This window comes from Caballeronia sp. GAWG1-5s-s (genome assembly GCF_023631445.1).
Taxonomy (GTDB): Bacteria; Pseudomonadota; Gammaproteobacteria; order Burkholderiales; family Burkholderiaceae; genus Caballeronia.
Window position 1 is genome coordinate 1 of sequence record NZ_JALQDC010000034.1, and the last position, 57,671, is coordinate 57,671.

The 57,671-nt window shown below is 65.8% G+C and carries 47 protein-coding genes (1 of these 47 running past the window's edge); 31 read left to right on the forward strand and 16 right to left on the reverse strand.

The window, feature by feature from the left end; genetic code table 11:
* The 4 genes from NCR34_RS25620 to tssJ form a co-directional block, all read right to left on the reverse strand.
* Positions 1–257, reverse strand: a 257-nt coding sequence (locus tag NCR34_RS25620) for a hypothetical protein (RefSeq protein ID WP_250501241.1), incomplete at its 3' end; no start/stop codon positions are given.
* Position 258: 1 nt separating this feature from the next.
* Positions 259–1,599 (reverse strand): DotU family type VI secretion system protein, encoded by a 1,341-nt coding sequence (locus NCR34_RS25625; RefSeq protein ID WP_248323960.1) that lies wholly within the window; start codon positions 1,597–1,599, stop codon positions 259–261.
* Positions 1,600–1,640: 41 nt separating this feature from the next.
* Entirely contained in the window at positions 1,641–2,990 is a 1,350-nt protein-coding gene (tssK, locus tag NCR34_RS25630; RefSeq protein ID WP_248323961.1) for a type VI secretion system baseplate subunit TssK, read from the reverse strand.
* A 150-nt stretch (positions 2,991–3,140) separates the two neighbouring features.
* Positions 3,141–3,716, reverse strand: coding sequence for a type VI secretion system lipoprotein TssJ (tssJ, locus tag NCR34_RS25635; RefSeq protein WP_250501242.1), 576 nt, complete (start codon positions 3,714–3,716; stop codon positions 3,141–3,143).
* Between the two features lie 152 nt (positions 3,717–3,868).
* Between tssJ and NCR34_RS25640 the strand changes: the two genes are divergently transcribed.
* From NCR34_RS25640 to tssC, 12 genes are all read left to right on the forward strand, one after another.
* Positions 3,869–6,361, forward strand: a complete 2,493-nt coding sequence (locus tag NCR34_RS25640; protein ID WP_250501243.1) for a CHAT domain-containing protein — start codon at positions 3,869–3,871, stop codon at positions 6,359–6,361.
* Positions 6,362–6,437: 76 nt separating this feature from the next.
* Positions 6,438–8,198, forward strand: coding sequence for a ShlB/FhaC/HecB family hemolysin secretion/activation protein (locus NCR34_RS25645; RefSeq protein ID WP_248323964.1), 1,761 nt, complete (start codon positions 6,438–6,440; stop codon positions 8,196–8,198).
* 38 nt (positions 8,199–8,236) lie between these two features.
* Positions 8,237–14,296, forward strand: coding sequence for a two-partner secretion domain-containing protein (locus NCR34_RS25650; RefSeq protein WP_248323965.1), 6,060 nt, complete (start codon positions 8,237–8,239; stop codon positions 14,294–14,296).
* 9 nt (positions 14,297–14,305) lie between these two features.
* A complete protein-coding gene (gene tssA / locus NCR34_RS25655; protein WP_248323966.1) occupies positions 14,306–15,355 on the forward strand; it encodes a type VI secretion system protein TssA in 1,050 nt (349 codons plus the stop codon).
* A gap of 58 nt (positions 15,356–15,413) precedes the next feature.
* On the forward strand, positions 15,414–15,881 hold the full coding sequence (locus NCR34_RS25660; RefSeq protein ID WP_248323967.1) for a DUF6484 domain-containing protein: 468 nt from the start codon (positions 15,414–15,416) through the stop codon (positions 15,879–15,881).
* Positions 15,882–15,894: 13 nt separating this feature from the next.
* On the forward strand, positions 15,895–16,983 hold the full coding sequence (locus NCR34_RS25665; protein ID WP_248323968.1) for a DUF2169 family type VI secretion system accessory protein: 1,089 nt from the start codon (positions 15,895–15,897) through the stop codon (positions 16,981–16,983).
* Between the two features lie 7 nt (positions 16,984–16,990).
* Positions 16,991–18,022, forward strand: a complete 1,032-nt coding sequence (locus NCR34_RS25670) for a hypothetical protein (RefSeq protein WP_248323969.1) — start codon at positions 16,991–16,993, stop codon at positions 18,020–18,022.
* The gene (locus NCR34_RS28105) at positions 18,019–18,936 is read left to right on the forward strand and encodes a DUF4150 domain-containing protein (RefSeq protein WP_350029454.1); all 918 of its coding nucleotides are present in this window, start codon (positions 18,019–18,021) and stop codon (positions 18,934–18,936) included. The genes NCR34_RS25670 and NCR34_RS28105 overlap by 4 nt, the downstream gene beginning before the upstream one ends.
* 34 nt (positions 18,937–18,970) lie before the next feature.
* Positions 18,971–19,504 (forward strand): SMI1/KNR4 family protein, encoded by a 534-nt coding sequence (locus NCR34_RS25680; protein WP_248323970.1) that lies wholly within the window; start codon positions 18,971–18,973, stop codon positions 19,502–19,504.
* 15 nt (positions 19,505–19,519) lie between these two features.
* The gene (locus tag NCR34_RS25685) at positions 19,520–20,776 is read left to right on the forward strand and encodes a TIGR02270 family protein (protein WP_248323971.1); all 1,257 of its coding nucleotides are present in this window, start codon (positions 19,520–19,522) and stop codon (positions 20,774–20,776) included.
* A gap of 59 nt (positions 20,777–20,835) precedes the next feature.
* Positions 20,836–21,348, forward strand: coding sequence for a type VI secretion system contractile sheath small subunit (tssB, locus tag NCR34_RS25690; protein ID WP_248323972.1), 513 nt, complete (start codon positions 20,836–20,838; stop codon positions 21,346–21,348).
* A 55-nt stretch (positions 21,349–21,403) separates the two neighbouring features.
* Positions 21,404–22,909 carry a type VI secretion system contractile sheath large subunit gene (gene tssC, locus NCR34_RS25695; RefSeq protein WP_250501244.1) on the forward strand — a complete coding sequence of 502 codons (1,506 nt, stop codon included), beginning with the start codon at positions 21,404–21,406 and terminating at the stop codon, positions 22,907–22,909.
* Between the two features lie 47 nt (positions 22,910–22,956).
* On the opposite strand, the gene NCR34_RS25700 is transcribed toward tssC, so the two are convergent.
* The 7 genes from NCR34_RS25700 to NCR34_RS25730 form a co-directional block, all read right to left on the reverse strand.
* Positions 22,957–23,742 carry a PP2C family protein-serine/threonine phosphatase gene (locus NCR34_RS25700; protein ID WP_248323974.1) on the reverse strand — a complete coding sequence of 262 codons (786 nt, stop codon included), beginning with the start codon at positions 23,740–23,742 and terminating at the stop codon, positions 22,957–22,959.
* A 19-nt stretch (positions 23,743–23,761) separates the two neighbouring features.
* On the reverse strand, positions 23,762–25,204 hold the full coding sequence (gene tagH / locus NCR34_RS25705; RefSeq protein ID WP_250501245.1) for a type VI secretion system-associated FHA domain protein TagH: 1,443 nt from the start codon (positions 25,202–25,204) through the stop codon (positions 23,762–23,764).
* Positions 25,205–25,233: 29 nt separating this feature from the next.
* The gene (tssH, locus tag NCR34_RS25710) at positions 25,234–27,882 is read right to left on the reverse strand and encodes a type VI secretion system ATPase TssH (RefSeq protein WP_248323976.1); all 2,649 of its coding nucleotides are present in this window, start codon (positions 27,880–27,882) and stop codon (positions 25,234–25,236) included.
* A 111-nt stretch (positions 27,883–27,993) separates the two neighbouring features.
* Positions 27,994–29,109: a type VI secretion system baseplate subunit TssG gene (gene tssG / locus NCR34_RS25715; protein WP_248323977.1), complete on the reverse strand. Its 1,116-nt coding sequence runs from the start codon at positions 29,107–29,109 to the stop codon at positions 27,994–27,996.
* Positions 29,085–30,968, reverse strand: a complete 1,884-nt coding sequence (tssF, locus tag NCR34_RS25720; RefSeq protein WP_250501246.1) for a type VI secretion system baseplate subunit TssF — start codon at positions 30,966–30,968, stop codon at positions 29,085–29,087. Before tssF ends, tssG begins: the two co-directional genes overlap by 25 nt.
* Before the next feature lie 17 nt (positions 30,969–30,985).
* Positions 30,986–31,492 (reverse strand): type VI secretion system baseplate subunit TssE, encoded by a 507-nt coding sequence (gene tssE / locus NCR34_RS25725; protein WP_248323979.1) that lies wholly within the window; start codon positions 31,490–31,492, stop codon positions 30,986–30,988.
* Between the two features lie 15 nt (positions 31,493–31,507).
* Complete coding sequence (locus NCR34_RS25730; RefSeq protein WP_248323980.1) at positions 31,508–32,107, reverse strand: type VI secretion system tube protein Hcp; 600 nt, start codon at positions 32,105–32,107, stop codon at positions 31,508–31,510.
* 157 nt (positions 32,108–32,264) lie between these two features.
* Here NCR34_RS25730 and NCR34_RS25735 point away from each other — a divergent pair, with 157 nt between their 5' ends.
* The 5 genes from NCR34_RS25735 to NCR34_RS25755 are packed head-to-tail and all read left to right on the forward strand — an operon-like array spanning position 32,265 to position 38,186.
* Entirely contained in the window at positions 32,265–32,747 is a 483-nt protein-coding gene (locus NCR34_RS25735; protein ID WP_248323981.1) for an Hcp family type VI secretion system effector, read from the forward strand.
* Positions 32,748–32,766: 19 nt separating this feature from the next.
* Positions 32,767–35,121, forward strand: coding sequence for a type VI secretion system Vgr family protein (locus NCR34_RS25740; protein ID WP_248323982.1), 2,355 nt, complete (start codon positions 32,767–32,769; stop codon positions 35,119–35,121).
* A gap of 25 nt (positions 35,122–35,146) precedes the next feature.
* On the forward strand, positions 35,147–36,175 hold the full coding sequence (locus NCR34_RS25745) for a hypothetical protein (RefSeq protein WP_248323983.1): 1,029 nt from the start codon (positions 35,147–35,149) through the stop codon (positions 36,173–36,175).
* Positions 36,172–37,206: a PAAR-like domain-containing protein gene (locus NCR34_RS25750; protein ID WP_248323984.1), complete on the forward strand. Its 1,035-nt coding sequence runs from the start codon at positions 36,172–36,174 to the stop codon at positions 37,204–37,206. The genes NCR34_RS25745 and NCR34_RS25750 overlap by 4 nt, the downstream gene beginning before the upstream one ends.
* Before the next feature lie 23 nt (positions 37,207–37,229).
* Positions 37,230–38,186, forward strand: a complete 957-nt coding sequence (locus tag NCR34_RS25755) for a beta propeller repeat protein (RefSeq protein WP_248323985.1) — start codon at positions 37,230–37,232, stop codon at positions 38,184–38,186.
* A gap of 123 nt (positions 38,187–38,309) precedes the next feature.
* On the opposite strand, the gene NCR34_RS25760 is transcribed toward NCR34_RS25755, so the two are convergent.
* Together NCR34_RS25760 and NCR34_RS25765 are read right to left on the reverse strand one after the other, a co-directional pair.
* Positions 38,310–39,851: a SulP family inorganic anion transporter gene (locus NCR34_RS25760; RefSeq protein WP_248323986.1), complete on the reverse strand. Its 1,542-nt coding sequence runs from the start codon at positions 39,849–39,851 to the stop codon at positions 38,310–38,312.
* A gap of 52 nt (positions 39,852–39,903) precedes the next feature.
* Positions 39,904–40,563 carry a carbonic anhydrase gene (locus tag NCR34_RS25765; RefSeq protein WP_248323987.1) on the reverse strand — a complete coding sequence of 220 codons (660 nt, stop codon included), beginning with the start codon at positions 40,561–40,563 and terminating at the stop codon, positions 39,904–39,906.
* Positions 40,564–40,776: 213 nt separating this feature from the next.
* Between NCR34_RS25765 and NCR34_RS25770 the strand changes: the two genes are divergently transcribed.
* Positions 40,777–42,294 (forward strand): methyl-accepting chemotaxis protein, encoded by a 1,518-nt coding sequence (locus tag NCR34_RS25770; RefSeq protein WP_248323988.1) that lies wholly within the window; start codon positions 40,777–40,779, stop codon positions 42,292–42,294.
* A 17-nt stretch (positions 42,295–42,311) separates the two neighbouring features.
* Here the strand turns inward: NCR34_RS25770 and NCR34_RS25775 are convergent, their stop codons facing one another.
* On the reverse strand, positions 42,312–42,632 hold the full coding sequence (locus NCR34_RS25775) for a hypothetical protein (RefSeq protein WP_248323989.1): 321 nt from the start codon (positions 42,630–42,632) through the stop codon (positions 42,312–42,314).
* 154 nt (positions 42,633–42,786) lie between these two features.
* On the opposite strand from NCR34_RS25775, the gene NCR34_RS25780 reads away from it, so the two are divergent.
* The 13 genes from NCR34_RS25780 (at position 42,787) to NCR34_RS25840 (ending at position 56,075) form a co-directional block, all read left to right on the forward strand.
* Positions 42,787–43,728, forward strand: coding sequence for a cation diffusion facilitator family transporter (locus NCR34_RS25780; RefSeq protein ID WP_248323990.1), 942 nt, complete (start codon positions 42,787–42,789; stop codon positions 43,726–43,728).
* A gap of 485 nt (positions 43,729–44,213) precedes the next feature.
* Positions 44,214–45,311 carry a BMP family ABC transporter substrate-binding protein gene (locus NCR34_RS25785; protein ID WP_248323991.1) on the forward strand — a complete coding sequence of 366 codons (1,098 nt, stop codon included), beginning with the start codon at positions 44,214–44,216 and terminating at the stop codon, positions 45,309–45,311.
* 24 nt (positions 45,312–45,335) lie between these two features.
* Positions 45,336–46,451: an ABC transporter permease gene (locus NCR34_RS25790; protein WP_250501248.1), complete on the forward strand. Its 1,116-nt coding sequence runs from the start codon at positions 45,336–45,338 to the stop codon at positions 46,449–46,451.
* Positions 46,444–47,370, forward strand: coding sequence for an ABC transporter permease (locus NCR34_RS25795; RefSeq protein WP_248323993.1), 927 nt, complete (start codon positions 46,444–46,446; stop codon positions 47,368–47,370). The genes NCR34_RS25790 and NCR34_RS25795 overlap by 8 nt, the downstream gene beginning before the upstream one ends.
* A gap of 33 nt (positions 47,371–47,403) precedes the next feature.
* Complete coding sequence (gene biuH / locus NCR34_RS25800; RefSeq protein WP_248323994.1) at positions 47,404–48,102, forward strand: biuret amidohydrolase; 699 nt, start codon at positions 47,404–47,406, stop codon at positions 48,100–48,102.
* Positions 48,099–49,691, forward strand: a complete 1,593-nt coding sequence (locus NCR34_RS25805; RefSeq protein ID WP_248323995.1) for an ABC transporter ATP-binding protein — start codon at positions 48,099–48,101, stop codon at positions 49,689–49,691. The genes biuH and NCR34_RS25805 overlap by 4 nt, the downstream gene beginning before the upstream one ends.
* A gap of 18 nt (positions 49,692–49,709) precedes the next feature.
* Positions 49,710–50,708, forward strand: coding sequence for a formamidase (locus NCR34_RS25810; RefSeq protein WP_248323996.1), 999 nt, complete (start codon positions 49,710–49,712; stop codon positions 50,706–50,708).
* A gap of 4 nt (positions 50,709–50,712) precedes the next feature.
* Complete coding sequence (locus tag NCR34_RS25815; RefSeq protein WP_248323997.1) at positions 50,713–51,372, forward strand: cysteine hydrolase family protein; 660 nt, start codon at positions 50,713–50,715, stop codon at positions 51,370–51,372.
* Positions 51,373–51,381: 9 nt separating this feature from the next.
* A complete protein-coding gene (gene hpxZ, locus NCR34_RS25820; RefSeq protein WP_248324233.1) occupies positions 51,382–51,780 on the forward strand; it encodes an oxalurate catabolism protein HpxZ in 399 nt (132 codons plus the stop codon).
* An 80-nt stretch (positions 51,781–51,860) separates the two neighbouring features.
* Positions 51,861–52,556: a GntR family transcriptional regulator gene (locus NCR34_RS25825; protein WP_248323998.1), complete on the forward strand. Its 696-nt coding sequence runs from the start codon at positions 51,861–51,863 to the stop codon at positions 52,554–52,556.
* Positions 52,557–52,712: 156 nt separating this feature from the next.
* On the forward strand, positions 52,713–53,285 hold the full coding sequence (locus NCR34_RS25830) for a DUF1993 domain-containing protein (RefSeq protein WP_248324234.1): 573 nt from the start codon (positions 52,713–52,715) through the stop codon (positions 53,283–53,285).
* A 58-nt stretch (positions 53,286–53,343) separates the two neighbouring features.
* Entirely contained in the window at positions 53,344–54,576 is a 1,233-nt protein-coding gene (locus NCR34_RS25835) for an NAD(P)/FAD-dependent oxidoreductase (protein ID WP_248323999.1), read from the forward strand.
* A gap of 218 nt (positions 54,577–54,794) precedes the next feature.
* A complete protein-coding gene (locus NCR34_RS25840) occupies positions 54,795–56,075 on the forward strand; it encodes an MFS transporter (protein WP_248324000.1) in 1,281 nt (426 codons plus the stop codon).
* A 187-nt stretch (positions 56,076–56,262) separates the two neighbouring features.
* On the opposite strand, the gene NCR34_RS25845 is transcribed toward NCR34_RS25840, so the two are convergent.
* A complete protein-coding gene (locus NCR34_RS25845) occupies positions 56,263–56,754 on the reverse strand; it encodes a ProQ/FinO family protein (RefSeq protein ID WP_248324001.1) in 492 nt (163 codons plus the stop codon).
* A gap of 499 nt (positions 56,755–57,253) precedes the next feature.
* Positions 57,254–57,671 carry the 3' portion of an inositol monophosphatase family protein gene (locus NCR34_RS25850; protein ID WP_248324002.1) on the reverse strand. It continues 362 nt past the right edge of the window, so only the last 418 of its 780 coding nucleotides appear in the window; its start codon lies beyond the right edge, outside the window; its stop codon occupies positions 57,254–57,256.

Below are 57,671 nucleotides of genomic sequence, written 5' to 3' on the forward strand. Positions count from 1 at the left end.
GGCTCGGGCCGCGCGGCCAGTCCCGAGACGAGCGCCGCCTGCGTGCGGCGCGCGCGCCATGCCGCCCACGCGTGCCGCAGCACGAGCAGCAACGCCACGCCGCCGATCGCGATGAAGCGCGCCTCGCGCGATTCGAGCGGATAGCTGCCCGCGAACGACACGAGCGGTCCGGCAATCCAGATCGCGCCGCTCACGAGCAGCAGGCCGACCGCGAGCAGCACCAGCGGATGGAAGATGATCGAGAAGAGCTTTTTCATGTCAGGCCCCGGGCTTCGCGAACAGCGTCACCTCGACGCGCCGGTTGCGCGCGCGGCCGGCCGGCGAATCGTTGGGCGCGACGGGATCGGCGTCGCCCTTGCCTTCGGCCTTGAGTCGCGTCGCGGGCACGGTGGACGCGAGCAGGTCGCGGACGTTCGCGGCGCGCTCCTGCGAAAGCTCCCAGTTCGACGGATAGCGCGCCGAGCGGATCGGGCGGTCGTCCGTATGGCCCGTGACGAGCACGTTTCCCGGCACGGCGTTCAGGGCCGCCGCGATGCGTCCGATGAGCGGCCGCACCTGCGCCGACACTTCCGCGCTGCCGGGCTGAAAGACGTTGTCGCCGCGCAGCGTCACCACCGACCGATCGACGCGGTCATCGACGGAAACGAGTCCGTCGCGGATTTCCGGCGCGAGCAGTTCGGCGAGACGCGGCCTGGCGGCCTGCGTGACCACAAGCGGCCGCTGCGCGCCTGCCCGGATCGACGAGATGGTGTCGAACGCGGGATCGGAGAGGCGGCCGAGGCGGAAGCTCATCGTCAGATACGCGGCCGCGAGCACCAGCAGCGCGAACGCGCCGACCACCCACACCGGCAGCACGTCGGTGGCGCGCCGCCGCGCGGTCGGCACGCCTTCCCAGTGCGGCGAGAGCGCGCGCTCCGGCTCCCCGCGCTCCTTGCGAATGAGCTGATAGAGCCGCGCGCGGATCGCATCGAGCGTCTGCTTGCCTTGCGCCGCCACGCGATAGCGTCCCTCGAAGCCGAGCGCGAGGATCATGCTCGCCAGTTCCAGCAAATGCAGATGCTGCGCCGGTTTCTGCGCGAGCCGGCCGAGCAGTTGAAAGACCTTCTCGCCGCCCCACGCCTCGTTATGGAATGTCACGAGCAGGCTCTGGCGCGCCCATACGCCGGCGCCCCACGGCGTGCCCGAGGCGGCTTCGTCGAGCATCGTGCAGACCATGTAGCGCGCCGCCGTCAGTTGCTCGGTCGTGACGCCGTTGGCGCGGGCCTGCGCCTCGAAGCGCCGCACGCCCTCCGCGAGCGAATCGCGCAGCGCGGCGGGATCGGCGCACGCGCTCATCGCGCGAATGCGCGGCGCGAGTTGCAGCAGCGGCGCGCAAGCGGCGACCAGCGGATTGACCGCGCCGCCCTGCGCGAACGCGGCATCGAAGGCATGCGTGCCCATATCGGGCGCGGCGCTCGCCGTGAACGGCCCTTGCGTGCTCCCGCTCGTTCCCGCGCGGCGGCGCGCGCCGGGATTGGGCTTGATCTTCGTCTGGTCGGACTCGAATCCGGCGAAGGGGTCGTCGTCGTTCGTCATGTCGTTCGTCATGTCGCGCGTCATGTCGCTCGATCGCCTCCGTGATCGCGTTGACCTCGGCTCGGTCAGTGGCGGATCGCCCAGAACTCCAGCTCCAGCGCCGGAAACTCGCCCGCGATGTACATCGCCAGATTGCCGGTCTGCTCCAGCTCCTTCCACAGCTCGCCGCCGCGATCCAGTTCGAAGTACGAATAACCGGCGTGAAACGGAATCTGGCGCGGCGCGACCGGCATCGCGCGCAGTCCGATGCCGGGCAGCGCCAGATTCACGAGATCGCGCAGCTTTTCGGCCGGCGCGACCTTGACCTGCGTCGGGAACCGCGTGCGCAGCGCCTCGCCCGGCATCTGCGCGCTGGCGGCGAGCACGAAGCCGGCCGTGCGCACCAGATCGAGGTCGTTGATGACCGCGACGCGCACGCCCGGCTTGCGGCTCTGCAACTCGATGGCGATGGCGTTCGGCTCCGGCACTTGCGCGAGCAGCTGGCGCAGGTCGCGCATGAGCGGCTCGAAGGAACTGGCGAGATCGTCGTGCCGGTACGGCGGATAGGCGAGCACGCGGCGGCGCTCGTCGAACGCGGCGAGATCGCCCGCCATCGCGAGCATCGTCTGATACAACCGCTCGGGATGCAGCAGCGGCACCTGAAGCAGATGCGCGAACTGCGGCTCGAAACGGTTCAGCGTCTGCAAGAGCAGGAAGTCGGCGATTTCGGAGACGCCGCCTCGTCCCGGATTCGCGATATGTCGCGCGAGCCGGTCCGCATGCTGATGCAGCAGCCCCGCGATTTCCTGCGCGTAGCCGAGGAGACGGGCGTCGGCGAGCGCGTGCAGCATCGGCGGGATGTAGCTCGGGTCGAGCATCACGCGGTTGTCCGCGCGCCGCTCCAGCACGCGCGCGACGCCGATGGTCACGAACGCGTCGGTGCGGTCGCGCGCCAGCATGAGCCGCACGTTCGGCGCGCCGACGCGGATCTGCGCCACGCGGTCGGTGCTGGTCGTGACGTCGGCGACGGAGGTGTCGGTCGTGCGGTAGCGCAGCGCGTCGGCGTGGCCGTTCACGAGCGAGGCCGTCCCGTCCGGGTCGAACTCCTTTGCGCCGGCGCGCGCCACCGGCAGCGCGAGCAGCACCGTTTCGTCGCGCGCGCCGGGCGGAATGTCGAGCGGCAGCGGCGCGCTGGCATCGTCGGGAAAGGAGAACGCCGTGCCGTCGGGCAGCACGCCGAACGCGGAGGCGAGCGCGACCTTGCCGAGCCCGAGCGCGACTTCATCGAGCATCATCGACGCCCAGCCCCACGACCACGCTTCGGTCGCGCGCGCGTGCGAGCGAATGAGATGCTCGACGAAGCGGTCGTGCTGCTGAAAGTGCTGAGGTTCGAGGAACAGCCCCTCGGACCAGATCGTGCGTTGATGCCAGGTCATGGTGGCTCGTGTCCGCTTCGCTGGTTTCGATGCCGCGCCGCCGCCGACGTCCGCCCGGAACACCCGGCGGCCGGCGGCCGGCGCAGACGCGACAGCTCTCTTCGGAGAACGATCGAGCGGTGCGGATTTGCAAGTGGCGCGCGGCCAGAATCATTTGCCGGGCTTGGGCGCAGGCGCGCTGGCTTGCTGCGCGGCGACCGAGACATCGGCGCGGTCTACGCGCACGCTGACCACCGTCGTCTGGTTCGGCGGCACGGGAACGGTCGCCCGCCAGCGCGAGTGCTCGATGTCGCGATAGGCCGACATGACCGCCACGAACTTCGTGCCCGGCTGCACCGCCTGTTCGACGCTTTGGCGCTCGCCGGGCTTGAGCAGAAATTCGTTCTTCGCGTTGAGATCGGCGCCGAGCGTCGCCTGATCCTTGCCGTAGAGCGTGAAGAAGTCGGCGCTGTCGAAGGCGGCCGTCGCCTTGAGTTCGTAGACGCGAACCAGCACCGGCGATGGCCGCCCCGTGTGGTCCGGGTTGACCTGGTCGAGGGCATGCACGTCGACGCGCACGACAGTCGGCGGCGGGGGAGCCGGCGGTGGCGACTTGCACGCCGCGACGCCGAGCGCGCACAGCGCGGCAATGCCGAGTAAAAGCATGCCGCGCGTGCTCGCGAGGACGGCGAGGCGCGCGCATCGGTCCCGGCCTTCGTCGCGCGAAATCGGATCGACGTTTCGCATGAGTCGCTCTGTGTGCCTGCAAACACAGCACCAGACGAACCATGCCGCCGCTTTTTTCAAATCGGGCGCGGTGGTTCGTCTAGTCGTGGCATCGCGGCGGCTGCCTGCCGCTTCTCGCCGGTGCCACGTCAGGGTCGCGGAGGAGCGCATTCGTGATAGCGATCGATGAAAACGCGTCGGCTCGTGTCGAGGCCGATGCAGGCGCGCCCGCACGCGGCACGCCACAGCGGGCTTGCGTCGCGCTCGCGTTCTTCGCGGCGCTCGCGCTGGCATCGCTCGCCGCGCACGCGCAACGCGCGCCGGGCGCTCGGGATTCTGGCTGCGCGCCGGATGCGGCGGGCATGCAACTCGCCTTCAACGATTTGCGCGAGCCGGGCGTGCAGATCGCGCAGGGCATCTCGACGCGGACGGACGCGCCGGCTGCGCCGGCGTCGGTCGCCGCGCGCGAACCCGCAAAGAGCGGCGCGGGCGATGCGATCAGTACAGCGAATCAGGCGCCCGACGCGCCGGCCGCCAGCGGCGCGCGCAAGGCGCCGGCGCCGGCCGCCGCGCGCAAAACCACCAAGAACGACGCGGGCGCTACGCTCAGTACAGCGAATCAGGCGCCGGACGCGCCGCTCACGCCCGCCGCCCGCGCCGCCGAAGCCCGCGTGCGCGACGCCGAAACCATCGCCACGCTGTCGCAGGAAGGGCAACTGCTGCTCGCGCGCGATCAGGTGAAACTCGACGGCTATGCGTACTGCAGCATGTCGGTCGCGGCCGCCGAGCGCGGCGATTTCCGCGAGGGCATCGAGGCGGCTTCGCGGGCGCTCGTCGTCGCGCGGCAGACGGACAACGCGAATCTCGCCGCGCTTTCGCGGCGCGACCTCGCTATCGCCTACAGCTACGCCGGCGATCTCGACGATGCCGAGCGCTACGCGAAAGAAGCCATCGCTGCCGGCGCGAAGAATCCCGAACAGGTGCTCGCGCCCGCTCACAAGGTGCTCGGCGACATCGCGGCGCGGCGCGGCGATCCGCAAGCCGCGCTTGTGGAGTATCGCGCGGCGCTTGCGACGGCATCGCCCCGTTATCGGCCGATGGTGCTGCTCTCGATCACCAACGGGCAGATCGCCGCGGGCGATCCGACAGGCGCGCGGGCCACGTTCGAACAGACGGCCGCGGTCAGCGGCACCTTGCTCGGGCCGTTGCGCAAGCGCATCGAAGGCAATCTGCTGCTGGCCGAAAACAAGCCCGAAGCGGCGCTCGCCGCATTTGCCGCGAGCGCGACGAAGACCGGCACCGACGCCAACTACGACAACCTGTGGGCGCACGAAGGCATGGGCCGGGCGTATCTCGCGCTCGGCCAGCGCAAGGCGGCGCGCGCCGCGTGGCTCGCCGCGCTCGACGATTCGGAATCGATCCGCGCCCGCTTTCGCAGCGACGAGTTCAAGACCGGACTCTTTTCCGACACGCAGACGGTGTTCGAGGAAACCATCGCGCTCGTGGTCGACGACGGCGACTATCCGCTCGCGTGGACGCTCTCGGAACGGAGCCGCGGGCGGGCGCTGCTCGATGTCGTTCGCAACCGGCTCGCCAGCCAGGTCGATGAGACCCAGTTGAACGGCCGCACGCTCTCGCTCGACGAGGTGCGCGGCGCGCTGCATCCCGGCGAGGCGATCGTCGAATATCACGGCCTGCCGGATCGGCTGATCGCGTGGGTCGTGCGCGCGGACGGCATACAGGGTTTTACGCTGCCGATCCCGCGCAACGACATGTCGCTCGCCGTCGGCGACTTCCGCAACGCGATCATCCGCGGGCGGCCGCAAGCGATCACCTACGGCACGAAGCTCGACGCGCTGCTGATCCGGCCACTCGGCCTGCGAGGGGACGAGCGGCTCGTCATCGTGCCCAACGGCGCGCTGCACTACATGCCGTTTCAGGCGCTGAAGAACGAGCAGGGCTTTCTGATTCAGCGTCACGCGATGGCGCTCGCGCCGTCGGCGAGCATCGCGGTGCAACTCGTGCGGCGTCAGCAGCGAGTCGCGAGCAACCTCGTCGCGTTCGGCAATCCGCGCATCTCGCCGCAATTCGACCTGCCGGGCGCCGAGGCCGAAGTCCGCGCGATCGGGCCGCTTTTCGCAGAGCGCGACACCTTCCTGCAAAGCGACGTCACGCGCAAGACGTTCAGCGAGAACGCGCCGGGAGGCCGCATCGTCCATGTGGCGACGCACGCTCAGGCCGACACCATCGATCCGCTGCATTCGCGGGTGCTGCTCGCGCCCTCGACACAGCCCGCCGACGGCCCCGATCCGCTGCTCGCCGCCGACATCTACAACCTCAGGTTCGATTCGGTCGCGCTCGTCACGCTGTCCGCGTGCGAGACGGCGCTCGGGCGCATCGAGCGCGGCGACGAGATCATGGGCTTCACGCGCGCGTTCTTCTATGCGGGCGCGTCCGCGCTGCTCGTCTCGATGTGGCCGGTCGCCGACGAATCGACGGCGCTCACGATGAGCACGTTCTACGGCGCCCTCACGAAAGGCGAGCAGGCGATCGACGCGATGCGCGCCGCGCAGCTCGCGGTGCTGGCCGACAGCCGGTTCGCCCATCCGTTCTATTGGGCGCCCTTCGACCTGATGGGCGACTGGCGGCTTTCGGTCGCCCGCTGACCTGCCGTTGGCGGGCAAGACATGCCGGCGCCGCGCGCGGTGCCGGTCCGACAAGGATGCTGTGGTCAACGACGCTATGAAGAACCAACTTCTCGCATCGGGCCGGCGCTACCGGCCGCGCCTGCATTCGCCGCGTGCATGCGCACTCGCACGCGCGGCCGGCGTGAGTCTCGCCTGCGCGGGCGCCGTGTCAGCATGGGCGCAGCAAGTGCCGCTGCCGGGCACGGGACAGGTGCCCAGCGCGGGCACGCTGCTCAACGAGCAGCCGCGTCCGCCGGTGGCCGCTCCCGCGCCCGGCGGCGCGAGCGCGTTGCCCGCGCCGGTCACGGCGCCGCCCGGCGTGCCCGAGGGCAGAAAGTTCACGCTCGCAAGCATCCGGCTGGCGGGCAACGAGACGCTGCCCTCGGATCTGCTGCTTCCGCTCGTGTCCGACAAGATCGGCCAGGAAGTGTCGATCAACGACCTGAACGCGATGGCCGCGCGCATCGCGCAGGCTTACCGCGATCGCGGTTATCCGCTCGCGCAGGTGGTGATTCCGCCGCAGGACGTGACCCATGGCGATGTCACCTTCACCGTGCTCGAAGGCAAGATCGGGCGGGTGCGGCTCAACCTCGCGCCCGGCGCGCCGATCAAGGAATCGCTCGTGCGCGCCCGGCTCGCCGCGATCGAGCCCGGCAAGCCGCTCCGGCAAGGCGAGCTCGAACGCACCATGCTGCTGCTCTCGGACGTGCCCGGCATTCGCGTGAGCTCGGCGCTGGAGTCGGGCAGCGCGCCGGGCACCGTCGATCTGGCGGTGAACGTCGAGGCCGCGCGCCGCTGGGATTTCGCGCTCGCCACGGACAACTACGGCGCCGCGCCCGCCGGACGCTGGCGGCTCGGCGCAGTGGGGCGGCTCGCGTCGCCGTTCGGCATCGGCGACAACCTCGACATCAACCTGCTTGCCGCCGAGCGCGCCGACACGCTGTACGGGCGCATCGGCTACGACGCGCCGGTCAACGCTTACGGCACGCGGGCGGGGATCGCGTATTCGCATCTGTACTACTACCTCGGGCAGAACTTCTCGTCGCTGCACGCGCACGGCGATGCCGATGTCGTTACCGCGTCGGTTTCGCATCCGCTCATCCGCTCGCGCGACCAGAACCTGCTGTTGCGCGGCGCGCTGGAGTATCGGTCGCTCACGGACAAGATCGACACGGTGAGCTTCGACAACCCGCAGAAGCTGTATCTCGCGAGCCTCGGGCTGTCGTACGAGAGCCGCGACAGTTTTCTCGGCGGCGGCTTCAATAGCGCCGACGTTCAGCTTGCATTCGGGCACCTGAACATCGACTCGGCGCTCGCCAGGAGCATCGATCAGGGGCCGGCGGGCCGCAACACGCAGGGCAACAGCCTGCGCCTGACGTTCCAGGCGAACCGCCTCAACGCGATCACCGAAAAGACGAGCGTGTTCGTCGGCATGTCGGGGCAGTGGGCCAATCAGAACCTGGACAGTTCGTCACGCATCACGCTCGGCGGGCCGCGCGCGGTGCGCGCTTATTCGCCGTCGGAGGCGGTCGTCGACGAAGGGCTGATCGCGACGGCTTCGTTGCGCTACGCGGTCCTCCCGAAGCTGACGGTCTCCGCGTTCTTCGATATCGGCGTCGGGCGGTACAACGCCCGCTCGATTCCCGGGCAGGGTGCCAACACCGTGACGCGCAGCGGCGCGGGGCTCGGCGTGTTCTGGAGCGGGCCGTACGGCATCACGGTGGACGGCAGCATCGCGTGGCGCACGACCGGCCCCGACACCACCGGCGACGACAAGGTTCCGCGCGTGTACGTGCAAGTGTCGAAGTCGTTCTAGCGCGGGCCGCATCCGCGCAGTGAAGAAAGGAGTTCCAAATGAGCGACATCACCAGTTTTCGGACCCGCAGGCATCGCCGGGCATGGGAGCGCGCGATCAGGCGTCTCGCGAAGCGCGCCGCGCGGCATGCCGGCATCGAGCTTAAGCCGGCCGCGCTGCTGCCGCTGCTCGCGCTCGTCGTCGCGCCGGGCGCGCTCGCGCTGCCGGCGGGCGGACAGGTCGTCAACGGCAACGTGAGCATCAACACGCCCGCGCCGAACACGATGTCGATCAACCAGGGTTCGCAGAAGGGCATCGTCAACTGGAACTCGTTTTCGATCGGCGCGGGCGAGGCGGTCAACATCTCGCAGCCGTCGGCGCAGGCGGTGCTGCTCAATCGCGTGGTGGGCAGTCAGGCGAGCAGCATCGCCGGACAGATCAATGCCAACGGACAGGTGTTTCTGGTCAACCCGGCGGGCGTGCTGTTCGCGCGCGGCGCGTCGGTGAACGTGGGGTCGCTCGTCGCGTCGACGCTCGGCATCTCGGATGCGGACTTCCTCGCCGGCAAATATCGCTTCATGAGCGCCGCGCCGAACGCGGGCGGGCGAGTCGTCAATCAAGGCGCCATCACGGCGGGCGAGCGCGGCACGGTCGCGTTGCTCGGCGCGCAGGTCGACAACAGCGGCACGGTGAGCGCGAAGCTCGGCACGGTCGCGATCGGCGCGGGCAGCGACATCACGCTCGATTTCGCGGGCGACGGCCTCACGATGATCAAGGTCGACGGCGCGGCGGCGCAGGCGCTCGCGAGCAATTCGGGCGTGCTGGCGGCGGACGGCGGGCAGGTGCTGATGTCGGTGCAGACCGCCGACGCGCTCGCCGGAACCGTGCTCAATCAGACCGGCACGGTGCGGGCGCGGAGCGTGGTGGAGCGCAACGGGCGCATCGTGCTGGATGGCGGCGCGGCGGGCGTCACCTCCGTCGCCGGAAACGTCGATGTGACCGGCGGCGCGGGTCTCGCGGGCGGGCAGGCGGATGTGACCGGCTATCACGTCGCGGTGAACGACGGCGCGCGCATCGACGCGAGCGGCGCGACAGGCGGCGGGCGGGTGCGCGTGGGCGGCGGCGCGGCCGGCCGGGAGACCGACATCCACAATGCCGATGCCGTGTGGATGGGCCCGGCCGCGCAGGCGCGCGCGGATGCGCTGGTGAACGGCGACGGCGGCAACGTCGTGATCTATGGCGCCAACGCGGCGCGCGTGTACGGCACGCTGACGGCGAAGGGCGGCGCGAACTCGGGCAACGGCGGGTTGATCGAGACGTCGGCGCGCTTTTTGGACGTGGCCGGCGCGAACATCGATGCGTCGGCGCTGCACGGGGTGGGCGGGACGTGGGTGCTCGATCCGTTCAATGTGACGATCACGAACAGCACGAGCGTCGACAGCGTCGGCGGGCCGAATTTCGTCGCCTCGACGGACAACACCGTCATCTCGGCGGGCACGATCAACGACCGGCTGAACGCGGGCACCTCGGTCTCGGTCGATACCGGCGCGGGCGGCACGCAGGACGGCGACATCAGTCTGCAAGGCCAGATCAGCAAGACCGGCGGCGCTGCAACGACGCTCACGCTGCAAGCCGCGCGCTCGATCGTCGCCGACCGGACGCTCGACGGCGGCGGCGCGGCGGCGATCGTCGCGTCGCAGTTGACCGGCGCTCCGGCCAGTCCGCTGTCCGTGGTGCTGATCGCAAACACGGCCGGACACACCGACGGCACCGCCGAAATCCGGCTGCGCGGATCGCCCGGAAACGCGCAGTTACCGTTTTTCACCAATGGCGGGGACGTCAGGATCGGCGGGCCTGCGAACGGCGTCGCGCCGCGCGTGGTGATCGACAGCGTGAACATGGATACGCGCACGCGCACCGGCCCGGCGGGAACGATCCCGACTTTCGACGCGAACGCGCCAAGCGGCGCGATCACGATCAACGGCCACGGGCCGGTCGATGTGATCGGCGGCGTCGCGGGCCTGGGCTTCGGCGTCGACGTTCAGAACGGCTCTGTCCTGCAAACGACGACCGGCGCGCTCTCGATAACCGGTGACGGCGTGACGGGCGGCGTGCGCATCGGCGGCGGGGGTGGCGTGGGCTCGAACAGCGTTTCCTCGACTTCGGGCGGGATTACGCTGAACGGCACGTCGTCGGGGGGAACCGGCCTCCGCATCGTCGCCGCGACACTCAGCACGACCGCCGGCGCGACGATCAGCACGACCGCCGGCGCGCTTTCGCTGACCGGCGACGGCGCGCAGGGCGGCGTGGCGGCCGTCGGCGCCAGCCTGAGCACCGTGTCCGGCAATATGTCGCTCAGCGGCACATCTTCAGGCGGAGTCGGCCTCTCGCTGAGCACGAGCGTGTTGCGCTCGGACAGCGGTGCGCTCACGTTGACCGGCGAAGGCGGAGGCGGCGGCGTGTCGTCGGATTTCGGCAGCATCGCGGCGGGCACCGGCAACATCACGGTGGACGGCACTGCGCGCGCGACCGGCTCGGGCTCGCGCGCCGACGGCGTCGCGATCACCGCGACGCCTTTCACGACTTCGGGCGGCATCACCATTCGAGGCCAGGCCGCATTGAACGGCGTGCAAGGCGGCGGCGTGACCATCGCGGCAGCGGGCGAGGGCACGGTCACGCTGACTGCGGGCCTGCCGGGCATCCGGGTCTACGGCAGTGGCAACGGCTACGAAGGCGTGCTGACCACGTCGATTGCATCGGATACCGGACGGAGCGTGTCGTTCGTCGCTTCCGACGAAGCCGGGTCCGGCCCGATCGAGATTCTCGGCGTGACCAACGGCGCACCCGTTACCGCATCCGGTGCCGATACGGGCTTTCATTCCGGCCTGAAGCTCGGCAACGCCAGCGTCGACGGCTCGAACATCACGCTCGCCGGCTCCATTGCGGGCGGCGGCACGGTGGACCAGGCCGGGTTGCAGATCACCGATTCGACCGTGACGGCGTCTCCCGGCAGCACGCTCACGCTGCGCGCGTCGAACACCAGCGCCAACACGTCGTCCGTTGCGCTCGACGCGGGATCGACCTCGCTCGACACGCGCTCGGCTTTGAACGCGTCGGGCGGGGCGCTCGTGCTTGCACCGGGCATCGTCACGCCGGGCACCACGTTCACAGTCGCAGCCGATGATTCCGCGCCGATCAGCATCGGCGTGACCGGCGCGACCGGCCCCGGCTTGGTGCTCGACAGCACCTTCGGGCAACGGTTCACATCGAGCATCGACACGGTCTATATCGGCTCGAACACGCACACCGGCCCGATCACCCTCGGCCCGATGACATGCCTTGCCGCGCCCTGCGCGGGCCTGCCATTCTTCCGTAACCTGAGCGCAGCCAACGGCGGCCCGAACAGCAAGGGCATCGCGCTGACGTCCGACATCTCCACGGTCGGCCAGATCACGCTCGATTCCGCCGGACCCGTGACGCAGGGCGCGGCCAGCCTGTTCGCGGGGAACCTGCTTCTGGCGGGCCCGGGCGCCTTCACGCTGACGAACGCGGCGAACGACTTCGGCGCTGTGTCGCTGGCCGGCATCGGCAACAGCGCGCTCACCGCGCAGTCGCTGCCGATCGGCTCATTCAACGGCCGCGTGTTCGATACCGCGAGCAACGCGCTCGCGACGATCGGCGGCGGAGGCGACGCCACGCTCGCGGGCAATCTGACGCTGACGGCCACGGACGGCAACGTAAGCAGCAGCGTGCCGATCGTCAACACGTCGGGCCACGACATCACGCTCGGCATGCACGCGGCGGGCAGCATCCGCATCGGAGCGGACGTGCGATCCCCGAGCGGCGCGATCAATATCGACGGCGACGCGACGAGCCAGGTCATCGTCGGCGGCGTCGCGAATCAAAGCGGCAATCCGCGCATCGCAGTCTCGACCAACGGCGGCCGCGTGAACTTGAGCGCGGCGGGGCGCGACGTGTTCGGCTCGTCGGAATCGACCGGCGTGACCGGCCCGGCGATCTCGATCGACGCCGCCGACATCGATACGCGCGGGCGCGCGCCGAACGGCGCGTTGTCGGGCACGGACGGCGCCGTCACGCTTCAGGGGCTCACGCCCGCCACGACGAGCTTCGCGGAGACGGGCACGGGAACGCCCGTCGCCATCGAGGTGAACAGCGCAACGATTTCCACCGGAAGCGGCGCCATTACGCTCGTCGGGCAGAGCCTGAATCCGGTGGCGAATCCGGGCAACGGCGTCATCCTGCGCGGCACGCCGGCGAACCCGACGCAACTCACGACCACCACCGGACCCGTGCGCATTCACGGCACAGGCAGCGGCTTCGGCGCATACGGCGTGGCGCTCGTCGACGGCTCGCAGATCAGCACTTCAGGCGGCCCGATCGAATTGCTCGGCGCCATCGCCGGCACGGGAACAGGCGCGCCTTCGCCGACCTACGGTTTGTTGCTCTTGAGCGGCTCCATCAACGCGAGCGCCCCGGGCGGCGCCATATCGCTTGCCGGCTCGACCACCACCGCCGATGCCGGCATCGCCTACGGCGCCGTGCCGCCCGCGAACTCGGAGTTTGCCGCCGGGCCGCTTACGGTCAGTACGGGCGCAGGCGGCTTCATCAAGATGAATGCGTCGAACAACGGCACCGCCACGAGCCTGCTCGGGCGCACCACACCGAATTCGATCTCGCCGAACGGCGGTTCGCTCTACGTTTTCCCCGGATCAGTCGATCCGACGACTTTCGCCGTCACCGCACAGAATTCCGTGCCCATCACGCTGTTCGGCACGAGCGCGACGCCGGGCCTCTCCATCGACAGCGAAACGTACGCGACCTTCGCGACGAACCTGCATACGCTCGTGCTCGGCTCATCGACGCAGACCGGCAAGATCACCGTCGACGGTCCGTGCGCGGGCGGCGCGAACTGCGCGTCGCGGCCGAGTGTGTCGACCAGTCTCACGCTGGAGAACACCGGCGCGGGCAGTCAGGGCATCGACCTGCCCTCGGGCATCGCGATGCCGGCCAACGCCACGCTCGCGCTCGACTCCGCCGGGACCGTGACCGACCCCGGCGGCATCCAGGCGGGCGCGCTGCTGTTGGCCGGCGGCGGCGACTTCGCCCTGACCGATCCGAAGAACGACGTGACGACGCTCGCCATCGCCGGGGCGCGCAACGTGAACTTTGCCAACGCGCATGGCTTCACCATCGGCCCTGTCTCTGCGACCGCCTACGATGCGTCGAGCGGAGCAGGCGCCGCCATCGACGGCTCGCAGTCGACCCTGAGCGGCAGGCTGGTCGCCGTCGCGCTGACCGGCGGCGTCACGCTGGGCGCGGCAGGCACGCCGACCAGCGTGAGCGCGGGCGGCAGCATCGATCTCGCGATGGACAACGGCGTGTTCACCAACGCCGGCGGCGGCAGGCTGAACACGAACGATGTCTGGCGCGTATGGGCATCGACGTGGCAGGGCGAGAACCGCAACGGCATCGATCCGGGCAACAAATGGCCGAACTTCTATGGCTGCGCCTTTGGCGGCCTCTGTAGCTGGAACGGCCAGTCGTCGATGCAGACGGTGTCGGGCAACGGCAATCACTTCGTCTACGCGCAGCAGCCGACGCTCACGGTGACGCTGGGCAAGCACAAGCGTCCTGTCGGGACTGCCAACGGGCCGCTCGACCCCACGGTGACCGGCCTGCAAAACGGCGATCAGCGCGGCAACGTGCTCGCCGGGACGGTCAGCACGCCGGCCCGCCCGGACTCGCCGCCCGGAACCTATCCGCTCACGGGCAGCTTCACGTCGTCGGTGGGTTATCGAGTCGAGGTGATTCCGGGAACGATCACGGTCACGCCGCAGGACCTCACGTCGGTGCAGGGCGCCGTCTTCAACCGCAGCGGCCTGCAGCCGCTCTTTACCGCGCAGGAAGACAGCTTCGTGTACGAAAGCAATCTCGGCGGCATCAATGTCTGCGTGGGCACGAACGAGCCGATACTCGCGCTGCAACAGTCCGAAGGCCCGGCCGACCAGCTCGCGTCCGAGTGGAAACGCGTGCGCTCGCGGCCGAACCTGAACAACTGTCTCGTAGTGAACGGCCAGCATGGCTGCGGCGAGTTCTAAGGAGGCCAAATGATCGACGTCGAACCGCTGCTGGAGCCGACTCGTACGATGCCGCCCGCCGGCGTCGATCTCGAATACGACCCGGCGTTCCTCGCATTCGAGGCGCTCTCGCGCGGCAATCCCGAGCGCCAGTTCGATTCGCTCTCCGAGCCGACGGCGTGGCCCGACGTGCTCGAAGAAGCGCAGGCGCTGCTCGCGACCTCGAAAGACCTGCGCATCGCGGTGGTCTACACGCGCGCGGCGGCGCGGGTCCACGGCCTCGCCGGGTTTCATGCGGGCGTGCGTCTGCTCACCGGCCTGTTCGAGCGCTACTGGGACACGCTCTACCCGCCGCTCGACGCCGACGACGACAACGACAACGGCAACGACAACGATGCCGCGCTGCGCGTCAACGCGCTGGCCCCGCTCGCCGATGCCTACACGCCGTTCGCCGAGGCCGACACGCTGTTGCACGACCTGCGCGAATCGGAAGTGTGTCGCGCGCGCGGCGAACGTCTCACGGTGCGCGACATGCTGATCGCGCAGGGCAGGCTGACGGCAGCCGAGGGCGAGAGCCCCGCGACGCCCGCGCGCGTCGAAGGCATGCTCGCCGATGCGCTCGCCGAGAACCCCGATCTTCTCGCGGAAGGCCTCGATCTTCCGCGCGCCGTGCAGGCGCTCGGCGAGGCGATGATCGCGAGGCTCGGCGCAGAGCGGGCGCCGCTCATCGACAAGCTGATGGAAACCGCGCGCTTCGTGGCGGCGCAATTCCGCGCGGCGATGCCGTCCGCGCCGGTGGCGCAGGCATCGGCGGAGCAGGCTGCGCAGGCGCGCGCGGGCGCGTCCGTCGCGCAGCGCGTGGCCGCGCGCCCCGGCGAGATCGCGACGCGCGAGGACGCCATCGCCTTGCTCGACGCCGTCTGCGCGTTCCTCGAACGCACCGAGCCGGCTCATCCCGCGCCGCTCCTGATACGCCGCGCCCGCGGGCTGCTGGGCAAGGACTTCCTGGCGGTGATGCAGGACCTCGCGCCCGACAGCCTCGCGCAGATTCATCTGATCGCCGGAACGAAGCCGCAGTGAGGCGTTGAAAACGCTGTCGCGTCGTTCGTCTTTGAAGCGTCAGGCCAGGGAGGGCGCGATGAGCGGACGAGATCTTCTGCAACCGGCGGCGACGCCGGTCATCGATGGCGTGCGCATCGGCGAATTGATCGGATTCACGGGCGATGGCGCGCGTCCGCTCGTCGTCTACGTGGGGCAGCCGGGCGGGGCGGCGTTGCCTGCGAGGACGATTCCGGATGTGCGCGGCGCGCATATCGGCTGTGAAGTGCTGCTGATGTTCGATAGCGGCGATCCTGCGCGGCCGGTCATCATCGGCTGTCTGCGCGAAGACCGCGCCTGGCCGCTCGACGAAGCGCCGGCACAGGTCGAAGCCGATGCGGATGGCGAGCGGCTCGTCGTCACGGCGAAGGAGGAAATCGTGCTGCGCTGCGGGCAGGCGAGCATCACGCTGACGAAGGCGGGCAAGGTGCTGATACGCGGAACGTACGTGTCGAGCCGGTCATCGGGCGTGAACCGCATCAAGGGCGGATCGGTGCAACTCAACTAACGGTCACCGAGACATGCAACTGATCAACGCTACGCGCATGACCGCAGGCTACACGATGGGCACCGAGCCGAGCGGCCGAGAATCGCTCGTGGTCGTCGTCAAGGGCACGTTTCGTTTGCCCGCGACGGGCGGCACGGCGCAACTCGCCGATGAGCAACTGCCGCTCGTCATGGCCGACACGTTCACGGGCCAGCCCGGCTTTTCCGCGCCGTACCACGAGGTGGACTACGCGCCGCACAAGCCGCGCTGCGACGTGCTGCTGCTCGGAAGCGCGCACGCGCCGGGCGGCGCGCCGGCGACGCGCGTGCCGGTCGGGCTGCGCGTCGGAAGCATGACGAAGCAGTTCGCGGTCGTCGGCGATCGCGTGTGGCAGGCGGGCGCGACGCGCATCGAGCCGAGCGCACCGGTGCCGTTCGTGACGAAGCCGATTACCTACGATGTCGCGTTCGGCGGCGTTGATCAGGAGCACGACGATCCGATGCAGCATGCGGCGTTCATGGCGAATCCGGTCGGGCGCGGGTTTCGGCGGCATCTGCGGCGGGAGTGGGTCGATGGGCGTTTGCTGCCGAATACCGAGGAGCTGGATCGACCGGTCACGCGTCCGGACGAGACGTATCGGCCGATGTCGTTCGGCGTGCTCGGGCGCGGGTGGGCGCCGCGACTGTCGTACGCGGGCACCTATGACGACGAGTGGCTCGACAAGCACTTTCCGTTTTTGCCGCCGGATTTCGATGAGCGGTATTACCAGGCGGCGCCTGAGGATCAGCAACTGGCGATGCCGGTGGGCGGCGCGGAGGTCACGCTGATCAACCTGACGCCGGACGGGAAGCGCAGTTTCGTGCTGCCGGATTTCGAAGCGCCGGTGCTCGTGGTGCCGAAGCACGGAGAGCCGGAGGATTACCGGGCGGGCGTGGATACGATCGTGTTCGAGCCGGATCAGGAGAGATTCACGATGAGCTGGCGGGTGAGGCGACCGCTCCGGAAGAACATGTTCGAGATCGCGCGGGTGCTGGTGGGGCGGAAGGGAAGGGAGTGGTGGCAGCAACGCGAGGCGGTGGCGTTCCCGATTCCGGTTGTCATGGTGCCGATGAACGGGAGATGAGCGAGCCATGAACGATCGGTCCATCGCGATTCTCAGCACCGGGCTCGTGACGAGCGTGGGCTTGTCGGCGCCGGCGTCGTGCGCGGCGATACGCGCGAAGATCAGTAGTCCGACGGAGACCCGGTTCATCGATTCGAACGGCGAGTGGATCATGGCGCATCAGGTGCAACTGGACAAGCCGTGGAGAGGACGCGCGAAGCTCGCGAAGATGGCGGCGATGGCGATCGAGGAATGTCTCGAGGGGGTCGAGCGGAGCGAGTGGAGCAGGATTCCGCTGCTCTTGTGTGTCGCGGAGAAGGACAGGCCGGGGAGGATGGAGGGGCTGGATGATCGGTTGTTGGGGGAGGTGGAAGAAGCGCTGGAAGTGCGGTTGGGCGCGGGGTCGGCCGTGATCGCGTGGGGGCGAGTCAGCGTGTTGGTCGCGCACGTTGCAGGTCAAAAGATCGTTTCTGATAATCGGTCTCCATCCGTGCTGATCGTTGCGACCGACAGCCTTTCGAACTGGTCAACGCTCAGCGCCTATGTCGAAGATGACAGGCTGCTGACGTCGCAGCAATCAAATGGCTTCTTGCCCGGCGAGGCTAGCGGCGCGCTCCTTATCGGACAGTCGAACGAGTCCGCGAGCATCGTTTGCGAGGCTGTTGACTTCGGCGCGGAGCCAGCGAATGTGCATGCCGAGTTGCCGTTGCGGGCACAAGGACTAACGACCGCGATCAAACGAGCTCTCGCCAAGAGCGGTCGCGGGATGCAAGATATTTCCTTCGGCATGGCCGACGCTTCGGGTGAGTCATATTACTTCAAGGAGGCCGCCCTTGCCCTGACTCGCACGCTTAGGCAACGCAGAGAATCGTTCGACATCTGGCACCCGGCGGAGTGTGTCGGTGAGACCGGCGCTGCCATTGGTGCCGTCGTGATCGCAGTCGCCTTCGCCGCCACCGAAAAAAGCTACGCGCCGGGTGATGTGGTTCTCGCTCACCTGAGCAACGACGCAGGTCAGCGTGCTGCGACGGTCTTGTATCGCCAAGGAAGACGCCAGTGAGTAACGGAGTCTACGCAAACTCGAATGAGGTATCTTGCAAAGCGGGTTCCGGAAAGTCCATCTGCGCCGCTCCCGATGTGTGCTCCACCCCTCCGCAAACGCCCGCAACGCCACCGGGCGTTCCGGTTCCCTACCCGAACAGCGGTTCATCGTCTGACTGTTCGGATGGCACCCGCAGCGTCGCCATCTCGCAGGAGGAGGTGATGTTGCGCGACAAGTCCTTCTTCAGGAAAAGCAGCGGCGATGAGGCCGGAAACGCCCCGAAAAAGAATGTTATTACCTCGACGAACCGGGGCGAGATCTACTTCTGTGCGTGGTCCATGGATGTAAAGTTCGAGGGCGAGAATGCCGTTCGACATCTCGACCTGACCACGAACAATCACGCGTCGGCTCCCGGAGCAACACCGCCTCACCCGGAGAGCGAGGCTGCTAGCTCGGGCGTCGTCGTCATTCACTGCGACAAGACTTGGTCCGATTGCCAGAAAAAGCAGGCACGGGCTAAGGTCGATGCAATGAACAAAATGTGCCCATTGACGCGCCGTCCGGGCGTGTCGAAACCAGACGGCCTTGCATCTAGCTGGCGTGAACTTGGAAACGCAGGAGCCAAAGCATTCAAGGACCTGGTGAAAGCAAGAGTTGATGGGAAAACCATTAAGCGAGATTGGCTTCCAGCGAAGTCCGTCCCTAAGGGTAATGCGTCCGACCTGATGCATCCATGCATGGAGAAGCAACTCGCCGAGAAGCCCGATATTGTTAAGGACTGGAGCGCAGATCACGTGCAGGACCTGCAGTTCGGAGGAGCCTGGCACGGGCCGCTAAAAATGTTGGACAAGAACGTGAATGAGTCCCTCGGCAGGCAGATGAGCAACGGACCAAGCGTGGTGACCCGGTTCGACTTGCAAGGGTGCGATTGAGGACGTTGTTGAGTGAGCTTGGCGGAGCGCTCCCATGCGAGAACTGATAGCTACGCTTGTGGCCCAGCAGGGTCGGATCTTCGAGATGTTGCAGTTCGACGAACGACCACGGCTTCGCCGCCCGGTCCACCCGACGCGCTTGTCGAAACTCGAAGCGTGGTTTGCTAGTCTCGACTGCGAATTGCCACAGTCCTACCGAGCGTTCCTCAGCGAGTGCGATGGAATCGAAAACTTCTGTTTGTCGTACCACTTGTTCGGTTCGCCCGAGCTTCTGGCGCCGGACTACCCAGAGACTTGCAGACGGGCCGCAAGAGCGTTTCCGCGCGACGATGCGGGCGCAAATAACGCACTCGTTCTAATAGGCAGCGACCCGGAAACAACGAACCGACTGTTTTTCGATACCCAGCATGAACTTCTGCTACCGAACGAACTGGTTGTATTCGACGGACAACCTGGACAGTGGGAATTCCATACGTCTTTTGAGTCGTTCCTCGAGTTCCGAGTAACAGTCAACGAAATCACCATCGCGCGCATCGCCCATTTGCGGGACGGGACGCAGAGCGAATAAGAGAGGCTATCACCGTTGAAGTCCGCAGGCAGTCTCCTCCCCATCCTCACCCAACACCTCGAAGACGCCGCCTGCCTTCGCACCACGCGCTCGTACCTCGTCCGCGCGCCTCACGTGAAGCTCAAGCACCTTGCCCGTCTCGACGAGCGCATTGCCGCGCATCTCGACGGCATCGCGGTAGCGGGTCGCGTCGGCGCGCAGATGAGCATGCAGGCGCTCGACCGCACCGGCAAGGGCGAGCTCTTCACCGCTGCGGTCGGCTGCATCGAGGCGCACTCGGAGCCGGGCCTCATGCAACTGATCGCGCTCGGACAGGCGGTTCCCGCAGCGCGCCGGGGCCTGCATTCCGCTTTCGGCTGGGTTTCCGCGAACCGCCTTCAGGACACCGCCGCCATGTTGCTCGGCCACACGGATCCCGCCGCGCAACTCGCCGGTCTCGCAGCCTGCGCCCAGCATCGCGTCGACCCGAAGCGCTTCCTCGATACGGCCATCGATTCCCCCGACCCCGCCGTCCGCGCCCGCGCCCTGCAATGCGCCGGCGAAATCGGCCGCGTCGATCTGCTCGCATCTTGCCTCGCGCACATCGAAGACGAAGACGCCGCCTGTCGCTTTCATGCCGCGCAAGCCGCGCTGCTGTTAGGCGATCGAACCGCCTCGCTGAATGCGCTCGCGGAACTCGCCCTTAGCGATACCGATATCGATGCCGATGCCGCCGCGCTAACCGCAAGCGCGCTGCCGCCGGCCGAAGCCCGGGGCCTGCTCGAAGTCATCGCCGCGCGGCCGAAAAGCAGACGCCTGCTGATTCGCACGATCGCTCACGCGGGCGATCCGCGCTACATCCCCTGGCTCATCAGCCAGATGTCCGACGATACAACCGCCCGCATCGCCGGCGAGAGCTTCAGCTTTATCACGGGCGCCGATCTCGCGTGGCTCGATCTCGACCGCAAGCCGCCGGAGCACCCGCCCGCCGGCCCGACCGACGACCCGGACGATGACGACGTCGCCATGGACGAAGACGACGGCGCCCCGTGGCCCGATGCGGAAAAGATCGCGCGCTGGTGGCATGAGAACGGCACGCGGTTTCGCTCCGGCGAACGCTACCTGTGCGGCGCGCCGCCGTCGAAGCAGCATTGCATCGGCATACTGAAGGACGGCTATCAGCGTCAGCGCATGGCCGCGGCGCGTCATCTGTGTCTGCTCGATCCGGGCGCGGCGCTCTTCAACTGCGCCGCGCCGTCATGGCGACAGCAACGCCATCTCGCGATGCTTTGAATCTGCGCGCGCTGGATCGTCTTCATAACGTGATCTCATGCTCACGCGAAGGAGGCGTCATGGCAACCAGCAGTCAGAAGTTCATCGGCCGCAATCGCGCGCCGCGCGTGCAGATCGAATACGACGTCGAAACCTACGGCAGCGAAAAGAAAATCCAGCTTCCGTTCGTGATGGGCGTCATGGCCGATCTTTCCGGCAAGCCCGCCGAACCGCTGCCGCCCGCCGATCAACGCAAGTTCCAGGAGATCGACATCGACAACTTCGACAGCCGCATGAAGGCGATGCATCCGCGCGTCGCGTTTCAGGTGCCCAACAAGCTGACGGGCGAAGGCAACTTGAGCGTCGACATCACGTTCGACAACATGGGCGATTTCTCGCCCGCCGCCGTCGCGCGCAAGGTCGATGCCCTCGCCAGGCTGCTCGAGGCGCGCACGCAGCTCGCCAACCTCGTCATCTTCATGGACGGCAAGACGGGCGCCGAGGAACTGATCGCCCGCGTGCTCGACGATCCCACGCTGCTCAAGACGCTCGCCACCGCGTCAACCGAACAGCCCGCGCCCGCCGCTGAATAAACGCCGAACGAGCGACGCGCGAGCAAAAGCGAATGAGCCCTGAAAGGAAACGACCATGTCCGATATTCCTCAATCGTCCGAAGCGAAGCCCGAGATGCAGGGCGCGATCTTCGAAGGCAGCGATCTCGCGTCGCTGCTGAACAAGGAGTTCCGCCCGAAAAGCGACGAAGCCAAGACGGCGGTGCAGACGGCGGTGCAGACGCTCGCCCAGCAGGCGCTCTCGCAGACGAAGATCATCTCCGGCGACGCCATCCGCTCGATTCAGGCGATGATCGCCGAGATCGACGCGAAGCTCACCGAGCAGGTGAACGAGATCATGCATCACCCGGACTTCCAGAAGCTGGAGGGCTCGTGGCGCGGATTGCACTATCTCATCAACAACACCGAAACCGACGAGATGCTCAAGATTCGCGTGATGAACGTCTCGAAGAAGGAACTCGGCAAGACGCTCAAGCGCTTCAAGGGCGTCGCGTGGGACCAGAGTCCACTATTCAAGCAGATCTACGAGCACGAATATGGGCAGCTTGGCGGCGAGCCCTTCGGTTGTCTGATCGGTGATTACTATTTCAACCAGACGCCGCCCGATGTCGAGTTGCTCGGCGAGATGTCGAAGATCGCGGCGGCTGCGCATGCGCCGTTCATCGCCGCCGCCGACCCGAGCCTTCTGCAGATGGACTCGTGGCAGGAACTCGCCAATCCGCGCGATCTCACCAAGATCTTCGGCACGCCCGAATACGCGAGCTGGCGCTCGCTGCGTGAATCGGAGGATGCGCGCTATCTGGCTCTCGCGATGCCGCGCTTTCTCGCGCGCGTGCCGTACGGCGCGCGCACGGAACCGGTCGACGAGTTCGACTTCGAGGAAGACACCGGCTCGGCCGATCATTCCAAGTACACGTGGGCCAATTCCGCGTACGCGATGGCCGTGAACATCAACCGCTCGTTCAAGCTGTATAGCTGGTGCTCGCGCATTCGCGGCGTGGAGTCGGGCGGCGCGGTCGAAGGCTTGCCCGTGCACAGCTTCCCGACCGACGACGGCGGCGTCGACATGAAGTGCCCGACGGAGATCGCGAACCCCGACCGCCGCGAGGCCGAACTGGCGAAGAACGGCTTCATGCCGCTGATTCATCGCAAGAACTCGGATTTCGCGGCGTTCATCGGCGCGCAGTCGTTGCAAAAGCCCTTCGAATACGAAGACCCCGACGCCACGGCCAATGCCGCGCTCGCCGCGCGCCTGCCGTATCTGTTCGCGTGCAACCGCTTCGCGCATTATCTGAAGTGCATCGTGCGCGACAAGGTAGGCAGCTTCAAGGAACGCTCCGACATGGAGACGTGGCTCAACAAGTGGATCACGCAATATGTGGACGGTGATCCGGCCAATTCATCCGAGTACACGAAAGCGCAGAAGCCGCTCGCGGCCGCCGAGGTGAAGGTGCAGGAAGTGCCGGGCGCGCCGGGCTACTACACGTCGACGTTCTATCTGCGTCCGCATTATCAATTGGAAGGCCTGACCGTCTCGCTGCGGCTCGTGTCGAGATTGCCGTCGGCGAAACAGGCGGCGTGAGCGTGTAGGCGTTTGCGCGCGATTCGCTCGCGCGACGGATGCCCGCATCAGGGCGCGGGCATCCGCAACACCGTCGCCTGCGAGGCGTCCCCGATCCATACCGCGCTCGCCGTGAAGTTGTCCTGATTCGGCCGCGCCGCCTCCCGCAAGTGCGCCACCATCAGATCGAGCCATGCGGCGGGCGTCGGCGCGTGGCCGATCGCCTCGATCATCGCGCATTCGTCGAGATGCTCCCAGAAGCCGTCGGTGCAGAGCAGAAACGCATCGCCGTCGGCGATCGGGAACGGCTCCGTGGACGCCGCGATCGCCAGATCCTCCGCCGTGCCGAGCGCCGAGAAGAGGATGTTGCGGCGCGGATAGCTGCGCACGTCGCGTGCTTCGAGCAGGTTCGCGTCGATCATGCTTTGCACGAGGCTGTGATCCTGCGTCTGCACGACCGTCGCGCCGCGCCGGAAACAGTAAAGGCGCGTGTCGCCGCAATGCGCCCATGCCGCGAGCCCCGTCGCTTCGTCGATGCCGAGCACCACGGCCGTCGAACGCATCTGCGCGAGTTCGCGGTCGTGCTCCTGCGCATCGATGATGGCGTCGTTCGCGCGCAGAAGCACGCGCAGCAGGTTCGGCCCGGTCAGCGCGACACCCGCTTGCGCCACCCGCGACAACTCCGCGAGCACGGTATCGACCGCGATGCGCGATGCGATATCGCCGCCGCCATGCCCGCCCGCGCCGTCCGCCACCACGCTCGCGAAAAGCGAGGCCTGCCGCCATTCGCCGAGCGCATCCTCGTTGCGCGAGCGGCCGCCGACCTCACTCACGCTTGCGGTTTGCAGTTGCATGTCGTGTCTCCGGCGCGGCTCAGGTGCGACGGCTGCGCTTCAGTGCGTCGACCTGCGCTTCGTAGGCGGCGACGAACGCGCGGCCGAACAGCATGTGGAAGTCATCCGCCGCCTCGCTGGATAGCTGGCCGTAGATCTCATTGAAGAGGTCCCAGCAGCGCGCGCGGCGGTTTGCCGCGATGAGGCCGTCGAGCATGGAGCGCCCGGACAGCCGCGCCTCGATGCGGCGTGGCTCGAAGCGCTCGAACACGCCGTCGAGCGCCGCGCGCATGCCCGCGACCATGCCGACCTGATGCGCCCGCAGGTCGGCGTAGGCGTCGGCGAGGGCGGCGGCCGGCGGCATGAAGCCGCGCACCGGCGGGCTCAGCAGATGCGCGAGCGCCGCGTCCGCGTTCGGCGAGAACTTCAGCGGATTGTTGTCCGCCGCCGCGATGATGGTCGCGTCCGTGCGCATCTCGCGCTTGAACGCGGCGCGCGCGGCGAGCAGATCGAGCGTGCCTTGCGTGGCTTCGCGCAGCAGTTCGCCGAGAAGCTGCATCAGCGCGGGCGTGAGCGCGTCGAGCCGCACCCCGGGCGCGGCGAGTCCGCGCAGGAAGGCGTCGATCAGCGCGCGGTCGTCGTTCGCGGGCGCGGACGGCGCGGGCTTCGCTGCTGGCTTGGTCGCGGGCGAGGGCGAAGGCGTCGGCGCGGCGCGCGGCTTCGGCGGCGTGAAGGCGCTGTGCAGCTCCGATCCGGCGTCGGACAGCGTGGCGGGCGGCGCGGCGGACCGCGCGTTGCCGGTCAGGCTCGCGAACGGATCGGCGTCTTGCGCGGTGTTGGGCTGCGTGAGGGGATCGATAAGAGGATCAATGAGCGGATCAATGAGCGGACCCATCGGCTGATTTATCGAAGGTCCAATGCCCGGCGCGAGATCGAACAGCTCGTCGATGGAAGGCTTCGCGGCCGGATCGTCGAAGCCGAAGTCGAAGTCGTCGCGCGGCGCGGCAGCGGGCGCGGACGCCGGCGGCCGAGCGCCGAGAAGGTCGTCGAATTGCGCGTCGGAATCGGACGCCTGCGGCGCGGGTGCGTCGAAGAGGCCGGCGAACGGATCGTCGGGGGCCGAGATGAACGTGCGGTCCGGCGTCACGGTGTCGTCCTCGGCGGATGGTTCGCCAGATACTTCGGCTCGCAGCTGATACCCGCCGATCTGCACCTCGTCGCCGTTTCCGAGCGGCACTTCCTGGCCCGGATCGAGCGGCGCGCCGTTGACGAGCGCGGGATTGCTGCCGCGGTCGATCAGCCAGTACCTGCCGTCGCGCCAGACGATCTGCGCATGCAGGCGCGACACGGTGCGCTCGGCATCGTCCAGCACGAGCCGGTTCGTGACCGCGCGCCCGATGGTGCCGCCCTCGGCGTCGAAGTTCGCCGCGAGCGGCGCGCGCGGCGGCTCTCCGTTGTGACATGTCACCGTGAGTTTCAGCATCGGCTGCGGCTCCGCTCTCGCGCGTGCGTTCAGTCGAACGCGTAGATGAAGTCGTCCGCGCTCGCCGACAGACGAATACGCCCGAGCGCGCCGCCTTCGGTAAGCCGCGTCAGATACTCCGTGGAAATGCGCGGCAGCACGGTGTTGGTCAGCAGCGCATCGATCACGCGCCCGCCCGACTCCGCCTCCGTGCAGCGCGACACGATCAGCCGCACGGCGTCGTCGTCGTAATCGAACGGAATGCCGTGATTGTCCGCGACGCGCCTACGAATGCGCTCCAGCTGCAGGCGCACGATGTCGGCCATCATCGCGTCGGAGAGCGGGTAGTACGGCACCGTGACGAGCCGTCCGAGCAGCGCGGCGGGAAAGACGTCGAGCAACGGTCCGCGCAACGCGGCCGTGAGCGCTTCGGGCGAGGGCGCCGCCGCAGAGTCGCGGCACATCGACATGATGACATCCGAGCCGACGTTCGAAGTCAGCAGAATGATCGTGTTCTTGAAGTCGATGTAGCGTCCCTCGCCGTCCTCCATCCAGCCCTTGTCGAACACCTGAAAGAAGATCTCGTGCACGTCGGGATGCGCCTTCTCCACTTCGTCGAGCAGCACGACGCTGTACGGCCGGCGGCGCACCGCCTCCGTGAGGATGCCGCCCTCGCCGTAGCCCACATAGCCGGGCGGCGCGCCCTTGAGCGTGGAGACGGTATGCGCTTCCTGGAATTCGCTCATGTTGATGGTGATGACGTTCTGCTCGCCGCCATACAGCGTTTCCGCGAGCGCGAGTGCGGTCTCCGTCTTGCCGACGCCCGAGGTGCCCGCGAGCAGGAACACGCCGATCGGCTTGTCCGGATTGTCGAGGCGCGCGCGCGACGTTTGAATGCGCTTGGCGATCATGTCGAGCGCATGGCGCTGGCCGATCACGCGGCGCTCCAGCGAGTCGGCGAGCCCGAGCACGGCGGCCAGTTCGTTTCTCATCATCTTGCCGACGGGAATGCCGGTCCAGTCCGCGACCACGCCCGCGACCACGCCCGCATCGACGCTCGGCAGAATGAGCGGCGCGTCGCCTTGCAGTTCGGCGAGACGCGCGTTGAGCTGCGAAAGACGCGCGAGCCGATCGTTGCGTGTCGACAGCGGCGTATCGACGGCTTCGCCTTCTTCGCGCAACGACGCGCGCAGCGCGAGCAGTTCATCGACGATGCGCTTCTCTTCGTTCCAGCGCGCCTCCAGTCCGCCGAGCGCATCGCGTTCGCGGGCGAGCGCCGCCTCGACATCCGCCGCGCGCGTGCCGACATCCACGCCGACAGTCGCCTCGCGCGCGATGATCTGCGCCTCCACTTCGAGCGATTCGATGCGGCGGCGGCAATCGTCCACTTGCGGCGGCGTCGCGTGCTGGCTGACCGCGACGCGCGCGCACGCGGTGTCGAGCAGCGACACGGCCTTGTCGGGCAACTGGCGGGCCGGAATATAGCGATGCGACAGCCGCACGGCCGCCTCGATGGCTTCGTCGAGCAACTGCACGCGATGATGCCCTTCGAGCACGGCCGCCACGCCGCGCAGCATGCGCACGGCTTTGTGCTCGTCGGGTTCGAGCACCTGCACGACCTGAAAGCGCCGCGTGAGCGCCGGATCTTTCTCGATGTGCTTCTTGTACTCCGCCCACGTCGTCGCGCCGATGGTGCGCAAGTCGCCGCGCGCGAGCGCCGGTTTGAGCAGATTGGCCGCGTCGCCAGTGCCGGCCGCGCCGCCCGCACCGACGATCGTATGCACTTCGTCGATGAAGAGAATCACCGGCTTCGGACTCGCCTGTACGTCCTCGACGACCTGGCGCAGCCGCTGCTCGAACTCGCCCCTCATGCTCGCGCCCGCCTGCAAGAGACCGAGATCGAGCGACCAGAGCGCGACCTCGCGCAAGGGCGGCGGCACGTCGCCGCGCGCGAGGCGTTGCGCGAAGCCTTCCACTACGGCGGTCTTGCCCACGCCGGCCTCGCCCGTGAGAAGCGGATTGTTCTGCCGCCGTCGCATCAGGATATCGACGAGCTGGCGGATCTCCTCGTCGCGGCCGGTGACCGGATCGAGCTCGCCCTGACGCGCCTTCGCGGTGAGATCGGTGGCGTACTTGTGCAAGGCTTCCTGACGGCCCATGCTCGCGGGCGCGGTCTCGTCGCCGGCTGCGGGCGCCTGCGCATGCGGCTCGTCTTCCGCTTCCTCGACCGAATCCGCGACGATGCGCGCGAAGTTGTCCGACAGATCTTCCGGCTTGATGCGCTCGAACTGCCGGGAGATGCCGATGAGCACATTGCGCAGCCGCTGTGTCTTGAGCATGCCGACGAGCAGATGGCCGGTGCGCACTTTCGTCGCGCCGTAGAGCAGCGTGCCGTACACCCAGCCGCGCTCGATCGCGTCGGTGATGTGCTCGGAGAGATCGGAGATCGCGGTGGCGCCGCGCGGCAGGCGATCGAGCGACGCGGTGAGATCGCGCGCGAGCGTGGCCGCGTCCACGCCGTAATGCGCGACGATGCGTTCCATGTCCGACCGCGGCGTTTCCAGTATCTGCATGAGCCAGTGCGAAAGCTCGACATACGGGTTGCCGCGCATCTTGCAGTAGACCGTCGCGCTTTCCACGGTCTTGTAGCCGAGCCTGTCCAGCTTGCCGAACAGCGCCACACGACTGATTTCCGCCATCGTCCGACTCCCTATTCAACGGGCGCGCGCCGACCGCAGGCGCGTCTTCATGCTCATTCGATAAGACGGCGCTCGCGCGAGGTTTTTTCAAAGCGCTTGCTCGAAGGAAGCTCACGCGCAATGCGTGTCCGCGTCGAGCGCGAGGTCGGCGCGATTGGCGCCATGCGTGGCGAGACCCAGCCACGCCGAATAGCCGAGACGTCCGTAGCGGCCGGGTTGCGCGGTCGGCACTTCATCGGCGACGAGCACGAGTTGCGCATCCCACGCAAGCTCGCCGTTCAGATGCTGGCGCACCAGCGCGAGGAGGGTCGGCAGCGCGGCGCCGCCCGGCAGCAGCGCTTCGTATTGCGCGAGCGTGAGCGGCCCGATCACGAGCCGGAACGCATGCTGGCGGTCCCACACGCGCGCGCCGAGCAGCGCGCCGCGTCCGAGTTGCGCCGCGCTCGCGGCGCGCGCGGAGAATCGCGCCGACAGCGAACGCAGAGCGGTGCGCTCGTCGAGCGGCAGCGTCATCCAGTGGCCGCGAAACGGTTCGAGCCGCACCGGCACGCGCAAGAGCGCCGACGCAATGCTTTCGAGCACGTCCGCAGGGCGCGTCTGCATGTTCCAGAGGCCCGCGAAATGCAGCTTGGCGTGACCGGAGACGGCATCGCGCGCGCGGCTCGTCCGGTCGGCGAGACCCATCAGCGCGCCGGTATAGAACGCGAAACGGTCGTCGTCCGGCCGGTCGAGCGCGTTGACCGGCCGCCCCTGCGCCCACGCGCGATAGAACAGCAGCACGAAGCGATGCAGCAACGCATCGAGCAGGCGCGCGAAGCACGTGTCGCCATGATGCAGCGCGCGCTGCCGGGCGAAGTCGGTCAGATGCAGCGGCATCGGGCCGTTCGGACCGAGAAAGCCGAAGAAGCGTTGTTCGAGACGGGGCGCATGGCCGCCCGGTTCGCGCGTGAGCGCGGCGAGCGGCGCGGGCGCGAAGGCGAGCGAGACGTCCTGCGCGAGCCGCACGGCTTCGTCCGCCGGACGCGCGCCTGTGCCGAGACGCGGCAGGTCGGGCGTGAGCGCCTCGATGCGCCGCATCACCTGATAGAAGTCGAAGCGATGCGGCTCGGCGGCGACGGCGTCGAACAGTTCGATGAGCGCGTGCATCCGTTCGCCCGGCGCTTGCTCGATGCGCGCGGCCACCGGCGCTTGCCGCGCCGCGCCTAGAAGATCGCTCTCGTGCCGCATCGCGGTTCGAGGCGCAGGATTTCGCCGCGCGCGCTGGTGCGCAGCGTCGTCTGCACGAAAGAATTGATCGACACGTAGCGCGCGAAAAAGCGGTCCAGCACGCAGCCGAAGAGCCACGCGCTGCCGCCCTGAAACGCGAGGTCGTCGACGAGAACGTCGATCGCGAGGCCGCGTCCGAAAGCGATCGGGCCGGGCATCGGCAGGCGTCGCGCGACGGGTTTCGCATCGACGGAGGCGACGCCCGCGACTTGCGCCCGGCCGGCGTGGTCCGCGGGCGCGACGTGCAGCATCAGCAGCGCGCGCAACGCAGCGGCAGCCTCGCGCGGGCCGTTGCACAGCGACAGATAGTGCAGCGATAACTGGTCGATGAGCCGCCAGCTCTGCGCGGCGTCGAGGGTCGCGGGCGCGGGCCGCGACGGGCCGCTCACGCATCGCGCGGTGGCGACGGGCGCGGCGATGTCGAGCGAGAAGTCGCTGCCCGTCGCGTCTCGCGCCATCATCAGCGGCAAGTCGCGGTTGCTGCACAGCGTGGCGAACGACAACTGCCGCAGCGAGCCGCGATAGGGCGCGGCACGCGGATCGACGATCGACACGTAGGTTTCGCTGCCGATGTATTCGGTGCGCGCGCCGCTCTTGCGCCGGGCAGCGGGCACGAGGCGCGGCTCGCGCTCCGTGGTGAAGAACGCGGCGTCGCCGGGCCGGTCGGCAAGGAAGTCGGCGTAGAACGGATGAAACACCTGCTCGCTGTCGTCGTTCGCGCCGTAGCCCGCCACGCCCGTGACCGAATGGACCTCGAAATCGAGCGGACGCGTGCGATCGGGCACGACGTGAAAGCGCGCGGTGGCGTCGGTGACGAGCGCGCGGTCGGCCTGCTTCGGAAAGAGATTGATGGCGGGCACGCAGTCGAGCAGCACATGGTCTTTCGTGACGATGCGCTCGAGCGACGCATCGCCCGCCGCGAGCAGGAACGTCAGTTCGATCTCGCGCGCGGCGAATGCGGGCAGCACGCGCGCGAGTCCTTCGACACGCGCAAAGCGAAAGCGCTCGGGCAACGCGAAGTACTCACGCAGCACGCGATAGCCCTGAAACGCGTTGGGCGTGACCGGCAGCAGCGCCTCGTCGTCGCCGAAGCCTGCGGGCGAAACCGCATCGCCGGGCAAGGCGGCGAGCGCTCGGCTCGGGCGATCGGGCGTCGACACGACGATGGCGAGTGTGCCGCCCATCACGAGTTCGTAGAGCCGGTACGCCGTTTCGTCGCCTCCCGCGAAGAAGAGGCTTAGGGCGTCGAGCCGCAACGCGTCGAACGAAAGGCCCTCCGGCGTCGCGAGCCGGATGCGCAGCGCGCCGTTCACGCGATGCGCGAGCGCCCGGGTTTCCGGCAGCGTGGCGAGCGGCAGGTCCGGCGCCTGCGCGAGATAGCGCGCCTCGGTCATCTCGATGGGCCAGAGCGTGAGCGCCGCGCTCGTGCGGAACTCGCAGGGCGTCGTCTGCGCGGGCGCGCGCGTCGAGAAAAGCTCGGTATCGCGCGGGACCGTGAAGCCGTCCGCGAGATTCGGATTGGCGAGATCGGGCGCGAGACGCGCGATCAGCATGGCCGGCGTCGGACAGGCGGACTGCGGCAGCACGACGTGCGTGAGCTGCTGCGTGAAGCGCGGAAACTCTTCTTCGAGCTTCAGCTGAACCCGCGCGGCGAGAAACGCCGTGCCTTCGAGCAGCCGCTCGACATACGGATCGGCCACGTCGATGCCGCTCATGCCGAGACGCGCCGCGATCTTCGGGAACTGCTCGGCGAACTCCGCGCCCATCTCGCGAAGATGGCCGAGCTCGGTGTTGTAGTGACGCAAGAGGCGCGGGTCCATGTTGTCCGTATGCGATGTCAGCGCGGCAGTTCCATGACCGTGATGCCGCCTTCTTCCAGATCGATTTGCGTGCGCAGCGCGAATTCGAGCGGCACCGGCTGCGCCCACAGCAGGCCGCGGATCACGAGCGCGATCTGGTTGTGCATGTCGAGCACCGCGCGGTCGAGCACCGGCTCGATCTCGAGCGTCGACGGATCGATGCGCGGCTCGAAGCGCTCCACCGCCTGACGGATCGCCTGTTCCAGCAGCACCGTGTCGATGGTCGATGCGTAGCGACCCGAGAGGCACGGCAGGCCGTAATTGAGCACCGACGTGAAGGCGTGGGCGAAGCGTTCCTCGGAGATCGCATCGCCGAGGTTCGTCGTGTTGAAGAGCCACGACAGATCGCGCAGGACCGCCGCGCGCAGGCTGCGATGCGACATGAAGCGCTCGCCGGCAGCTTCGGCGCGCGAGGCGGGATTGTCGTCGATCAGGCGATCGAGCAGGGAAGGCTGCAGACGGTCGCTGGCGCTGGGCTCGTTCATCGCTTCCTTCGAAGGTCAGCCGCCGCGCCGCGCGGATACGTCGAGCGCGAAGGTCACTTCCGCGCCGCGGCTGCCGGTCGCGGATTGCGGCGCGCAGGTCATCGTGAATTGCTGCGCCGACAGCTCGAAGATCTCGCACGGCCGCGCGAGACGCGGGCTCGTGTAGATCTGATAGTTGCGGATATACGCCTGCTCCAGTTTCATGGACAGGAATTCGATCTGCACGCCGTGATCGCTGCCGGCCGACTTGTAGCAGCGAATGTGCGCGAGCGTGAGGAGTTCCGCCTGAGCGCATAGCTTCGCGAGCACGGGCGACGCCGAATCCACCGATTTGATGACGCCGAGCGCCGTCACGCGCATGTCGTTGGCGTTGAGCGCGGCGGCGAGCGGCGCGGCTTCGTAGCCTTGCGCCCAGCGCCAGCCGTGGATCTGCATCGGCGTGTCCCAGTCGCCGCGCTTCGCGGCTTCCCCTTTCACGGGCGCGTTGCTGCGCTTGGGCACCACTTGCAGGAACATGTCGCCGGAATCGGCGAGCGCGAGCGAATCGAACTGGCGCGCGGCGTCGATCGTGAGCATGCTTTCCGGGCGCATATCGCGCAAGTCCTGAGTGGGCATCGGGCTGATCCATTTAATGGCCTGTCGGATGTAAAACGGCGCGCGTCGCGCGATTTTGAAGTTCAAAAACTGGCAGCGTGGTTCGTTTAACCGGTGGATTGCATTGCGCGGGGCGCGCGCAACGATGCAACGGATGCCGATCACGACGGAGGATCACATGGCTACGACCGACTGCTATCTGAAGATCGACGGAATCGACGGCGAGTCGAAGCACAAAGGGGCGGAAGGACAGATCGAAGTGCAGAGCTTCAACTGGGGCGTGACCAACGCCAGCAATCCGATGACGGGAAGCGGCAGCGGCATCGGCAAGGCGTGTCCGGGCGTGTTCCAGTTCGTGCATCAATACGACAAGTCCGCGCCGACGCTAAAGAAGAGTTGCGCGAGCGGCAAGCACATCCCGACCGCGAAGCTCACCGTCAGCAAGGCGGGCGAAGGGCAAAAGGAATTTCTCACCGTGACGATGAAGCAGGTGACGGTGACGAAGGTTGCGCTGGTGTGCGAGCCGGGCGGCCATCCCGAGCAGACTGTCGATCTGAGCTACGCGGACATCGAGTTCGAATACAAGCCGCAGGACGACAAGGGCGCGCTCGGCGGCGCGGTGAAATTCGGCTGGGACGTGCGCAGCACCGAAGTTCGCTGACCGACGACACGGTGCGCCCATGCCCAACGATGCCGCCGCGCAAGCGCCGCTCGTCAACGTCGATACACCGCTCGGCGACGACTTGCGCATACTGGCCGTGCGCGCGCACGCGGAACTCGGGCGCATGCCGCGCGTCGAGTTGACGCTGGTATCTAAGCGCGCCGATATCGACTTCGGGCGCATTCTCGGCAAGCGCGCGAGCGTATCGCTCGCGGTGCCCGGCGCGAAGCCGCGCGTCTTTGGCGGCTATGTCGTCGGCTTCCGGCAGACGGGCATGCGCGGACGGCTGCACGTCTATGAAGCCGCGGTGCGGCCGTGGCTCTGGCTGCTCGCGCGGCGCAGCAACTGTCGCATCTTCCAGAACAAGACGGTCGAAGAGATCGTCAAAACCGTATTCGCCGATCCGCTCTATAAAGGTCTGGAAACCGGCGAGATCAAGTGGAAGGCCAATGCGCGCGCGCACCCGCCGCGCGAGTATTGCGTGCAGTACCGCGAGTCGGATTTCAACTTCGTGAGCCGCCTGCTGGAAGACGAAGGCATCTACTATTGGTTTCAGGACAGGGACGGCAAGGAATCGCTGATTCTGACCGATACGCTCGCCGCGCACGAAAGCGTCGCGGGCTGCGAGTCGCTGCCGTATGGCGCGGTCATGGCCGCCGGGGCGGGCATCGAATATGTCAGCGAATGGCGCACGAATCACGCGATCGAAACGCGCAACTGGCTCCTCACCGATTACGACTTCAAGCATCCATCGCGGCCGCTGCAAAAGCAGGCCGTGAAGCACATGCAAGGCTTCGACGCGTTCACCTCGCTCGAAAACTTCGATTATCCCGGCGGCTATGTCGACGGCGATCACGGCGAGAGCCGCGCGAAGGCGCGCGCGGCCGAGTGGCGCGTGGAAGGCAGCGTGCCCGACGATTTCGACATCAACTGGCATCAGGTCGACGCGCGCACCAACAGCCGCAGCGTGCGCGCGGGGGCGCTCATCAAGCTGACTCGGCATCCGCGCGCGGATCAGAACGCGCAGTATCTCGTCACGCGCACGCGCTATGAAATCGATATTGCGGACTACGAAGCATTCGATGGCGCGCAAGAAAACCGCTGCGAATGCTGGTTTTCCGCCATCGAAGCGAAGCAGGCCTTCGCGCCCGCGCGCAGCGCGCGCAAGCCGTTCGTGCAAGGGCCGCAGACGGCGGTCGTCGTCGGTCCGGGCGGCGACGAGATCTACACGGACCAATACGGCCGCGTCAAAGTGCAGTTCTTCTGGGACCGGCAAGGCAAGCGCGACGAAAACAGTTCGTGCTGGATGCGCGTGTCGCAGCCGTGGGCGGGCAAGGGCTGGGGCGCGATTGCGATACCGCGCGTGGGGCAGGAAGTAATCGTCGATTTTCTGGAAGGCGATCCCGACCGGCCGATCATCACGGGTCGCGTGTACAACGCCGAGCAGATGCCGCCTTACGACCTGCCGGCGAACATGACGCAGACCGGCATCAAGAGCCGCTCGACCAAGGGCGGCAGCGGCGCGAACTGCAACGAACTGCGCTTCGAGGACAAGAAGGGCGCCGAGCAGGTGTTGATTCATGCCGAGCGCAATCAGGACATCGAGGTCGAAAAGGACGAGACGCACTGGGTCGGACACGACCGGAAGAAGAATATCGACCACGACGAGACGACTGTCGTCAAGCATGACCGCACGGAAACGGTCGGCAACAACGAGACCATTTCGATCGGCGTCGATCGGAAAGAAACAGTCGGCAACAACGAGACCATTGCGATCGTCGCGAACCGCACGGAAACCGTCGGCGGGCACGAGAACATCACGATCGACAAGACGCGCACGATCCTCGTCAAGATGATGGAGACCGCGAGCGTGCTGTTGCAGCGCACGCATATGGTGGGCCTTAACGAGACGATCACGGTCGGGCTCGCGCAGGAAATCGCGATCGGCGCGTACCAGCTCGTGAAGATCGTCGCGTACCAGAAAGTGAGCGTGGGCGCGAATCAGAGCATCGATGTCACCGGCAATCAGGCGACCACGGTCGGCGGCGATCAGACGCTCGGCGTCACTGGCGCGCAAACCGTCACGGTCGGCAAGGACATGGGCGAGACCATCGACGGCGCGCAGTCGAGCACCGTCAAGAAGGCGCGCACGACATCGATCACGGAAGACGACACGTTGACGGTCGGAAAGAACCTCAAGGTGAGCGCGACGGATTCGATCTCTCTCGTTACCGGCGACGCGAGCATCACGATGAAGAAGGACGGCACGATCCAGATCAAGGGCAAGGACATCAGCGTGACGGGCAGCGGCAAGATCAACGTCAAGGCCGACAGCGACATCGTGATGAAAGGCTCGAAGATCTTGCAGAACTGAAGTCTGATTCCGATCGATCGACACCATGCACGCCCGGACCATTGCCATCGAACGCACCGGCCTCGTTACCAGCGTCGGACTCAGTGCGCCGGCCGCTTGCGCTGCCATTCGCGCAAAGATCAGCAACCCTTCTCGAACGTGCTTCATGGATTCAGGCGGCGCCTGGATCATGGCGCATCAGGTGCCGCTGGAAAAGCCGTGGCGTGGCCTGCCGAGGCTCGCGAAGCTGGCTGCGATGGCAGTCGCCGAATGCCTCGAATGCGTTCCGCGCGCGGACTGGGCAAGCATTCCGCTGTTACTCTGCGTGGCCGAGCGCGAGCGCCCCGGTCGGCTCGACGGCCTCGACGAGCAATTGCTTCACGACGTTGAAAGGGAACTCGGCGTGCGCTTCGCGGCCGAATCCGCCGTCATCGCGCAGGGCCGCGTGAGCGCGATGTTGGCGCTGACCGTTGCGCGCGAGCTCATTTACGAGGCGCAATGCCGCCATGTGCTGATTGCCGCGACCGACAGCCTGCTCACCTGGCCCACGCTCAGCGCATACGAGCATGAAGACAGGCTGCTCACGCCGCGTCATTCCGACGGCTTCATGCCGGGCGAGGCGGCCGGCGGGCTGCTCGTCGGCAAACCGGGTGACGATGATGCGCTGCTGTGCACGGGCATCGGCTTTGGCGTGGAGAAGGCTCACATCGACTCCGGCGAGCCACTGCGCGCGGACGGCCTGACTTGCGCGATCAGGAGCGCGCTCTCGGATGCCGGTTGCGAACTCCATGATCTCGATTACCGCATTACCGATCTCGCAGGAGAGCAGTACTATTTCAAGGAAGCGACGCTTGCGCTGTCACGCATCCTGCGCGCTCGCAAGGAGGTATTCGATATCTGGCACCCGGCCGAGTCTCTGGGCCGCACCGGCGCGGCAGACGGAATTGCCCTCTTCGCCGTCGCGGACGCGGCTTGCCGCAAGGGTTACACCGCAGGCCTCGACATCCTCGCTCACTGCGCGAACGACGCCGGCGCGCGCACCGCCGCCGTGCTGCGCTACGGAGTCGCGCGATGAGCAACGAGGTCTATGCCAACACAAGGGAAGTGTCGTGCAAGCAGGGCGCTGGCAAGTCGATCTGCGCATTTCCGGATGTGTGCTTCACGCCTCCGCAGACGCCCGCGACGCCGCCCGGCGTGCCGGTTCCGTACCCGAATACCGGGGTCGACGGTGACACCGCTGACGGATCGACAACCGTGGCCATTTCCGGCCAGGAGGTCATGCTCAAGAACAAGAGTTACTTCAAGAAGAGCACGGGCGACGAAGCCGGCAGCGCGCCGAAGAAAGGCGTCGTGACCAGCACCAATCAGGGCAAGGTCTATTTCAACGCATGGTCGATGGATGTCAAGGTGGAGGGCGAGAACGTCGTTCGTCATCTCGACCTGACGACCCACAACCACAATCCACCGCCCGGCCAAACGCCGCCGTGGCCGTTCGCCGATTCGATGGCCGTCGGATCGGGCGATCCCTGCGAGGACGAAAAAAAAGCCGAGCGCGGCGCTTGCGCCAAACATGGGACGGATCGCGACGCGCAGTGCGCCGACGACAAGTGCCAGAAGGCTCAGGTCTGCATGCTGGTGCGCTATGGCGGCAGCGGGTCGCCGAATTGTTGCGAGGGAGTGACCGGCGATCACCTGGTGGAGGCGTCGTCTTTTGCGACCGGGCGACAGGGCGGCGTCCCCATCGCGGGCTGCGAGAAATACAACCTTAATCGGGCGCCTGTGTGTTGTGCGAAAGGCGGCGCCTATTCGAAAGATCATGGCTTCATGAGCGCCCTGCGAGGCGACGCGGCGTCGCGGTGCCCCGACAACCAGACTCTCCACCTGTCCGACGGAAGCAAGCTCGAAGGGCAGCGGGCGACCACCTATGGCGAGGCCAAGGAGAACGGGGCGCGCTCGGTGCGCAGCGTGTTCACGCAGTGCGACGAGAAGTGCATTCGTGCTCAACTCGATGCTTACGACAACGAGTGCGGAATCAGCGACACGACCAAAATACGGGCCATTACTTACGGTGACCCGATGAAGTGGATACTACGGCTGATGTATTGATTGGAGAGTGAGGTGATCGCACCATGAACTTCCTCGAAAATTGCTCGATTCTCCGCGGTGCGGCCGTCTCAGACGAAGCGTGCCTGATCGTCGCGCTGAATGACCGGCTTGCCGAGGAGCGCACGCAGCATTCGATTCCCCTTTCGTGCAAGGGGCGCGCATGGTCGGCGATCGCGGATGAACCGATCCTGCCCTGGATTGCCGCGGACATTGCTCGAACGGACGATGCCTCCGGCGCACTGGTGATTGCGGGATGGGGCGGTCAGGTGCTCGTCATCGAGGGTCGCGCCTGTCGCCGGGAGGCCATGTCGAGACGCGACGCGCTCGCTGTTTCCGTTATCCGATCGCTCTGCTCGATCGGGAACGCGGTCTATGCGGCCGGAATGAGTCGTCAGGTGTACGAAAGAACCGACGCGGATGGCTGGCGCCAGCTCGATGACAACATGGTGAACGACTCCGGCGCGTTCGGCGTCGGCTTCAACGCCATAGACGGATTCGACCGGACGGAGATCTACGCCGCTGGTCTGGACGGCGAGATCTGGAGCTACGACGGCACGACGTGGCGCAAGATCGATGCACCGACGAATGTGCACTTGCATTGCATCTGCTGTGCGGCGGATGGCGTCGCGCATATCGGAGGGAGAGGCGGGATTCTCGTTTCCGGGCGGCACGACCATTGGGACGCCTCGCACATCGGCACGGATGCGACCATTTGGGACGTGCATTGGTTCAAAGGCGTCCTGTACCTGATTCTGGATGATGGCATCTGGAGCTATGTCGATGGAGCAGCCGAGCAGATCGAAGGCAAGCTTTGCCAGGGCGACTTCCTGAACTTCTCTTCCGCGGGGAACAGACTGTGGGCCTTCGGCCGAAAGAAGATCGCGTGTTTCGACGGTTCGACGTGGACCGGGCAGCGAACGGATATCGCACGGGATGGAGTGCAGAAGAGCGTGCTCGATGTGTTGGACACGCGCGCGTGAGAGCAGTCGCCCGCTTCGGCATCGACAGCGGTGCTTCGGCGCGCTCGCCTGTCGCCGACCGCCGGGCAGACGGTCGGCGAAGACTTCGACGGTTTTTCGATGACTATCGTCGACGCGCGATGCCTACTCTGGCCGGAGCCGCATGCGCAATCGCGGCGGTTCGGCGCGCGGCATCTGCCTGCATTCGACATGCATGCCTTTGGCGGGCGCATCGGCAATGAACTTGTCGATGATCTCGCGCACGTCCCCATCGACATGATCGGCGCGCGTGGCATCGATGATGACTGTCGCGCCATTCGGAATCGCGCGCAGATGGTGCTTCAGCGTCACCTTGCTCAGAAACGACACATCCTTGCGGAACGACAGAAGATAGTGATCGTCGTGCTGCGCCATCGTGATGGGCCGTCTGAGATTCGCGCGCAACGCGAGCAGCAGGCTGCATGCTATGCCGAGCAGGATGCCCATCAGCAAGTCGGTCAGTAACACGCCTGCAATCGTGACGATGAACGGCAGGAAGCGCTCCATGCCTTGTCGGGCTATGGCGGCAAACAACGAAGGCTTCGCCAGTTTGAGGCCCGTGAAGATCAGAATCGCTGCGAGACACGCGAGAGGAATCAGGTTGATGACGCTCGTGAGCGCAAACACGCTCACCAGCAGCAGCGCGCCATGAATGAACGATGCCCAGCGGCTTTGCGCGCCCGCATGCACGTTGGCCGAACTGCGCACGATGACCGATGTGATCGGCAACGCGCCTATCGCGCCCGCCATCATGTTGCCGATGCCCTGCGCCTTCAACTCGCGGTCGGGATGCGCGGCGCGCTTCTTCGGATCCAGTTGCTCAACGGCTTCGAGGCTGAGCAAGGTCTCCAGACTCGCGACGATGGCAAGCGTCACTGCGAGACGCCATACGTTCGGATTGACGAGCTCGGCGAAGTTGGGGAGTTCGAGCGCAGCGGCGAACGCGCCGAACGATTCGAGCGCGGGCAACGCAACGCGATGCTGCGCGGGCGGCGCAAAGCCGGGCGCGAACATATCCAGCAGCAAGGTCATGCCGATGCCCAGTGCCACCACTGCGAGCGGCGCCGGGACCGCGCGCACCATCGCAAAGCGGCGCCACGCGCGCGTTTCCCAGGCCGCGAGCATGGCAAGCGACACGATGGCGACGACACTCGCGGCAATCGATACAGGACCGAACGGCGTGTTCAGCATGCCGGCACCGCTTGCTGCCGGCGCGCCTTCATTGGCGAGACCTGCGGCCAGCGGGATCTGCTTGATGACGAGCAAGAGGCCGATGGCCGCCAGCATGCCCTTGATGACCGAGGACGGCACATAGGCCGCAAAGCGCCCCGCCTTCAGCAGGCCGAAGCCGAACTGGATCGCGCCCGACAGCAATACCGCAAGCAGGAATGCAGAAAAGCTGCCGAGGCCCGCGATGCCATCTACGACGATGACGATGAGTCCCGCTGCGGGCCCGCTCACGCTGAGTTGCGAACCGCTCAGCAACGCGACGACGAGCCCGCCGATGATCCCCGACAGGAGCCCCGCAAACGGCTCGACGCCCGACGCATTGGCGATGCCTAGACATAGCGGCATCGCGACCAGAAAAACGACTGTGCCCGCGAACAGATCGCGCGGGAAGTCGGCTAAACGATTGGCTGGTTTCATGTTCTCGAATGACTTTTAGGGCGAAGTTGTGGTCTGCGGCGTCGCGAAACGCTCAGCGGACGGCGAGTTCCGCTGTCCTGAGCGCTTCGGAAGCCGCGTGTTCTACGCGTCGCGTTGCATCATCGTCATAAGCGGATGCGAGCTCCTTGATGAGGCCGTCGTGCAGGCCGAAGATCCAGCCGTGCACGAGGGGCGGCGTCTCGCGCGTGCGAACGACAGGCTCGGCACGCAGCAGGCGCACTTGTTCGAGCACGTTGAGTTCGGCGAGCCGGTTCGTGCGCGCATCGAGATCGGAGAGAGCTTCGAGTTCATGCCGATGCGCATCGGCGAGGGCGCACAGCGGCGCGATGCGTCGGTTCACATGCGGCAGATCGCGCGAAAGCGGCAGCAAGGACGCGCGCACGCCGCCGCAGCCGTAGTGCCCGCAGACGATGATGTGATCGACCTTCAGCACTTTGACCGCGTATTCGATGACGCTCATGGTGTTGTCATCGGAAGGATTGAACACATTCGCGATGTTGCGATGGACGAACAGATCGCCGGGATTGCACTGCGTGACAGTCTCGGCGGGCACGCGGCTGTCCGCGCAGCCGATCCACAAAACCTTCGGACTTTGCCCTTGCGCGAGTTGGGGGAAGAATTGCGGATCGGTTTCGGCCGTTTCACGGGCCCAGGCAACGTTTGCTACCAACATCCGTTTCGGTCGGTTCATACATTTCCTCCGGAGTGCACGACATAAGATATTACGAAATGCTTTCAGGAGAAAAGTTTCGAAAGGTAAGAAAATAATTCGGGGCTTGCGGCATCTTTCGTTTCGAGGTCTGCGCCGTTCATTGGCTAAACACTCAAGTAATCGGTAATCTTGCCGTAAACGAGGGTTTTCCCTAAGTATCGAATAATGAAAAATATTCCGTTCCGCGTCCGCATGTGGATTCCCCTCGCGATCAGCCTCGTTTGCCTCACCGCACTTTCGATCTTCGATGCCTTCGAAATGCGCGCCATCCGATTCGAGGAACGTCGCGCCACGCTCGGCGCGGTCACGGATGCGGCTCTGAATACGATCAAAGACTACGCGGCGAAAGTGCAGGCGGGGCAGCTCACGGACGCCGAAGCGCGCAAGCAGGCAGCCGAGCGCGTGCGCGTGATGCGTTACAGCGGCGATGGCTATTTCGCCATCATCGATCCCGATGTCACGCTGGTGATGCACTCCACGAAGCCGGAGATGGAAGGCAAGAGTGCCAAAGACGTTCAGGACAAGGACGGCATTCACATGTGGTCCGATGCGGTAGCGCTCGCGCAGCGCGACGGGCAGGGCTTTCTTCGGTACAGCTGGCCGAAGCCGGGCGCGAGCAAGAGCGTGCCCAAGCTCAGCCGCGTTGTCGCCTATGCGCCGTGGCAATGGACGATCTTGACGGGCGTCTACCTCGATGACCTTCAGGCGGACTTCATGCGGTCGGTCTATCGCGCGCTTCTGGTCTTCGCTGGCATGGCTGCGCTGCTTGCATTGACGACAGTTCTGTTGAACCGTTCCCTGCGACGCACGCTCGGCGGCGAGCCCGAATATGCGGTTCGAATCGCAGACGGGATCGCGAGCAACGACTTATCGACGTCGGTCGTGACCGAAGCGGGTGATCGCACGAGCCTTCTCTATTCCATCAGCCGCATGCAGGACCAACTCAAGCAGACCGTCACGGCCATCAAGACGTCCGCGGATTCGATCGCCACTGCGTCCAAGCAAATCGCGGCCGGCAACCTCGATCTTTCCCAGCGTACGGAAGAACAGGCTGCATCGCTCCAGCAGACTGCAGCGAGCATGGAAGAATTGACGTCGACGGTGACTAACAATGCGACTTACGCGCACGAAGGGAATCGTCTCGCTTCCGCAGCGGCAGACGTCGCGCACCGTGGCGCAAGTGTGGTCTCCGATGTCGTGGCGACGATGGAAGCGATCAACGGCGACTCCAGGCAGATCGCGGAGATCGCCGGCATCATCGAGGGCATAGCGTTTCAGACGAACATCCTGGCGCTGAATGCTGCCGTCGAAGCCGCGCGCGCGGGCGAGCACGGCCGCGGCTTTGCCGTGGTGGCTTCGGAAGTGCGCTCCCTCGCGCAACGGTCGTCAGCGGCATCGAAAGAAGTGCGGGAACTGATCGACAGGTCCGTCGAACGCGTGCGCGCTGGAACGACGCACGTCGAGGACGCTGGCGCGACGATGACGGAGATGACAGAAGCCATCAAGCGAGTCACTGTGCTGATGAGCCAGATCGCCGCAGCATCTGAAGAGCAAAGCAAAGGCATCGGACAGGTCAACCAGGCGGTATCGCAGATGGACCAGGTGACGCAACAGAACGCGGCGCTCGTTGAAGAAGCCGCGGCTGCGACGAATGCGCTCGAAGCCCAAGCCGGCGAGTTGCGCGCGTCGACGGCGGTTTTCGTCGTCTGACGCATGACTGCCGCTCGCTATCGCACCGCGACTTCATATTCCGGCACGACGGTCACTGCGGTGAGCTCGGCGATCTGCCCTTCGACGCATGGCCGCGGATCGAACCGCGAGTCGAGATAGATCGGGGCGTCGGCGCGAAGCGGGAGTATCGTGAGCACGAGCGGTGCATGCGGATCAATGGCCACATGGCGCGCGCTCACGCGCCACGGCAAGCCGTTATAGAAGTGATCGTCGATGAGATGGTTAGCGGAGAACAGCCTGCTGATATCGCCCAGATAGTCATCGAAGATCGGATTCCAGATTCTCTCGAAACCAAGGGCGGCATCGCGCAATTCCATGACCGCGACATGACCAAGGAAATGGCCGACGACGGCAGATCAACGCGAGACGCCGATAACATCCGACTTCCAACGCCAGTCACCAAGCAGGCGCTACGAAACCCGGCACGACGGTTGCGCGTTCACTGGATCCAGTTCAGGACGAAAGACGGTCATGGGAACGCGATCCGGCCGCAAGGCGTCGGGCACGCCGCGCGCGGTCTATTACGCGCTGGCCTCGAACATCGTCGTCGCAGCGTGCAAGTACGGCGTCGCCCTTTTTACCAATTCCGGCGCCGCACTCGCGGAAGCTGTTCATTCGAGCGCGGACTCTCTCAATCAGATCGTCCTGCTGGTCGGCTATCGCTCCGCGCGCGCGAAGCCCGATGAGCAGCATCCGTTCGGCTTCGGGCGCGAGACCTATGTGTACAGCATGCTCGTCGCCATGCAGTTGTTCGTCCTGGGCGGCGTCGCATCGGCTGCGCTCGGGACGTATCGCGTGGTGCACGGCTCGTCGCTGGATCATCCGTGGCTCGCGATCGCGGTGATGTGCGTGTCCGGCGTCGTCGAGGGCATGGCGTTGCGCGCATCCATACGCAGCATCGAGCCTCGGCATCGCGCGCGCGGACTCTTGCACTGGTTCCGCGAAAGCGGGCGTCCTGCAGTGATGCTCGCGGTCAGCGAGGACCTCGCCGCGCTCGCCGGCGTCATCGTGTCGCTGATCGCCGTCGGCCTGTCGATGTTCACCGACGATCCCGTCTACGATTCGCTCGGCAGCATCGGTGTCGGCATCGTGTTGATGGCAACCGCGCTATTTTCGATGCGCGAAATCAAGTCGCTGCTGGTGGGCGAGTCGGCGCACCGGCAAACGCGCGAAGCGATGCGTCAGTGGCTCGAAGCGCGGCCGGAACTGCGGCGCATCGTGAGTCTCATCGTGCTGAAATGGTCGGACGATCTGGTCGTCGCCGTTCAGGCGGAACTGGGACCGCACGAGAGCGCGGATGAGCTCGTACGGACCATCGACCGCCTGGAGAATGAACTGCGGGCTCAATTCCCGGCCGCGCGCTGGATTTTCTTCGAGCCTGAATTGCGGGAGCACGGGCGAGATCCGCTTTAGCGTACGCAAGCGGGGACCTTCCACGACGCGTCCTTCTCCCGTGCCAATGATTGCAGTCGGCGCGACGGCCGCGACTCGCGCCAAAAAGTCAACTCCCGACAGTGCACCCGCAGAGGGATCGCACGCACCATCGCTGGCCGCAGCGTGACCCCGAATGGGTCGGCTGGCGTCGGCGTCATCCGCTTCATTGGATCAAGTCTCTGAAACCAAAGCAGAAATCTCGCTTGGCATGGACAGTGCATTGCGAGTTCCAACTTGTATTCAAGATTGAACTCATGGAAGCACCTGTGGCTGATATGCCCATCGCTGTCCGTTCGCTCGTCGAAGGCTTGGCCTGCCGCGCGCTACGCCGCGCGCGGCGATGTTCGCGCCGCTCGGCATCGGCACGATCACGACACGACCTCACTTCATTCGGCGGCTGGCGCGCGTACCGGCACAGCGTCGCATCCCCACACTGACCATCCATTCACACAGGAAGCCACACCATGACCAATCGCCGCCAGTTCATCAAAGGCGCGGGCGCGCTCGCGCTCGGCAGCGCCTTGCCGTTCGATCTCGCATTCGGCGCGAGCAACCTCACCGTCGGCGTGATCTACGTCGGCGCCAAGGGCGATTACGGGTACAACCAGGCGCAGGCGCAGGCCACGGCGGTCATCCGCAAAATGCCGGGCGTGAAGGTGGTCGAGGAAGAGAACGTGCCCGAGACCGTCGCCGTGCAAAAGACGATGGAAGCGATGATCGAGCAGGACGGCGCGACGCTGATCTTCGCGACCTCGTTCGGCTATTTCGACCCGCACGTGCTCAAGATGGCCGCGAAGTATCCGAAGGTCCGGTTCGCGCATTGCGGCGGTCTGTGGAAGCAGGGCGACCCGGCGAATATCGCGAGTTACTTCGGCTATATCGATGAGTGCCAGTACCTCAACGGCGTCGTGGCCGGTCACGCGAGCAAGAGCAAGAAGCTCGGCTTCGTCGCCGCCAAGCCGATTCCTCAAGTACTGCGAAACATCAACGCGTTCACGCTCGGCGCGCAATCGGTCGATCCGTCGATCACGACGCATGTCATCTTCACCGGCGACTGGTCGATGCCGGTCAAGGAGGCCGAAGCGGCCAACAGTCTCGTCGATCAGGGGTGCGACGTGCTCACCTGTCACGTCGATGGCCCGAAGGTCGTCATCGAAACAGCGGAGAAACGCGGCGCGATGAGCTGCGGTTATCACGCGAGCCAGGCCGCGCTTGCGCCGAAAGGTTATCTGACCGGAGCGGAGTGGGACTGGCAGACGCCGTTCAAGGAAATTGTTACTGATGCGCAGACCGGCAAGCCGCAACCGAACATCCTGCGTGGCGGCCTCAAGCAAGGCTTCGTGAAGATGTCGCCGTATGGCGCGAAGGTCACGCCGGACGCCAGAGCCAACGCCGATGCGATCAAGTCGAAGATGGCGGCGGGCGAATACGTCATCTTCAAAGGCCCGTTGAAGGACAACAAGGGCGGCAGCGCCATCGCGTCCGGCACCGCTTACGCGCAGACGGATATCAAGCTGGAGAGCATGAACTATCTCGTCTCGGGCGTCGTCGGGCAGATCTGACTGGATTCGCTAAGCGGAGCTGAGATGCCATCCTCTTCCTTGTTATCGCGCGCTGCCGTCGGCGCATTGCCCGCGTTGCCGACGCTGAGCGCGCTCGCCGGCACGCTGGCGCTGTTCTCGTTGTTTCTGCTCGTGCAGGGCCAACCCGCTTACGATGCGCTTCTGCTCATCGGACAGGGCGCGTTCGGCTCGTCGTTCGCATGGCAGAGCACGTTATTGCGCGCCGCTCCGTTGATGCTCACGGCGTTGTGCGTCGCGTTGCCCGCGCAGGTCGGGCTGATCGTGATCGGCGGCGAAGGCGCGCTCGCGCTGGGCGGACTGGCGTCGGCCGTCGTGGCGGCGCACGTGCCGGCCGCGATGCCGTGGTTCGCCGCCGCGCCGCTGATGGCGCTCGCCGGCATGCTCGCGGGCGGCGTGTGGATCGGCGCGGTCGGCGCGATGCGGCAGCTGCGCGGCGTCAACGAGACCATCAGCAGCCTGTTGATGTCGTATATCGCGATTGCCTTGTTCAAACATCTCGTCGAAGGCCCGTTGCGCGATCCCGCGAGCCTCAACAAGCCATCGACGCCACCGGTCCCCGATGCGCTCGCGATCGGTTCGCTGCCCGGCCTCGACGTGCACTGGGGCCTGCTGTGGGGCGCGCTCGCGTGCATCGCGGCATGGGTCTTCGTGCGTCACAGCACCCGGGGCTTCGCGATGCGCGTCGCGGGCGGCAACAATCATGCGGCGAAGCTCGTCGGCCTGCCGGTGAACCGGCTCGCCATCGCCGCATGCGCGATGGGCGGCGCAGCGGCGGGCCTCGCCGGCATGTTCGAAGTCGCGGCGGTGCAGGGCAGCGCGAACGCCTCGCTGCTCGCGGGCTATGGCTATGCAGGCATCCTCGTCGCGTTCGCGGCGCGCCAGAATCCGCTCGCCATCGTGTTGTGCGCGGTCCTCGTCGGCGGCATCGAAGCGAGTGGCTCGCTCTTGCAGCGCCGTCTGGGCTTGCCCGACGCCACCACGCTCGTCTTGGAGGGCCTTCTGTTCGCCAATCTGCTCGCGTGGGAAGCAATGGGCGGCCGTCTCGCGGCATGGCGCATCCGCTTGCAGGCGATGTCGGCAGCGCGTTCTGCCGCAGGACTGGAGGGCACGCATGTTTGATGCACAATCACCCGTCGCCGTGCTCTTGCTGTCGCTCTTCGCGGGCGCTATTCGCGTCAGCACGCCGTATCTGTTCGTGAGCATCGGCGAATGCCTGACGGAGAAGGGCGGCCGCGTCAATCTCGGGCTCGAAGGCATTCTCGTTTCCGGCGCGATGACCGGTTACGCCGCCGCGTACCTGTCCGGTTCGCCGTGGCTCGGCGTGCTCGCCGCCGGATGCGCGGGACTGCTGCTCGGCTGCCTGCACGGTCTCGTGTGCTCGCTGCCGCGCGTGTCCGATATTGCCTTCGGCATTGCGCTGATGCTCGCCGGCACCGGCCTCGCGTTCTACCTCGGCAAGCCGTTCATCGAGCCGCAGGCGCCGATGTTGCCGTCGATCGACCTCGGCGCATGGGCGTCGTCGCCGCAGTTGCACAACGCGCTGCATGTGAATCCGCTGTTCATCGCCGGGGTGCTGCTGGCGTTCGCCTTGCAATGGGGCTTGCGTCATACGCGCTGGGGTTTGGCCCTGCGTCTCGTCGGCGAGAACGCGGAAAGCGCCCGCGCGATGGGCTATCCGATCACGCGCGTGCGCATTCTCGCGACGACCGCCGGCGGCTTCTTCGCGGGTGTCGGCGGCGCGTATCTGTCGCTGGTGTATCCCGGCAGCTGGAACGAAGGGCTGTCGAGCGGACAAGGCCTGATGGCCGTCGCGCTCGTCATCTTCGCGCGCTGGCAGCCGTTGCGGTGCCTGTGGGCCGCGTTGATCTTCGGGGCCGCGGGCGCGCTCGGTCCGGCGCTTCAGGCTATCGGCGTCACGACCGGCTATTACCTCTTCAACGCCGCGCCGTATGTGCTGACGCTCGCGATCATGCTCGTCAACTGCCGACCGGACCGCACGCTCGCCGGCGCGCCCGGCGAACTCAGCCTTACTCGTTGATTCACTCGTCGATTTAATCCCGGAGCGAACCCAATGACCCGCTTCATCGAAGCACGGCCCTATCCGTGGCCTTACGACGGCAACCTGCTCCCTGAGAACACCGCGCTCGTCATCATCGACATGCAGACGGATTTCTGCGGCGTCGGCGGTTATGTCGACAAGATGGGCTACGACCTCTCGATGACGCGCGCGCCCATCGAGCCGATCAGGAACGTCCTCACGCTGATGCGCGAGCAGGGCTTCACGATCATCCATACGCGCGAAGGGCATCGGCCCGATCTCTCGGACCTGCCCGCCAACAAGCGATGGAGAAGCCGCCGCGCGGGAACGCAGGGCGTGGGCATCGGCGATGAAGGACCGTGCGGCAGGATTCTCGTGCGCGGGGAGCCGGGCTGGGAAATCATCGACGAACTGAAGCCGCTAGATGGCGAGATCGTCATCGACAAGCCGGGCAAAGGCTCGTTCTGCGCCACCGACCTCGAGATGGTGCTGCGCACGCGCGGCATCGTCAATCTGGTGCTGACGGGCATCACGACAGACGTCTGCGTCCACACGACGATGCGCGAAGCGAACGACCGCGGCTTCGAGTGCACCATTCTCGCGGACTGCTGCGGCGCGACCGACCGCGGCAACCACGACGCTGCGCTCAACATGGTGCTGATGCAGGGCGGCGTGTTCGGCACGGTGTCCGATTCGAAGGCGCTGCTCGCCGCGCTGGGAAGCCGGCCATGAATGCTTCGATCAAGGCGATGAGCGTCGAAGTGCTCGGCGCGACCAAACGCTTCGGCGCCTTTACCGCGCTCGACGGCGTGACGCTCAGGGTGCGCGCGGGCACCGTCCATGCGCTGCTCGGCGAGAACGGCGCGGGCAAGAGCACGCTCGTGAAAGGGCTCGTCGGCTATGGCGTGCTCGACGACGGCGAGATCATCGCGGATGCGCGGCAGGTCAGGATCGCGTCGCCGCGCGATGCGCAGGCGCTCGGCATCGGCATGGTCTATCAGCATTTCACGCTGGCGGCGGGCTTGTCGGTGGAAGAGAATCTGCTGCTCGCGCGAGGACGTCTGCCGTGGAAGATCGACTGGACAAAGGAACGCGCCGCGCTTCGAGCCTTCATGCGGTCGATGCCCTTCCGTCTGCCGCTCGACGCCCCTGTCGCCGGCCTTGCCGCCGGCGAAAAGCAGAAGCTCGAAATCCTGAAGCAGCTGTATCTACAGCAGCGTTTTCTGATTCTCGACGAACCGACTTCCGTGCTGACGCCGCAGGAAGCAGACGAAGTGCTCGGCCTGATGCGCGATCTCGCCGCGCGCGGCGAACTGACGGTGCTGATGATCACGCACAAGTTCCGGGAAGTGATGGCCTATGCCGATGATGTCACGGTGCTGCGCAAAGGCAGGCTCGTCGGCACCAGCGCCGTGGCGGACACGACCCGCGACCGGCTCGCCGCATGGATGATGGGCGGCCAAGCGCCATCGGACGATCCGGAACTGGCGCAAACGCGCCCTGCGCGCAGGCCTTGTCCGTCGGATGCGCCGGTGCGCCTCGCGTTGCGAAACCTGAGCGTGATCGACGATCGCGGGCATGCGGCCGTGCGCGAAGTCTCGCTCGCGGTGAAGTCGGGCGAGATCCTCGGTATCGCGGGCGTATCGGGCAACGGACAGAAGGAACTGATCGAGGCGCTCGTCGGACAGCGGCGCGTCGAGGCGGGCGAGATGCGCATGCACGGCGAGCCGTATCGCGCGACGCGGGAGGAAATGACGCGGCTGCGCGTGTTCGCGCTGCCCGAGGAACCGTTGCGCAACGCATGCGTCGCGAACATGAGCATTGCCGAGAACCTCGCGTTGCGCGACTTCGATCGCCCGCCGATGAAGCGCCACGGCTGGCGGCTCGATCGCCGCGCGATGCGCGAGCGGGCCGAACGGCTCATCGCCGAATTCAACGTCAGGCCGCCGGTGCCTGCTCGCGCCATCGGCACGCTGTCGGGCGGCAACGTGCAACGCGCGGTGCTCGCGCGCGAACTCGGCCAGGCGGTCGATGTGCTGATCGTCGCAAATCCGGTGTTCGGGCTGGACTTCGCATCGGTGGCGGACATTCATGCGCGCATCCTCGCCGCACGCGATAGCGGCGCGGCCGTGCTGCTCGTCAGCGAGGACCTCGATGAACTACTGGAACTGGCAGACCGCATCGCGGTGATCGCGGAAGGCCGGATCGTCCATGAAACGGCTGCGAGCGGCGCGGATCGCGTCGCGTTGGGAAGACATATGGCGGGCCACGTCGAAAGCGCCACGCGCGATACGTCCGAGCCGGTCACCGTCCACGCATAAAGAAAGGAGCAAGGAAGAATGAGTTCGAGCGGTCTCGGTGGGTTGAACAAGTCGCCGCAAGGCATCGTCGTGGGACTCGTGCAGTTGCAGAATCCGGATGTGACGACGCCGGAGCAGCTCGCCGCGCAGACGCGCCGCATTGTCGACATGGTGGGCAAGGCGCGCCGCAACAATCCGGCGATGGATCTCGTCGTGTTCCCGGAATACATGCTGCACGGCCTGTCGATGAGTACCGACGACGCCATCATGTGCTCGCTCGACGGCCCCGAAGTGGCGGCATTCAAGGCGGCCTGCATCGAGCATCGCATCTGGGGATGCTTCTCCATCATGGAGCGCAATCCGGGCGGCAATCCGTACAACAGCGGCATCATCATCGACGATCGGGGCGAGATTGCGCTCTACTACCGCAAGATGCATCCCTGGGTGCCGGTCGAGCCGTGGGAGCCGGGCAATGTCGGGGTGCCGGTGTGCATCGGGCCGAAGGGCGCGAAGCTCTCGCTCATCATCTGTCACGACGGCATGTTTCCGGAGATGGCGCGCGAAGCCGCCTACAAGGGCGCGGAGATCATCCTGCGCACGGCCGGTTATACCGCGCCGATCCGGCATGCATGGAAGATCACCAATCAGTCGAACGCGTTCCAGAATCTCGCGCAGACCGCGAGCGTGTGTCTCTGCGGCAGCGACGGCACGTTCGACTCGATGGGCGAGGGCATGTTCTGCGACTTCGACGGCGCGGTGATGGTGGAAGGCAGCCATCGTCCCGACGAAATCATCACCTGCGAAATGCGGCCCGATCTCGTGCGCGAAGCGCGCATTCACTGGGGCGTCGAGAACAACATCTACCAGTTCGGGCATCGCGGCTACGTGGCTGTGAAGGGCGGCGCGCAGGATTGCCCGTACACGTTCATGCAGGACATGGTGCGCGGAGAGTATCGCTTGCCGTGGGAAGCGGATGTCGTCGTCAAAGACGGTACGTCGTGCGGGTTTCCGGCGCCCGATCGCCGCTACAAGGGATGAGGCGATGCCGGCCATCACGCGCGCGCGGCCGTCGCCGTTCATCTTCGAGGCATCGCATACGGCGTTGATCGTCATCGACATGCAGCGCGATTTCATCGAACCCGGCGGCTTCGGCGAAAGCCTCGGCAACGACGTGTCGCTGCTCGCGTCGATCGTGCCGACGGTAGCGCGGCTCATCGATCACGCGCGCAACGAACGCTGGCTTGTCGTGCATACGCGCGAGTCGCATGCGCCGGATCTTTCGGATTGTCCCGCTGCGAAGCGGCTGCGCGGCGCACCGCAAGCGCGCATCGGCGATATGGGACCGATGGGCCGCATTCTCGTGCGCGGCGAGCCGGGCAACGCGATCGTCGATGAACTCGCGCCCATTGCGGGCGAGCTCGTGATCGACAAGCCGGGCAAGGGCGCTTTCTACGCGACGGGTCTCGGCGAAAAGTTGGCGCAACGCGGCATCACGCATCTGGTCTTCGCGGGCGTGACGACCGAAGTGTGCGTGCAGACGAGCATGCGGGAAGCGAACGACCGCGGCTACGAATGCGTGCTGATCGAGGACGCGTCCGCGAGCTACATTCCAGCGTTCAAGACCGCGACCATCGAGATGATTCGCTCGCAGGGCGGTATCGTCGGATGGACGGCGACGCTCGCCGATCTACAGGAAGCCTGACCCATGACGATGGAAGTGAACCGCCCGGATATCGTGGCTGAAGTGGAGCGCGCGTTCGTTGCGTATGAACGGGCGCTCGTCGATAACGATATCGCCACCATGAACGCGCTCTTCTGGCACGCGCCGCAAACCGTGCGCTACGGCATCGCCGAAGTGCAACATGGCGGCGATGCCATTCGCCGGTGGCGCGAGACCTGCGCGCCGGTGCCTCGTTCGAGGCGGCTGCATCGCACGGTCGTGACGACATTCGGCGCGGATCATGCCACGGTCAGCACCGAGTTCACGAGCGACGCGACGCACTTGCTCGGTCGCCAGATGCAGACATGGGCGCGGCTTTCCGACAGCATGAACGCATTCGCGGGATGGACGATCGTCGCCGCGCACGTGAGCCTGATTGAAAGACCCTGAGGAAGGCCCTGAGAAAGCCCTTTGAGCCGCTTTGCAGGAGACACCGAATCGACTCGCCCAAACTCATGGAGCGCGCGGCCGTGCGCGCCATTCAGGCAGCGAATCCGCTCGCCGAACAGGTGTATCAGCAACTGAAGCAGGACATCTTCAGCTTTAGTCTCTTTCCCGGCGACCGCTTCTCCGAAACGGACATCGCGCAATACTACGGCGTGTCCCGCACGCCGATGCGCGATGCGCTCTTTCGGCTGTTGCGCGAAGGCTATCTGGAAGTGGGTTTCAGGCGTGGCTGGAAGGTGTCCGAGATCGACTTCGCGCAGCTCGACCAGCTCTATGACTTGCGCATCGTGCTCGAGACCGCATCGCTCGACAAGCTCGGGTCGACCGCGCCGCCACATCCGCACATCAGTGCCCTCAAAGCCGTCTGGTGCGTGCCGCCGGAGGCGCGCGAAACGGACCCGGTCGCGATGTTCAGCATGGACGAGGACTTTCATCGCGGACTCGTTCGCGCAAGCGGCAACGGCGAGATGCTGCGCGTGCACGACGAGGTGACGGAGCGCATCCGCATCGTGCGGCGGTTGGATTTTCTGAAGCCGCATCGGACCAGCGCCACGTATGAGGAACACGCGAAGATGCTCCGCTGCATCGATCGTGGCAAGTGCGGTGAAGCGGCCATGCTACTGCGTTCGCATATCACGCAAAGCAAGCTGGAGGTACGCAAGATCACCGTATCGATGCTGGCGGAAGCGCGCGAGCGCAAGCTGCCGTTCGTGGGCTGATGCGTTTGCGGCTCCTCGACGAGCCGATAGCAGCCTCGTCCTCGTGCTTTCAACTATGCAATACTGATGCAGAAGACAATGTTCGTGCTTCTGCAATCGCTTTCCCCGTTGACAAGCGGTGTCGGTGTTCGGTTGAAACGCATCGGGAGTTCATGCATGTCGCTGACTCGGCTTCTCGTTCCCTCATTCACACAGATGCTGCGCGCGCTGTCGACCTGGCTCGAAAAAGCAGCGGCTCATGAGCGCGCATCGGGCGGTGACCCAAATGCACTGTTATCACTACGGCTCGCTTCGGACATGTATCCGCTTGCTTCGCAGGTAAGGTTTGCGTGCTTTCAGGCGCTAGAGCCTGCTCATCGTCTGCGCGGTGAGCCGCTTCCCGAGGCGCTCGGGAAGTTGCAGCGCGAAGGGTGGAACGCGGACACCCAGTCGGGTTCGTTGCAGGATGCCCAAGCGCGAATCGCCGACTCGATATCGTTTCTCAGCGGGCTCGCGTCCGACGCATTAGATGCAGGCGCCACACTGCCCATTGCGCTCGAATTGCCCGATGGCATCGTCTTCGACATGACCGGCGACCAGTACGCGCGCGATTGGTCGCTGCCGCAGTTTTACTTTCACCTCACGACCGCGTACGCCATACTGCGGCACCACGGTGTCCAACTCGGAAAGGCGGATTACGTATCGCACATGTTTGCGTACGTTCGCCCCGGGTCGTTACCACAAAGCTGAAGCGACTAGTTAGCGAAGCTAAGCTGTGTGCATACGGCGAAACGGAAGGAACATCGACATGAAGTTCGACGCAATGGTTCTCGGCGCCGGTATCGTCGGCACGTCCGTCGCTTTGCAATTGCAGCGTAGACGCCTCAACGTGGCGCTCATCGACCGCAAAGCACCGGGCAAGGAAACCTCACTCGGCAATGCCGGCCTTATCCAGCGCGAAGGCGTCTATCCGTACGCCTTGCCTCGCGACTTCGCGTCCCTTGCGCACTACGCAGGCAATCGCGCGACGGACGTGCGCTATCACCCTATGGCGATGCCAAGGCTGGCGCCGTTCCTGGTGAAGTATTGGCAGCACTCGCGAGCCGACCGTCACGCACGCATCGCGAGAGCCTATTCGACGCTCATCGAGCATTGCGTTTCGGAACACCGCGAGCTTATCGACGCGGCGGGCGCACAGGCGCTATTGAGAAAGAACGGGTGGATGAAGGCGTTCCGTACAGGCAAGGCTTTCGAAGCGGCCGTCGCCGAGGCGGCGCGCTGGAGAGAGGAATACGGAATCGAATTCGACGTGTTCGAAGGAAACGCTCTGCATCGAAGTGAGCCGTCGTTGAGTCCGGTTCTTCGAGCCGCAGTACGTTACTCGTCGTCTGATTCAGTCAGTGACCCAGCCGGCCTTGTCGGTGCCTATGCGAAGCTCTTCGAAAAACTCGGCGGCGTGGTGCTCGCCGGAGACGCTTCGACGCTCAGTGAGGGTTGGCGCGTGAGAACCGACTCGGGCGACGTCGAGGCGAATGTCGGGGTCATTGCCCTGGGCCCATGGTCGGGCGACCTGACCACGAAGCTGGGGTATCGTCTGCCGCTCCAGGTGAAACGCGGCTACCACATGCATTATGCGAGCAAGCCCGGCGCGACGCTGAATCAGCCGGTTCTCGATGCGGAAATCGGCTACATGATTACGCCGATGGTGAGAGGCATTCGCTTGACCACGGGCGTGGAACTTGGCTTCAGGGACTCGCCCAAGACGCCGGTGCAACTGGAAGCTATCGAGCCTCTGGCCCGCGAAGTCTTTCCATTGGGGGAACGAGTCGACTCCGAACCCTGGCTCGGGTGTCGTCCCTGTACTCCCGACATGATGCCCGTCATTGGGCCCGCGCCGCATCACCGGAATCTGTGGTTTGCCTTTGGCCATGCGCACCATGGCCTGACGCTTGGACCGATCACCGGGCGTTTGATTGCGGAGGCGATTACAGGCAGCCGTCCGGTGGTCGACCTGACACCGTTTCGTGCGGATCGGTTCTGAGCGTCGCAAGGGTCTCATGATCGAGGCCGAAACGAATTGCGTATCGAAAGAAGAGGGCGCCAACGCTGGATCACTCTCTACTCCGCTTGCTTTAACAAGTACGACGGTCGGCGCGTTATTCCCCCAGGTGGCGATACAACGTCATTTGTTCCCAGGCCAAGGCATAATCTGGAGAGAAGACAAGGCTCGCAGGTTGAACAAACGGGAGGAGAATCTCGATGACTGATGTGCCGGGCGTTTCGCTCGAGAGAGAGGCAGCAGATCGACGTAAATGGCGCATCATACTTGCGGCATCCATCGGCAATGCGTTGGAATGGTTCGACCTGGTCATCTATGGGTTTTTCGCCGTTACCATTTCCAAGCTGTTCTTTCCCAACGGCAACGAGACCATCTCGCTGTTGCTGACGCTTGGAACCTTCGGCGTATCGTTCTTCATGCGTCCGCTCGGCGCCGTCGTGCTGGGCGTCTATGCGGACAAGGCAGGCCGCAAAGCCGCGCTGACGCTGTCCATCCTTTTGATGATGATCGGCACGTCGCTCATCGCGATCATGCCAACGTACGCGACGATCGGCGTTCTGGCGCCAGTGGGAATCGTGGTCGCCAGAATGATTCAGGGCTTCTCGGCGGGCGGCGAGTTCGGCAGCGCGACTGCGTTTCTCGCGGAACACGGCGGTCAGCGTCGCGGATTTTTCGCGAGTTGGCAGGCCGCCAGTCAGGGCCTCACGACGCTGCTTGCTGCACTCGCGGGCACCTGGTTGACGACCGCTCTTACCCCGGCGCAAGTGCTCGGCTGGGGATGGCGACTCCCATTCTTTCTCGGGTTGTTGATTGGGCCCGTGGCTTACTACATCAGGCGCAACGTCGACGAAACGCCCGAATTCGTGATTACGGAGACCGAGGGCAATCCTTTAGCAGACACGTTCAGGAATCAAGGACAGCGCCTCATCCTGGCCATAGGCGCGGTCGTTCTCGGGACAGTGGCGACGTATCTGATCCTGTACATGCCCACGTATGCGGTCAAGCAACTCCGATTGCCTGCCGCCGCTGCCTTTACTGCGACTATTGCGACTGGCGTCATTCAAATGATCGGCGCGCCTGTATTCGGCCATCTGTCCGACCGCGTGGGCAGAACCAAAGTCATGATGGTGGCCGGAGCCTTCTTTCTGGTCGCCGCGTACCCGGCGTTTCGACTACTGCACGATCACCCGACGTTCCCCGCGCTCGTCTGGGTGCAGGTCTTCTTCGGCGTGGCGAACGCGGCGTACTTCGGTGCGCTACCCGCATTGCTTAGCGACCTCTTTCCGACACGGAATCGCACGACCGGCATGTCCGTCGGATATAACGTGTCGGTCACCGTCTTCGGCGGCTTTGCTCCATTCATTATCACGTCGCTGATCGGTCTGTCGGGAAACCAGCTTGCGCCCAGCTTCTACTTGATTGCGGCCGCCGTTGTCAGTTTGGTCGCACTGGTTCGCATCAGAAAGTTGGCGATGCTGTGAGTGAGCGAATAAAGGCAATGGCGCCCGCCGCGAGGGGCGTCGTTGCGGTTCCTGATTGCATTGTCTCAGCGCCCCGATGTACTGAACGCTCAGTGATTGCTTGAACGAAGCAGTGAGCGACGACTATCGGTTGAACAGTACGCGCGTTCGTGAATGCACCGATCGCGCGCCCGGCAATTTCGAGAAATTACTTCTCACCGGCTTCCGAGTTCTTCTCGGAGGCGCGAACCGCCGACTTCTGGCGTGGCCTCGCGGCAGCCTGCAAATGCCGCGCGCGCCCCGCGTCTGCTGACGTGACTTGTCCAGTCGGATTACCCGCCAAGTCGACCCGAGGCGCACCTTCGACAAGGCTGCTCCAGTAACGCGTTCCTCGGCACCAAACCTTGATTGCGTCCTTGAGTTCCTGCTCGGATAGGGACAGGTCCGCTTTCTGCGCCAGAAGGTCGTGCAAGATACCCACCTTCAGCGGGACTTTCGGCGCAGGGTTTTTGGGGAAGGCGTTCGGGAAACGCTTCTGTAGCTTGCCGATGGTATGCACCGCCGGGTCGACCGGCCCGGTATCGGTGGTCCGCGGCGGTCGCTTCGACTGCGTAGCCTGCTTCTTTGCGGCCGGCTTACCGGCGTTCTTAGTCTGTTGCGCGAGCTGCTTCTTGAGAGCAGCGAGTTGTTCGAATCCCATGTCCGTGTACCTAGAATGCAAGCGCCGATTCTAGCAGTCGTCCGAGCAATTGGCCTTTCTGGTGTTCGCCGAGACGGATCGAGCACGCTTTGGCGACCGCTGGAGATGTCGGTGAGTCTTGCAACTCGAGCGGAATTACATCCCTGCAAATGGCCATCAGAGCTCGGCAATTCTGGCTTCGATAAGGCCGCAGATGGCATTGCCGAGGTGCGCAAAACGTAGATGGCCTTGGCGTAGGCAAGGATCGACGATTCGTGCACCCGTTGTGCCGGAGTTTCAGTAGGGCTCAGGTATGACGATTGCGAAAGAGGCGTGTCTCCTCCGCGTCCTTCCCCTCTCTCTCGGACGTGGACCTCAGCCCGCCCATGCCCCGCGCGGGCTTTTTTTCGCTCGCCGATTGGCCGTCGTTGCTGGCTAAGGCGTTCAACCTCGAGCATGTCCGCGTTAGGGCAGGTTCTAGCCACTGCCTGCGCTGATCCCATCCAAGGGCGGCTGATCATCACGGCGCTGCCATGAACTGAATGGCCTCGGCATGCAACTCCGGTGTGGACGCCGCGAGAATCGTTCCATCAAATCCGGCATCGACTGCGGCGCCCGACCATGTGCTGATGACACCGCCCGCGCCACGTACGACTGGAACCAGCGCCATCACGTCAAACACTTCCAACTCCGTTTCCACCACGAGGTCGACGTGTCCCGATGCAAGCAGCGCATAGCCGTAGCAGTCCGTACCGTAGCGAGTGAGGATCGCCGACCGGGCAAGGGACTCGAATGCAGTAGCGGCGTGGTCCCGGAACGTATAGGGGTCAGTGGTGCAAAGTCTCGCTTCACGCAACCGTCCACATGAACTCGTCTTGCAGACCTGACCGTTGAGTAACGTCTGCCTCCCATCTCCTATCCAGCGCTCCCGCAACGCA

Bases quoted from the DNA above. Each gene is read 5' to 3' on its own strand.
- NCR34_RS25645 (WP_248323964.1), top strand. From the start codon at position 6,438: ATGAAGAACCAACTTCTCGCATCGGGCCGGCGCTACCGGCCGCGCCTG.
- NCR34_RS25745 (WP_248323983.1), top strand. From the start codon at position 35,147: ATGCACGCCCGGACCATTGCCATCGAACGCACCGGCCTCGTTACCAGC.
- NCR34_RS25795 (WP_248323993.1), top strand. From the start codon at position 46,444: ATGTTTGATGCACAATCACCCGTCGCCGTGCTCTTGCTGTCGCTCTTC.
- NCR34_RS25735 (WP_248323981.1), top strand. From the start codon at position 32,265: ATGGCTACGACCGACTGCTATCTGAAGATCGACGGAATCGACGGCGAG.
- biuH (WP_248323994.1), top strand. From the start codon at position 47,404: ATGACCCGCTTCATCGAAGCACGGCCCTATCCGTGGCCTTACGACGGC.
- NCR34_RS25660 (WP_248323967.1), top strand. From the start codon at position 15,414: ATGAGCGGACGAGATCTTCTGCAACCGGCGGCGACGCCGGTCATCGAT.
- NCR34_RS25755 (WP_248323985.1), top strand. From the start codon at position 37,230: ATGAACTTCCTCGAAAATTGCTCGATTCTCCGCGGTGCGGCCGTCTCA.
- NCR34_RS25840 (WP_248324000.1), top strand. From the start codon at position 54,795: ATGACTGATGTGCCGGGCGTTTCGCTCGAGAGAGAGGCAGCAGATCGA.
- tssA (WP_248323966.1), top strand. From the start codon at position 14,306: ATGATCGACGTCGAACCGCTGCTGGAGCCGACTCGTACGATGCCGCCC.
- NCR34_RS25650 (WP_248323965.1), top strand. From the start codon at position 8,237: ATGAGCGACATCACCAGTTTTCGGACCCGCAGGCATCGCCGGGCATGG.
- hpxZ (WP_248324233.1), top strand. From the start codon at position 51,382: ATGGAAGTGAACCGCCCGGATATCGTGGCTGAAGTGGAGCGCGCGTTC.
- NCR34_RS25760 (WP_248323986.1), bottom strand. From the start codon at position 39,851: ATGAAACCAGCCAATCGTTTAGCCGACTTCCCGCGCGATCTGTTCGCG.
- NCR34_RS25805 (WP_248323995.1), top strand. From the start codon at position 48,099: ATGAATGCTTCGATCAAGGCGATGAGCGTCGAAGTGCTCGGCGCGACC.
- tssG (WP_248323977.1), bottom strand. From the start codon at position 29,109: ATGCGGCACGAGAGCGATCTTCTAGGCGCGGCGCGGCAAGCGCCGGTG.
- tssJ (WP_250501242.1), bottom strand. From the start codon at position 3,716: ATGCGAAACGTCGATCCGATTTCGCGCGACGAAGGCCGGGACCGATGC.
- NCR34_RS25670 (WP_248323969.1), top strand. From the start codon at position 16,991: ATGAACGATCGGTCCATCGCGATTCTCAGCACCGGGCTCGTGACGAGC.
- NCR34_RS25775 (WP_248323989.1), bottom strand. From the start codon at position 42,632: ATGGAATTGCGCGATGCCGCCCTTGGTTTCGAGAGAATCTGGAATCCG.
- tssE (WP_248323979.1), bottom strand. From the start codon at position 31,492: ATGAACGAGCCCAGCGCCAGCGACCGTCTGCAGCCTTCCCTGCTCGAT.
- tssB (WP_248323972.1), top strand. From the start codon at position 20,836: ATGGCAACCAGCAGTCAGAAGTTCATCGGCCGCAATCGCGCGCCGCGC.
- NCR34_RS25770 (WP_248323988.1), top strand. From the start codon at position 40,777: ATGTGGATTCCCCTCGCGATCAGCCTCGTTTGCCTCACCGCACTTTCG.
- NCR34_RS25830 (WP_248324234.1), top strand. From the start codon at position 52,713: ATGTCGCTGACTCGGCTTCTCGTTCCCTCATTCACACAGATGCTGCGC.
- NCR34_RS25625 (WP_248323960.1), bottom strand. From the start codon at position 1,599: ATGACGCGCGACATGACGAACGACATGACGAACGACGACGACCCCTTC.
- NCR34_RS25845 (WP_248324001.1), bottom strand. From the start codon at position 56,754: ATGGGATTCGAACAACTCGCTGCTCTCAAGAAGCAGCTCGCGCAACAG.
- tssC (WP_250501244.1), top strand. From the start codon at position 21,404: ATGTCCGATATTCCTCAATCGTCCGAAGCGAAGCCCGAGATGCAGGGC.
- tssH (WP_248323976.1), bottom strand. From the start codon at position 27,882: ATGGCGGAAATCAGTCGTGTGGCGCTGTTCGGCAAGCTGGACAGGCTC.
- NCR34_RS25750 (WP_248323984.1), top strand. From the start codon at position 36,172: ATGAGCAACGAGGTCTATGCCAACACAAGGGAAGTGTCGTGCAAGCAG.
- NCR34_RS25665 (WP_248323968.1), top strand. From the start codon at position 15,895: ATGCAACTGATCAACGCTACGCGCATGACCGCAGGCTACACGATGGGC.
- NCR34_RS25740 (WP_248323982.1), top strand. From the start codon at position 32,767: ATGCCCAACGATGCCGCCGCGCAAGCGCCGCTCGTCAACGTCGATACA.
- NCR34_RS25730 (WP_248323980.1), bottom strand. From the start codon at position 32,107: ATGCCCACTCAGGACTTGCGCGATATGCGCCCGGAAAGCATGCTCACG.
- NCR34_RS25765 (WP_248323987.1), bottom strand. From the start codon at position 40,563: ATGAACCGACCGAAACGGATGTTGGTAGCAAACGTTGCCTGGGCCCGT.
- NCR34_RS25835 (WP_248323999.1), top strand. From the start codon at position 53,344: ATGAAGTTCGACGCAATGGTTCTCGGCGCCGGTATCGTCGGCACGTCC.
- NCR34_RS25810 (WP_248323996.1), top strand. From the start codon at position 49,710: ATGAGTTCGAGCGGTCTCGGTGGGTTGAACAAGTCGCCGCAAGGCATC.
- tssF (WP_250501246.1), bottom strand. From the start codon at position 30,968: ATGGACCCGCGCCTCTTGCGTCACTACAACACCGAGCTCGGCCATCTT.
- NCR34_RS25785 (WP_248323991.1), top strand. From the start codon at position 44,214: ATGACCAATCGCCGCCAGTTCATCAAAGGCGCGGGCGCGCTCGCGCTC.
- NCR34_RS25780 (WP_248323990.1), top strand. From the start codon at position 42,787: ATGGGAACGCGATCCGGCCGCAAGGCGTCGGGCACGCCGCGCGCGGTC.
- NCR34_RS25680 (WP_248323970.1), top strand. From the start codon at position 18,971: ATGCGAGAACTGATAGCTACGCTTGTGGCCCAGCAGGGTCGGATCTTC.
- NCR34_RS25815 (WP_248323997.1), top strand. From the start codon at position 50,713: ATGCCGGCCATCACGCGCGCGCGGCCGTCGCCGTTCATCTTCGAGGCA.
- NCR34_RS25790 (WP_250501248.1), top strand. From the start codon at position 45,336: ATGCCATCCTCTTCCTTGTTATCGCGCGCTGCCGTCGGCGCATTGCCC.
- NCR34_RS25700 (WP_248323974.1), bottom strand. From the start codon at position 23,742: ATGCAACTGCAAACCGCAAGCGTGAGTGAGGTCGGCGGCCGCTCGCGC.
- tssK (WP_248323961.1), bottom strand. From the start codon at position 2,990: ATGACCTGGCATCAACGCACGATCTGGTCCGAGGGGCTGTTCCTCGAA.
- tagH (WP_250501245.1), bottom strand. From the start codon at position 25,204: ATGCTGAAACTCACGGTGACATGTCACAACGGAGAGCCGCCGCGCGCG.